The organism is Paraburkholderia atlantica, from assembly GCF_000092885.1.
GTDB classification, from domain to species: Bacteria; Pseudomonadota; Gammaproteobacteria; order Burkholderiales; family Burkholderiaceae; genus Paraburkholderia; species Paraburkholderia atlantica.
On the sequence record NC_014117.1, the window covers coordinates 2,005,034 to 2,062,251 of the forward strand.

Annotated in this window: 47 protein-coding genes, 6 tRNA genes and 1 pseudogene (1 of these 54 cut by a window edge); 20 read left to right on the plus strand and 34 right to left on the minus strand. The window is 64.0% G+C overall.

The annotated features are described in order from the left end of the window. Positions 1 to 218, plus strand: partial view of a lysophospholipid transporter LplT gene (gene lplT, locus BC1002_RS08905; protein ID WP_013089724.1) — the 3' end only. Its footprint begins 1,090 nt before the window's first position; only the last 218 of its 1,308 coding nucleotides appear in the window; its start codon lies beyond the left edge, outside the window; its stop codon occupies positions 216 to 218. Between the two features lie 61 nt (positions 219 to 279). After that, positions 280 to 1,086: a bifunctional hydroxymethylpyrimidine kinase/phosphomethylpyrimidine kinase gene (gene thiD / locus BC1002_RS08910; RefSeq protein WP_013089725.1), complete on the plus strand. Its 807-nt coding sequence runs from the start codon at positions 280 to 282 to the stop codon at positions 1,084 to 1,086. A gap of 6 nt (positions 1,087 to 1,092) precedes the next feature. Here the strand turns inward: thiD and BC1002_RS08915 are convergent, their stop codons facing one another. Genes BC1002_RS08915 through tsaB form a run of 4 tightly spaced genes read right to left on the minus strand, consistent with a single transcriptional unit; the run spans position 1,093 to position 4,433 of the window. Further along, complete coding sequence (locus tag BC1002_RS08915) at positions 1,093 to 2,094, minus strand: DUF1853 family protein (RefSeq protein WP_013089726.1); 1,002 nt, start codon at positions 2,092 to 2,094, stop codon at positions 1,093 to 1,095. A 26-nt stretch (positions 2,095 to 2,120) separates the two neighbouring features. Beyond that, positions 2,121 to 3,119, minus strand: a complete 999-nt coding sequence (locus BC1002_RS08920; RefSeq protein ID WP_013089727.1) for a uracil-DNA glycosylase — start codon at positions 3,117 to 3,119, stop codon at positions 2,121 to 2,123. Then, entirely contained in the window at positions 3,106 to 3,600 is a 495-nt protein-coding gene (rimI, locus tag BC1002_RS08925) for a ribosomal protein S18-alanine N-acetyltransferase (protein ID WP_013089728.1), read from the minus strand. The genes BC1002_RS08920 and rimI overlap by 14 nt, the downstream gene beginning before the upstream one ends. Then, positions 3,597 to 4,433: a tRNA (adenosine(37)-N6)-threonylcarbamoyltransferase complex dimerization subunit type 1 TsaB gene (gene tsaB / locus BC1002_RS08930; RefSeq protein ID WP_013089729.1), complete on the minus strand. Its 837-nt coding sequence runs from the start codon at positions 4,431 to 4,433 to the stop codon at positions 3,597 to 3,599. The genes rimI and tsaB overlap by 4 nt, the downstream gene beginning before the upstream one ends. 166 nt (positions 4,434 to 4,599) lie before the next feature. On the opposite strand from tsaB, the gene BC1002_RS08935 reads away from it, so the two are divergent. From BC1002_RS08935 to aceA, 3 genes are all read left to right on the plus strand, one after another. Then, complete coding sequence (locus BC1002_RS08935; RefSeq protein ID WP_013089730.1) at positions 4,600 to 4,869, plus strand: acyl-CoA-binding protein; 270 nt, start codon at positions 4,600 to 4,602, stop codon at positions 4,867 to 4,869. Positions 4,870 to 5,371: 502 nt separating this feature from the next. Further along, a complete protein-coding gene (locus BC1002_RS08940) occupies positions 5,372 to 7,006 on the plus strand; it encodes a DEAD/DEAH box helicase (protein ID WP_013089731.1) in 1,635 nt (544 codons plus the stop codon). A gap of 400 nt (positions 7,007 to 7,406) precedes the next feature. Continuing rightward, entirely contained in the window at positions 7,407 to 8,711 is a 1,305-nt protein-coding gene (gene aceA, locus BC1002_RS08945) for an isocitrate lyase (RefSeq protein WP_026228698.1), read from the plus strand. A gap of 270 nt (positions 8,712 to 8,981) precedes the next feature. Here aceA and BC1002_RS08955 read toward each other — a convergent pair whose 3' ends face one another. Both BC1002_RS08955 and BC1002_RS08960 read right to left on the minus strand, forming a co-directional pair. Further along, complete coding sequence (locus tag BC1002_RS08955; protein ID WP_013089733.1) at positions 8,982 to 9,416, minus strand: universal stress protein; 435 nt, start codon at positions 9,414 to 9,416, stop codon at positions 8,982 to 8,984. 127 nt (positions 9,417 to 9,543) lie between these two features. Further along, a complete protein-coding gene (locus BC1002_RS08960) occupies positions 9,544 to 10,446 on the minus strand; it encodes a LysR family transcriptional regulator (RefSeq protein ID WP_013089734.1) in 903 nt (300 codons plus the stop codon). A gap of 134 nt (positions 10,447 to 10,580) precedes the next feature. Here BC1002_RS08960 and BC1002_RS08965 point away from each other — a divergent pair, with 134 nt between their 5' ends. Further along, positions 10,581 to 11,399 (plus strand): haloacid dehalogenase type II, encoded by an 819-nt coding sequence (locus BC1002_RS08965; RefSeq protein ID WP_013089735.1) that lies wholly within the window; start codon positions 10,581 to 10,583, stop codon positions 11,397 to 11,399. Between the two features lie 75 nt (positions 11,400 to 11,474). Then, entirely contained in the window at positions 11,475 to 13,067 is a 1,593-nt protein-coding gene (gene aceB, locus BC1002_RS08970; RefSeq protein WP_013089736.1) for a malate synthase A, read from the plus strand. A 126-nt stretch (positions 13,068 to 13,193) separates the two neighbouring features. Here the strand turns inward: aceB and BC1002_RS08975 are convergent, their stop codons facing one another. After that, positions 13,194 to 13,595 (minus strand): gamma-glutamylcyclotransferase family protein, encoded by a 402-nt coding sequence (locus BC1002_RS08975; protein ID WP_013089737.1) that lies wholly within the window; start codon positions 13,593 to 13,595, stop codon positions 13,194 to 13,196. Between the two features lie 181 nt (positions 13,596 to 13,776). On the opposite strand from BC1002_RS08975, the gene BC1002_RS08980 reads away from it, so the two are divergent. After that, positions 13,777 to 14,676, plus strand: a complete 900-nt coding sequence (locus BC1002_RS08980) for an AraC family transcriptional regulator (RefSeq protein ID WP_013089738.1) — start codon at positions 13,777 to 13,779, stop codon at positions 14,674 to 14,676. A gap of 47 nt (positions 14,677 to 14,723) precedes the next feature. On the opposite strand, the gene BC1002_RS08985 is transcribed toward BC1002_RS08980, so the two are convergent. The 7 genes from BC1002_RS08985 to gltX form a co-directional block, all read right to left on the minus strand. Further along, a complete protein-coding gene (locus BC1002_RS08985) occupies positions 14,724 to 15,188 on the minus strand; it encodes a GNAT family N-acetyltransferase (protein ID WP_013089739.1) in 465 nt (154 codons plus the stop codon). 149 nt (positions 15,189 to 15,337) lie between these two features. Then, positions 15,338 to 15,414, minus strand: a tRNA-Asp gene (locus tag BC1002_RS08990). An 81-nt stretch (positions 15,415 to 15,495) separates the two neighbouring features. Continuing rightward, positions 15,496 to 15,571 (minus strand) — tRNA-Glu (locus BC1002_RS08995). Between the two features lie 61 nt (positions 15,572 to 15,632). Beyond that, positions 15,633 to 15,709: transfer RNA gene (locus BC1002_RS09000), tRNA-Asp, on the minus strand. 90 nt (positions 15,710 to 15,799) lie between these two features. Beyond that, positions 15,800 to 15,875, minus strand: a tRNA-Glu gene (locus BC1002_RS09005). A 187-nt stretch (positions 15,876 to 16,062) separates the two neighbouring features. Beyond that, positions 16,063 to 16,138, minus strand: a tRNA-Ala gene (locus BC1002_RS09010). A 119-nt stretch (positions 16,139 to 16,257) separates the two neighbouring features. Continuing rightward, a complete protein-coding gene (gene gltX / locus BC1002_RS09015; protein WP_013089740.1) occupies positions 16,258 to 17,667 on the minus strand; it encodes a glutamate--tRNA ligase in 1,410 nt (469 codons plus the stop codon). A 430-nt stretch (positions 17,668 to 18,097) separates the two neighbouring features. Between gltX and BC1002_RS09020 the strand changes: the two genes are divergently transcribed. Then, on the plus strand, positions 18,098 to 19,099 hold the full coding sequence (locus tag BC1002_RS09020) for a patatin-like phospholipase family protein (RefSeq protein ID WP_083788680.1): 1,002 nt from the start codon (positions 18,098 to 18,100) through the stop codon (positions 19,097 to 19,099). Positions 19,100 to 19,212: 113 nt separating this feature from the next. Here the strand turns inward: BC1002_RS09020 and BC1002_RS09025 are convergent, their stop codons facing one another. From BC1002_RS09025 to cysS, 13 genes and pseudogenes are all read right to left on the minus strand, one after another. Beyond that, positions 19,213 to 19,878, minus strand: a complete 666-nt coding sequence (locus tag BC1002_RS09025) for a C40 family peptidase (protein WP_013089742.1) — start codon at positions 19,876 to 19,878, stop codon at positions 19,213 to 19,215. Positions 19,879 to 20,012: 134 nt separating this feature from the next. Then, the gene (locus tag BC1002_RS09030; protein WP_013089743.1) at positions 20,013 to 21,644 is read right to left on the minus strand and encodes an ABC transporter ATP-binding protein; all 1,632 of its coding nucleotides are present in this window, start codon (positions 21,642 to 21,644) and stop codon (positions 20,013 to 20,015) included. Continuing rightward, complete coding sequence (locus BC1002_RS09035; protein ID WP_013089744.1) at positions 21,641 to 22,747, minus strand: ABC transporter permease; 1,107 nt, start codon at positions 22,745 to 22,747, stop codon at positions 21,641 to 21,643. Before BC1002_RS09035 ends, BC1002_RS09030 begins: the two co-directional genes overlap by 4 nt. Next, a complete protein-coding gene (locus tag BC1002_RS09040) occupies positions 22,747 to 23,784 on the minus strand; it encodes a microcin C ABC transporter permease YejB (protein WP_013089745.1) in 1,038 nt (345 codons plus the stop codon). Before BC1002_RS09040 ends, BC1002_RS09035 begins: the two co-directional genes overlap by 1 nt. Positions 23,785 to 23,833: 49 nt before the next feature. Further along, the gene (locus BC1002_RS09045) at positions 23,834 to 25,744 is read right to left on the minus strand and encodes an extracellular solute-binding protein (protein WP_013089746.1); all 1,911 of its coding nucleotides are present in this window, start codon (positions 25,742 to 25,744) and stop codon (positions 23,834 to 23,836) included. A gap of 183 nt (positions 25,745 to 25,927) precedes the next feature. Then, positions 25,928 to 26,275 (minus strand): hypothetical protein, encoded by a 348-nt coding sequence (locus BC1002_RS09050; protein WP_013089747.1) that lies wholly within the window; start codon positions 26,273 to 26,275, stop codon positions 25,928 to 25,930. Positions 26,276 to 26,412: 137 nt separating this feature from the next. Continuing rightward, positions 26,413 to 26,673: pseudogene (locus tag BC1002_RS36160) on the minus strand (TIM-barrel domain-containing protein); the annotation flags it as partial. Between the two features lie 321 nt (positions 26,674 to 26,994). Then, positions 26,995 to 27,088, minus strand: a tRNA-Ser gene (locus BC1002_RS09060). A gap of 180 nt (positions 27,089 to 27,268) precedes the next feature. Continuing rightward, a complete protein-coding gene (locus BC1002_RS09065) occupies positions 27,269 to 28,519 on the minus strand; it encodes an aspartate kinase (protein ID WP_013089748.1) in 1,251 nt (416 codons plus the stop codon). A gap of 415 nt (positions 28,520 to 28,934) precedes the next feature. Beyond that, positions 28,935 to 30,407, minus strand: coding sequence for a tRNA lysidine(34) synthetase TilS (gene tilS / locus BC1002_RS09070; RefSeq protein ID WP_013089749.1), 1,473 nt, complete (start codon positions 30,405 to 30,407; stop codon positions 28,935 to 28,937). Positions 30,408 to 30,460: 53 nt separating this feature from the next. Further along, positions 30,461 to 31,432 carry an acetyl-CoA carboxylase carboxyltransferase subunit alpha gene (locus BC1002_RS09075; protein ID WP_013089750.1) on the minus strand — a complete coding sequence of 324 codons (972 nt, stop codon included), beginning with the start codon at positions 31,430 to 31,432 and terminating at the stop codon, positions 30,461 to 30,463. A 129-nt stretch (positions 31,433 to 31,561) separates the two neighbouring features. After that, positions 31,562 to 32,668, minus strand: a complete 1,107-nt coding sequence (locus tag BC1002_RS09080) for a DNA-3-methyladenine glycosylase family protein (protein ID WP_013089751.1) — start codon at positions 32,666 to 32,668, stop codon at positions 31,562 to 31,564. A gap of 47 nt (positions 32,669 to 32,715) precedes the next feature. Continuing rightward, a complete protein-coding gene (cysS, locus tag BC1002_RS09085; protein ID WP_013089752.1) occupies positions 32,716 to 34,113 on the minus strand; it encodes a cysteine--tRNA ligase in 1,398 nt (465 codons plus the stop codon). A 250-nt stretch (positions 34,114 to 34,363) separates the two neighbouring features. Here cysS and BC1002_RS09090 point away from each other — a divergent pair, with 250 nt between their 5' ends. The 4 genes from BC1002_RS09090 to BC1002_RS09105 all read left to right on the plus strand — a co-directional run bounded on the left by BC1002_RS09090 (position 34,364) and on the right by BC1002_RS09105 (position 37,280). Further along, positions 34,364 to 35,155, plus strand: a complete 792-nt coding sequence (locus tag BC1002_RS09090; protein ID WP_013089753.1) for a tetratricopeptide repeat protein — start codon at positions 34,364 to 34,366, stop codon at positions 35,153 to 35,155. A gap of 49 nt (positions 35,156 to 35,204) precedes the next feature. After that, positions 35,205 to 35,786 carry a peptidylprolyl isomerase gene (locus BC1002_RS09095; RefSeq protein ID WP_013089754.1) on the plus strand — a complete coding sequence of 194 codons (582 nt, stop codon included), beginning with the start codon at positions 35,205 to 35,207 and terminating at the stop codon, positions 35,784 to 35,786. A gap of 138 nt (positions 35,787 to 35,924) precedes the next feature. Beyond that, positions 35,925 to 36,419 (plus strand): peptidylprolyl isomerase, encoded by a 495-nt coding sequence (locus BC1002_RS09100; RefSeq protein ID WP_013089755.1) that lies wholly within the window; start codon positions 35,925 to 35,927, stop codon positions 36,417 to 36,419. A gap of 63 nt (positions 36,420 to 36,482) precedes the next feature. Further along, complete coding sequence (locus tag BC1002_RS09105) at positions 36,483 to 37,280, plus strand: UDP-2,3-diacylglucosamine diphosphatase (RefSeq protein WP_013089756.1); 798 nt, start codon at positions 36,483 to 36,485, stop codon at positions 37,278 to 37,280. Between the two features lie 75 nt (positions 37,281 to 37,355). On the opposite strand, the gene cysE is transcribed toward BC1002_RS09105, so the two are convergent. Together cysE and BC1002_RS09115 are read right to left on the minus strand one after the other, a co-directional pair. Further along, positions 37,356 to 38,189 carry a serine O-acetyltransferase gene (cysE, locus tag BC1002_RS09110; RefSeq protein ID WP_013089757.1) on the minus strand — a complete coding sequence of 278 codons (834 nt, stop codon included), beginning with the start codon at positions 38,187 to 38,189 and terminating at the stop codon, positions 37,356 to 37,358. A 265-nt stretch (positions 38,190 to 38,454) separates the two neighbouring features. Further along, on the minus strand, positions 38,455 to 39,285 hold the full coding sequence (locus BC1002_RS09115) for an RNA methyltransferase (protein ID WP_013089758.1): 831 nt from the start codon (positions 39,283 to 39,285) through the stop codon (positions 38,455 to 38,457). Between the two features lie 335 nt (positions 39,286 to 39,620). Here BC1002_RS09115 and BC1002_RS09120 point away from each other — a divergent pair, with 335 nt between their 5' ends. From BC1002_RS09120 to BC1002_RS09135, 4 genes are all read left to right on the plus strand, one after another. After that, entirely contained in the window at positions 39,621 to 40,421 is an 801-nt protein-coding gene (locus BC1002_RS09120) for an inositol monophosphatase family protein (RefSeq protein WP_013089759.1), read from the plus strand. Positions 40,422 to 40,634: 213 nt separating this feature from the next. Then, positions 40,635 to 41,933, plus strand: a complete 1,299-nt coding sequence (lplT, locus tag BC1002_RS09125) for a lysophospholipid transporter LplT (RefSeq protein WP_013089760.1) — start codon at positions 40,635 to 40,637, stop codon at positions 41,931 to 41,933. Between the two features lie 207 nt (positions 41,934 to 42,140). Beyond that, positions 42,141 to 44,828, plus strand: coding sequence for a DNA mismatch repair protein MutS (mutS, locus tag BC1002_RS09130; RefSeq protein ID WP_013089761.1), 2,688 nt, complete (start codon positions 42,141 to 42,143; stop codon positions 44,826 to 44,828). Next, positions 44,815 to 46,230 carry a metallophosphoesterase gene (locus tag BC1002_RS09135; protein ID WP_013089762.1) on the plus strand — a complete coding sequence of 472 codons (1,416 nt, stop codon included), beginning with the start codon at positions 44,815 to 44,817 and terminating at the stop codon, positions 46,228 to 46,230. The genes mutS and BC1002_RS09135 overlap by 14 nt, the downstream gene beginning before the upstream one ends. Here the strand turns inward: BC1002_RS09135 and BC1002_RS09140 are convergent. Then, on the minus strand, positions 46,210 to 46,752 hold the full coding sequence (locus BC1002_RS09140; protein WP_013089763.1) for an FKBP-type peptidyl-prolyl cis-trans isomerase: 543 nt from the start codon (positions 46,750 to 46,752) through the stop codon (positions 46,210 to 46,212). The genes BC1002_RS09135 and BC1002_RS09140 overlap by 21 nt on opposite strands. Positions 46,753 to 46,784: 32 nt before the next feature. On the opposite strand from BC1002_RS09140, the gene BC1002_RS09145 reads away from it, so the two are divergent. Continuing rightward, complete coding sequence (locus tag BC1002_RS09145; RefSeq protein WP_013089764.1) at positions 46,785 to 48,038, plus strand: cupin domain-containing protein; 1,254 nt, start codon at positions 46,785 to 46,787, stop codon at positions 48,036 to 48,038. 231 nt (positions 48,039 to 48,269) lie between these two features. Further along, the gene (locus tag BC1002_RS38790) at positions 48,270 to 48,518 is read left to right on the plus strand and encodes a hypothetical protein (RefSeq protein ID WP_035491217.1); all 249 of its coding nucleotides are present in this window, start codon (positions 48,270 to 48,272) and stop codon (positions 48,516 to 48,518) included. Between the two features lie 199 nt (positions 48,519 to 48,717). Here BC1002_RS38790 and BC1002_RS09155 read toward each other — a convergent pair whose 3' ends face one another. The 3 genes from BC1002_RS09155 to BC1002_RS09165 form a co-directional block, all read right to left on the minus strand. Then, complete coding sequence (locus BC1002_RS09155) at positions 48,718 to 50,970, minus strand: DNA repair helicase YoaA (protein WP_013089765.1); 2,253 nt, start codon at positions 50,968 to 50,970, stop codon at positions 48,718 to 48,720. Positions 50,971 to 51,033: 63 nt separating this feature from the next. Further along, positions 51,034 to 51,252 (minus strand): DUF465 domain-containing protein, encoded by a 219-nt coding sequence (locus BC1002_RS09160; protein ID WP_013089766.1) that lies wholly within the window; start codon positions 51,250 to 51,252, stop codon positions 51,034 to 51,036. Between the two features lie 148 nt (positions 51,253 to 51,400). Further along, on the minus strand, positions 51,401 to 52,366 hold the full coding sequence (locus BC1002_RS09165) for a coiled-coil domain-containing protein (protein WP_041734649.1): 966 nt from the start codon (positions 52,364 to 52,366) through the stop codon (positions 51,401 to 51,403). Positions 52,367 to 52,685: 319 nt separating this feature from the next. Here BC1002_RS09165 and BC1002_RS09170 point away from each other — a divergent pair, with 319 nt between their 5' ends. Then, a complete protein-coding gene (locus BC1002_RS09170; protein ID WP_013089768.1) occupies positions 52,686 to 55,037 on the plus strand; it encodes a Tex family protein in 2,352 nt (783 codons plus the stop codon). 153 nt (positions 55,038 to 55,190) lie between these two features. On the opposite strand, the gene BC1002_RS09175 is transcribed toward BC1002_RS09170, so the two are convergent. Continuing rightward, positions 55,191 to 57,077: a potassium transporter Kup gene (locus tag BC1002_RS09175; protein ID WP_013089769.1), complete on the minus strand. Its 1,887-nt coding sequence runs from the start codon at positions 57,075 to 57,077 to the stop codon at positions 55,191 to 55,193. Positions 57,078 to 57,218: the final 141 nt, after the last annotated feature.

Consider the following 57,218-nt stretch of genomic DNA (forward strand, 5'->3'; position numbering starts at 1 on the left):
GCCATTCGATCGCCGTGCAGAACTTCAACGAGAACCTGTCCGTGCTCGTGATGCTGTGCCTGTACGCGGTGCTCGTTTGGCTCGACGTGCCGGTTACCGTCGTGATCGTGCTATTCGGCACCTTCGTGTGCGTGATGATGTGGCTCGTGATGCGGCGCCATCAGGCGAACCAGCGCGCGTTCGATTCGGTCGCGCTGATCGGCGAAGCCAAGCACTGATCAACTGCGCCGGGCCGGCCGCGACACGCACGAGCGCGCCCTTCTTCTTCCTCGCTCGACCATGACTCAATCGATTCCCAATGTGCTGACGATCGCCGGTTCCGATTCCGGCGGCGGCGCCGGCATCCAGGCCGATCTGAAGGCCTTCTCCGCGCTCGGCGCCTATGGCGCGAGCGTGATCACCGCGCTGACCGCGCAGAACACGCGCGGCGTCACCGCAATTCACGCGCCGGACCCGGGCTTCATCACCGCGCAGCTCGACGCGGTGTTCGACGACATCCGCATCGACGCGGTAAAGATCGGCATGCTCGCGAATGCGCCGATCGCGCGCGCGGTCGCCGACGCGCTGCGCCGTCACCGGCCCAAACACATCGTGCTCGACACGGTGATGATCTCGAAGAGCAATCACGCGCTATTGCTGCCCGATGCGGTCGCGGTGGTACGCGACGAGCTTCTGCCGCTCGCCGATCTGCTGACGCCGAATCTGCCGGAAGCGGCCGCGTTGCTCGGCATGCAGCCCGCCACCGACGAAGCCGGCATGGTCGAGCAGGGCGAAGCGTTGCGCGGGCTCGGCGCGCGCGCGGTGCTGATGAAGGGCGGCCATCTGAGCGCGACCGATAGCCCCGACTGGCTCGTGCAGGAAAGCGGCACGCTGCGTCTCGGCGGTCCGCGCGTGCCGGTGAAGAACACGCATGGAACGGGTTGCACGTTGTCGTCGGCGATCGCGGCGTTGATTCCGCAGCGCGACGATCTCGCTAGCGCCGTGGCCGATGCGAAGGTTTATCTAACCGGTGCGTTGCAGGCAAGCGAGCGGCTCGACGTCGGCCACGGCGTGGGGCCGGTGCATCACTTTCATCGGTGGTGGTAAGCGGCGTTATTGCTTCGCGTAACGCCGCGCGTGCTCGGGCCAGTCGTCGGGCACGATAAAGCCGCGCGAGCGTTCAAGCAGATGTCCCGTGTCGTCTTCGAGGAATCCGGCGACCATCGTCGGGCCGTGTTGCGGTGAGATTTGCGCGGCGAGCGCGTTTGCGCCGACATAGCTCGAGTCGTCCGCGCCGGCTTGCATTCGATACTGCGGCGCGAGCCATTCGAGTCGCGGCAACACCCGCCACTTGTGCGTGTGCGCGCACGCGAAAGCCGGCCAATCGCGCCGCGTAACCCACCAGCCGCGGCCATGCGCGGGATCGAGTTCGGCAGGATCGGTGGGCGTGACGCCATGCCGGTAAAACAGCCAGCCTTTGACGAACATCTGCGGCGTCCACGCGCCTGTATAGCCCGTCGACGCAAATTCGTCGCGTGCACTGAGCGGCAACTGATGATCGAGCAGATGCGCGAGCTTCAGATCGAAACGGTCCTTCAAATTAGGGCCGACATAATCGGCGAGACGGGCCGCCTCTGCCCCATTCGGATCGCCCGCCTGCAGATAGCACTTCACCGCGAGTTCCCAATGCAATCGCGCGCCCTCGCGCGTGCGCACGAGGAAATCGCATTCGCCGAGCGTGCGGCCCGCGTGTCGTAGCGGCACACCCGCTGCGATCAGTTGCGTCGCCGGCCCATGACACAGGAAAAAGCCCAGCAGGCGTTCGGCGTAGCGGCCAAGACGCGTGATACGCGTTGCCGCGAGATCCTGATGCAGAAGTTCCGGAGTAGCGTCGAGCGCGTGCAGCCAGTCGAGCGTGGCCTGCAATTCCTGCGGTGTATCGAAGGGATCTGCGAGCGCCCCCGCGGGAGGATGGGGGCGCAACAGATCGGGACTCAGCAGCAGCCAGGCGAGATCGCGGACGGCGGGTTCGCGCAGTGCATCGACTGAAGCATCGTCGCGCAAACCCAGCAACGTATCGAGAAGCGCCGCGCGGCTGACAGACGCGGCGGGCATGCGCGCCGCCGGTCCCCCGGGGATCGTCACTTTGATTCGTTCGACGGCGCGCCGGCGTTCGCGAGCCACGTGGCACGCGCGAGGCACAGGTCCGTCCACGCCTTGGCCTTGTCGGGCAGGCTACGCAGCAGATAGGCCGGGTGATAAGTGACGATCACCGGCACACCCTCGTACGTATGCACGCGGCCGCGCAGCGACGAAATGCTCGCGTCGGTCTTCAGCAGACTTTGCGCGGCGAAACGGCCGAGCGCGACGATCAGCTTCGGCTTCACGAGCGATACCTGACGCTGCAGATAAGGTTCGCAACGCGCGACCTCGTCCGGCTGCGGATTGCGGTTGCCGGGCGGCCGGCACTTGATCACGTTCGCGATATACACGTTGGTGCCGCGCGCGAGCGCGAGCGAATGCAGCATGTTGTCGAGCAGCTTGCCGGCTTGACCGACGAAAGGTTCGCCTTGACGGTCCTCGTTCTCGCCGGGCGCTTCACCGATCAACATCCAGTCGGCCTCGCGATCGCCGACGCCGAACACCGTGTTGGTGCGCTTCTCGCACAGGCGGCAGGCCTCGCATCCGGCGACGCGCTCGGCGAGCGCGTCCCAGTCGAGCGTGTGGACAGCCGGCAGTGCGGGCGCGGCGCGGCGCGCTTCGGCAGGTGCGGGGGTCGATGCGGTTGGGTCGTCGAACCACGCGAAGTCGTCGTCGAGTGGGGCGTCGAAAGCCGGCGGGGCCGAAAAGTCCGGTTGCGGTTGTGATGTCTCGCGGCGCGCGGCGGTTTCGTCGAAGCGCGGTGCGGATTCATGCGGCGCTTGCGGCGGTTGCACGTCGGCGGATACGCGCTGAGGTTCGCGCGCGGCCTGAGGCGCAGCCTCGACGCGACGCTCGTCGTCTGCGTCTGCGTCCGCGTCCGCCCGCAGCGACTGCGATGCATCGCCCTGCCCGGCCTCCGCCTGCCGCGCCGCGAGTCCGCGACGCACCCACAACGGCGCGAGTCCGAATTCTTCAAGCACCGATTCATGCAGCGCCATCTTCGCCCTCCGTGGCAAACGACAGACGCATCACGATCGCGTCCTCCCGGCCGCGATGCCGCGCCGGATAATAATTTTTGCGCCGGCCGATCGACGCGAAGCCGAAGCGCTCGTACAACCGGATCGCCCGATGATTCGACGGCCGCACTTCGAGCAGCAGCCCCTCGAGCTTCTCCGCGTGCGTGATGCGCACAGCCTCGCGCAGCAGCGCGAGGCCCGCGCCGGCGCCTTGCGCTTGCGGCGCGACGCACAGATTCAGCAGATGCATTTCATCGACGACCGGCATCAGCACGCAATAGCCGATCAAAGTGCCCGTCACGTGACGCAGACAAACGCCGAAATAGCCGTTGCGCAGCGAGTCGCCGAAGTTGCCGCGGCTCCACGGAAACTCATACGCGAGCTTCTCGATCGCGGCGACTTCGTCCAGGTCGCTTTCGGTCATCGGCGACATATAGCGGTCCGTGAGCAGCACGCCGCTCATGGGCGCGCCTCGTCGCGAGTCGGCTGGCCGGACGCGCCGTCGGGCGCACGCTGGGCGCACGGCTTCGCGCCATGCGCCGCCTTGGCTGATTTGGCCGCTTTGTCGGCCATGCGCTCGGCGGTCGTCTGCGCGACCTTGTCACGCACGTACTCGGGCGCGGCCTGATCGGCGGGAACCGTGCGACCCGCATGAAACGCGCGCAGCGCCGCGTACGCGAGCGGCAACGCATGCGGCAACGCTTCGCCATCGACGCTCCGCGCGGCGGCGACCGCCGGCAATCGCTCGCCGAACACGGCCGCCGCGTTGCCGGCGAGCGTGAATGGCACGTCGGGCAGCACGAGCCGCTCGGGTGCATCGAGCGACGCGGTCTGCACAGTGCGCCATTCGTGTTGCGCGTCGTCCCACGCGTAGTCCGCCCAGTAGATTTCGTCCATGCGCGCGTCGAGCGCGGCGAGCACGCGCGTCGTCGACGGATCGCGCAGGCGGGCGCTCTCCGCGCACGCGAGCAGCGTGCCGATCGGTACGACCGGCAGGTTCAGGCCGAACGCGAGGCCTTGGGCGACACCGGTCGCCGTACGCAGTCCGGTGAACGAACCCGGACCCGAGCCGAACGCGATCGCGTCGCAGTCCGCCAGCGTGAGGCCGGCTTCGTCGAACAGCTCGCGGATCGCCGGCAGCAGGCGGGTACTGGAGACCGCGCCGGTTTGTTCGTGACGAACCCAGACGCACGGTTCGGCGCTGGGCTGACCGGCGGCATCGACGGACGCGGACACGAGCGCCGCCGAACAGAATTCGGTCGAGGTATCGAGGGCAAGGAGCACTGTTTGAGTCATGGACCGTATTGTAATCGGCGCGGTGCGCGTGAATGTGGTTTGCGCGGCCTTGCTGTCCCGTTTCGCGACCGCCCAGTTTGGAATAAGCCCTCGGCCCCGTTGTGTCAGGCAATTGTTATGATTTTCGGCCGATCTCATCTCTCCCGCCGCGCGCGGCCACACCATCATGACCGATATCAATTCCCAGTTCGAACAAGCCCAGCAAGACGTCAAGCAGTTGCCCGAGCGTCCGGGCAATCTGACGCTGCTGCGCCTCTACGCACTCTTCAAGCAGGCGAGCGAGGGCGACGTGCACGGCGACAAGCCGGGCTTCACCGACATCGTCGGCAAATACAAGTACGAAGCTTGGGCGGCGCTCAAGGGCACCGCTCAGGACGCTGCGAAGCAGCAATACGTCGAGCTCGTGGAATCGCTGAAGAACGGCGCCGCGGCCTGAGTTTTCGGAGCGTCACTCATCTGCGGAATTGGCCGTCTGGCAACGCTGTGACGGCCTCATGGCGATTTCGGGGGCGAAGTTTCGGGCCGCCGTCCTCACTTCCCTACTGCATTCCGGCACTTTTTTCTGTCGGAATTGCCTGAATGGTGGCGCAGTGCAGCAAAGGTCGCTATAATGCGGCCTGCGCTTCTCTGCTTTGCCCGTTTTTCCAGCGGTCCTCGCGGCGCAGCGTACCATAGCGTTTGCTCCAATCCAGTTTAGAACCTGTCCCCTTCTGCCTAGCCCCCTACGGGCTCAAGTCCCAGGCTGGCGACTCGCCAATGTCGGCACGTCGCATCCGATACAGCTTCTAACGAAAAACTCGCCTTCATTGTCGCGAGTTGCCCCCGTTTTTCGATTTGCTCGCTGCTTTTTTGCTCGCTGAATCCGACGACTTGGGTATGCCGATTGGCGTTGACGTTTTCATCCGATGAACCACCCAGGATCGTTTTCAAGGATTCACATGACTTTGAGCAACACCCCCAGCAGCCTGTTGAACGCCATCGCCGACGAAGCACTTGGTCTCGCGCCCGCCGCTCCCGCAGCCGCCGCACAAGCTGACGCCAAGCCGAGCTTCGCGTCGCTCGGCCTGTCCGCGGAAGTCGTCTCCGCGCTGACCGCCGCTGGCTACGAGCACCCGACGCCGGTGCAGCAACGCGCTGTGCCGGCTGGTATCGCCGGCCGCGATCTGCTGGTTTCGAGCCCGACCGGCTCGGGCAAGACCGCCGCCTTCATGCTGCCCGCCATCGAGCGTTTCGCGCAGCTGCAAAAGGCCCAGGCAAGCCAGCCGCGCGAACCGCGCCCGGCCGACGGTGGCCGTGGCCGCCGTCCGCAGCCGGTCGCACGTCCGACCATGCTGGTGCTGACCCCGACCCGCGAACTCGCGATGCAGGTCACGACCGCCGCCGCGACGTACGGCAAGCACCTGAAGCGCCTGCGCACCGTCAGCATTCTGGGCGGTGTCGCTTATGGCCAGCAGCTGATGCTGCTCGCGAAGAACCCTGAAATCCTCGTTGCGACGCCGGGCCGTCTGATCGACCACCTCGAGCGCGGCCGCATCGATCTGTCGCAACTGCAGATCCTCGTGCTCGACGAAGCCGACCGCATGCTCGACATGGGCTTCATCGACGACATCGACACGATCGTCGCCGAGACGCCGGCTACGCGTCAGACCATGCTGTTCTCGGCCACGCTCGACGGCAAGATCGGCTCGCTGACCGGCCGTCTGCTGAAGGACCCGGAGCGTATCGAGATCGTCCAGCGCATGGAGCAGCGCACCAACATCTCGCAAACCGTCCACTACGTCGACGACCGCGATCACAAGGACCGTCTGCTCGACCATCTGCTGCGCGCCGACGGCCTCGATCAGGCGATCGTCTTCACGGCAACCAAGATGGACGCCGACCAGCTGGCAGGCCGTCTGGCCGACGCCGGTTTCGAATCGGCCGCCCTGCACGGCGACCTGCCGCAAGGCGCGCGTAACCGCACGATCCGCGCGCTGCGCGAGCGCCGCGTGCGCGTGCTGGTTGCGACCGACGTCGCCGCTCGCGGTATCGACATCCCGGGCATCACGCACGTGTTCAACTACGACCTGCCGAAGTTCGCCGAAGACTACGTGCACCGTATCGGCCGTACCGGCCGCGCGGGCCGCTCGGGTATCGCGGTGAGCCTCGTGCATCACGCCGAACAGGGCGCGTTGAAGCGCATCGAGCGCTTCGTGCGCACGCCGCTGCCGGTCAACGTCGTCGAAGGCTTCGAGCCGCGCAAGGCGCCGCCTTCGGGCAACGGCCGTCCTGGCTTCGGTGGCCGCGGCCGTCCGGGCGGTAACGGCCGCCGCTTCGGCAGCGGCTCGGGCAAGCCGGGCGGCTACGGCGGCTCGCGCAACGGTAACGCCAATGGCAACGGCAATGGCGGCGGTTGGGGCAACAAGTCGGCCGGCGGCTCGCGTGATGGCTACGGCTCGCGTGATGGCTACGGCTCGCGCGAAAGCCACGGCGGTTCGCGTGACGGCTATGGTTCGCGTGACGGCTATGGTTCGCGCGACGGTTACGGCGCGCGCCGCAACGACGGTCCCCGTTCGGCACGTCGTGGCAGCTAATCGCTAGCCATCAGACCCACAGACGGCTTCGCGCCGTCCGTGGCAACGGAAGAAACCGGCGCTCAGGCGCCGGTTTTTTTTCGCCTATCGACTGCCCGCCCCAAATTTCACGATGTAAAAAAAATTTTTGCGTCGTAAAAAATCATGCTGCAAAGCACAAGAAGGACTATTGCGACAGGGAAAATATCGTTTCTCATCGCGAAACGCAGGATTTAACCTATTGATTTCATATAAAAATAAATATTTGAAAAACTCTTTGCGGCGTCTATGGTGCGTCCATCGATTTGCCTAGACTCTTATATAAGACTTCACGAAACAGAACGCCTCTGCTGGCCCTACGCTTCGAGAAGACAGAGTCACCCATCCTCCATAACTGGCATCGAAGGAGCACATCATGACAATGACCCGCGAACAGCAAGTGCAGCAACTCAAGCAGCAATGGGAAACGGACCCGCGCTGGAAAGGTGTCAAGCGCACCTACTCGGCCGAAGACGTGGTACGCCTGCGCGGCTCGGTGCAACCCGAGCACACGCTTGCGAAGCGCGGCGCCGAAAAGCTGTGGGCCGCAGTGAACAGCGAGCCGTTCGTCAACTCGCTCGGCGCACTGACCGGCAACCAGGCGATGCAGCAAGTGAAGGCTGGTCTGAAGGCGATCTATTTGTCGGGCTGGCAGGTCGCGGGCGATGCCAACGTTGCCGGTGAAATGTACCCGGACCAATCGCTGTATCCGGCCAACTCGGTGCCGCTCGTCGTCAAGCGCATCAACAACACGCTGACGCGCGCCGACCAGATCCAGTGGTCGGAAGGCAAGAACCCGGGCGATGAAGGCTACGTCGATTACTTCGCGCCGATCGTGGCCGACGCGGAAGCCGGTTTCGGCGGCGTGCTGAACGCGTTCGAACTGATGAAGGCGATGATCGAAGCGGGCGCGTCGGGCGTGCACTTCGAAGACCAGCTCGCATCGGTCAAGAAGTGCGGCCACATGGGCGGCAAGGTGCTCGTGCCGACCCGCGAAGCCGTCGCCAAGCTGACCGCCGCGCGTCTGGCCGCCGACGTGTCGGGCGTGCCGACCGTGCTGCTCGCCCGCACCGACGCGGAAGCCGCCGACCTCGTGACCTCGGACATCGACGACAACGACCGGCCGTTCCTGACCGGCGAGCGCACCGTCGAGGGCTTCTATCGTACGAAGCCGGGTCTCGAGCAGGCGATCTCGCGCGGTCTCGCGTACGCGCCGTACGCCGACATGATCTGGTGCGAAACCGGCAAGCCGGACCTCGAGTTCGCGAAGAAATTCGCCGACGCGATCCACAAGGAGTACCCGGACCAGCTGCTGTCGTACAACTGCTCGCCGTCGTTCAACTGGAAGAAGAACCTCGACGACGCGACGATCGCGAAGTTCCAGCGCGAGCTCGGTGCAATGGGCTACAAGTTCCAGTTCATCACGCTGGCCGGCTTCCACGCGCTGAACTACTCGATGTTCAACCTCGCTTACGGCTATGCGCGCAACCAGATGACCGCGTTCGTCGAGATGCAGCAAGCCGAGTTCGCGGCGGCCGAAAAGGGCTTCACCGCGGTCAAGCACCAGCGCGAGGTCGGCACCGGCTACTTCGACGCGGTCACGCAGACGGTCGAGCGCGAAGCATCGACGACCGCGCTGCACGGTTCGACGGAAAACGAACAGTTCTTCGACAAGAAGGTCGCCTGAGATCAGCCGGTCGGGTCACGTAGTCTCGTGGCCCGAACGCAGCAACGATCGGCAAATGTCGAGCGGCACCGTCAGATTGCCGCCGACACTGGGAGGGCCGCGCCGTACCGGATTGGCAGAAGCATTAGTGCGCACGCCAGCGGCCGGGGTCTGAGAGAAGCCAGCACGCGGCAAGCGTGCGGCGAACCTGAACGCGCCGGCTTCGCCGCCGGCGCGTTTTTTTTCGAAGGCCACGCATGCCGGCACGCCGCCGGCGGAGTGCCATGCAATTCAGCGATAGACGATCACAGGAATTTTCGTATGCGTGAGCACGCGCTGCGTTTCACTGCCGATCAACAGGCTGCCGAGCCCGCGCCGCCCATGCGACGCCATGAAGATCACGTCACAGTCGCCCTGCTCGGCCGCTTCGATGATGCCGAGATACGGCGCCGGATGCACGCTCGTGCGGCTCTCGACGTGGACGCCGACGCGGTGGGCCGCATGCTCGACTTCGCGCAGATGCACGCGGGCTTCGCGCTCGCTGCGTTGCAGGAACTCGCCGGGTGGTTCGACCGCGACATCGGAGAACGGCGAGTACGGGTATTGCGGCAGACATGCGTACGCGGTCACGCGGGCGCCCACGGCCTGCGCGAGATCGATCGCGCCCGCTATCGCCTTGCGTGACAGATCTGAACCATCGGTCGGAACCAGGATGTGCCTGAACATGATGCCCTCCGTCGCCGGCTGCGCGCAGCACGGCGTCAGCGTCCAACAAAGCCCAGGGTACAGGCTGCTCGAAACGATTGTAATGCGTATGAATGCGGGCAATTGCGTCCGTCTAGGGCTTGGCGCGTCAGTCCCAGTAACCGGGTTCGCCGTACGTATGCTTGAGAAAATCCAGAAACAGCCGCACCCGCAGCGGCAGATGACGGCGTTGCGGAAACACCGCGTGGATGCCGACCGGCGGCGCGGCGAATTCGTCGAGCACCGTGACGAGGCGCCCCGCCGCGAGGTCCGCGCCGACCTCCCACCACGAGCGCCACGCGAGTCCGTGTCCGGCGAGACACCATTCGTGCAGCACCGCGCCGTCCGAGCATTCCATCGTGCCGGACACCTTGATCGAAACGACCTTGCCGTCTTGCTGGAACATCCAGCCGCGCTGCTGGTTCGCGCTCGCGCCGAGCGCGAGACAGTTGTGGCGCGCGAGCTCGGCGAGACTATGCGGCGCGCCGCGCCGGTTCAGATACGCGGGCGACGCGACACACACGCGGCGGTTTTCGGCAAGCTTCAGCGACACCAGCGACGAATCGGGCAACTCGCCGAGCCGCACCGCGCAATCGAAACCCTCGTTGACGAGATCGACGAGACGATCGGACAAATCGAGCGTGATCGACACGTCGGGATGCGCGACCGTGAACGCGGGCACCAGTGGCGCCACGTGCCGCCGCCCGAAGCCGGCCGGCGCCGACAGCCGCAGATGGCCGCTCGCCTTCACGCCGCCCGCCGACACGCTCGCCTCGGCGTTCTGCATGTCGTGAAGGATGCGCTGGCAGTCTTCGAGAAAGGCCGAGCCTTCGAAGGTCAGCGTGATTTTGCGCGTCGTGCGCACCAGCAGCTTGACGCCGAGACGCTCCTCGAGCGCGTCGATGCGCCGGCCGATGATCGCGGGCGCGACGCCTTCGGCGAGCGCCGCCGCGGACAGGCTGCCTTTGGCCGCGACAGTGGCGAAGGTCTCGATCTGCTTGAAACGGTCCATGAAACGGCGCAAAAGTGAGAGTTCCGTGTGAGATTAGGTATATGAAAGTAAAAGATCAAGTGATCTTTGGCCTATTTTTTAGCACCAAAGTCACCAATACAATCGATCTCGACCTCTGACAGGAGCGCATGGCAATGTCGGCCACAACGACACTTTCACCGCGAGCAGTGATTTTCGACGCCTACGGAACGTTGTTCGACGTGCATTCGGTGATCGCCGCCGCGGAGCAACTATTCCCCGGACACGGCGACGCATTGTCCCAGCTGTGGCGCCAGAAGCAGATCGAATACACGCAACTGCGCACGCTCGCCGCGCGCACCGACGCGCCCGGCGAACACTACCGCCCGTTCTGGGACATCACGCTCGACGCACTGCGCTTCGCCGCGAAAAGACTGCAGCTCACGCTCGGCCGCTCGGCCGAAAAGCGTCTGATGGACGAATACGCGTGCCTGTCCGCGTTTCCCGACGCGGTGCCGGTGCTGCGCGCGTTGCGCGAGCCCACCGCCGCGCCGCGTGCCGGGTTCAGACTCGGGCTCGCGATTCTGTCCAACGGCAATCCGCAAATGCTCGACATCGCGGTCAAGAGCGCCGGTATGAGCGCCCTGTTCGATCACGTGCTGTCGGTCGACGCCGTGCGCATGTACAAACCCTCGCCCGCCGCGTACGCGCTCGGCCCCGATGCGTTCGGCGTGGCCGCGCGTGAGATCGTGTTCGTGTCGTCGAACGGCTGGGACGTCGCGGGTGCGACCTGGTTCGGCTTCACGACGTTCTGGCTGAACCGGCAGAACCTGCCCGTCGAAGAGCTTGGCGTGACACCGCACGGTACCGGCGGCGGCATGAACGATCTGCAGGGCTTTCTGCAGACACTGTCGACGTCGTCGCGCTCGACCGGCGGCCGCCAAACCAGAACTCAGGGCAATGGCAGCCGCAAGCGCGCCAGCCCGCGCGTATGACGCCTTCGCGCTCGTGAACTCACTTGCCCTTTTTAACCTTCGCACTTTTGCAATCTGACCGACCAAGGAGAAAACATGGCTAATCCGCTGTCGTTGCCGCAAGGCATGGAAATCACCGGCGACATCAAGCCCGGCTTTGAAGCGATCCTCACCCGCGAAGCGCTGGAACTCGTCGCGGCCTTGCATCGTACGTTCGAGCCGCGCCGTCAGCAGTTGCTGCAGGCGCGCGTCGAACGTGCAAAACGGCTCGACGCGGGCGAGCGGCCCGACTTCCTCGCCGCCACGAAGAGCGTGCGCGAAGGCGACTGGAGCATCGCGCCGCTGCCGCGGGATCTGCAGTGCCGGCGCGTCGAGATCACCGGGCCCGTCGAGCGCAAGATGATCATCAACGCGCTCAATTCGGGCGCGGACTCCTACATGACCGACTTCGAGGATTCGAATGCGCCGAGCTGGGACAACCAGATCACCGGTCATGTCAATCTGAAGGACGCGGTACGTCGCACGATCTCACTCGAACAGAACGGCAAGTCGTACCGGCTCAACGACAAGACCGCGACGCTGATCGTGCGCCCGCGCGGCTGGCATCTCGACGAGAAGCACGTGAAGGTCGACGGCGAGCGCGTGTCGGGTGGCATCTTCGATTTCGTGCTGTACATGGTGCATAACGCGAAGGAACTGATCGCGCGCGGCTCGGGCCCGTACTTCTATCTGCCGAAGATGGAGAGCCATCTCGAGGCGCGCCTGTGGAACGACATCTTCATCGCCGCGCAGGAAGCCGTTGGCGTGCCGCGCGGCACGATTCGCGCGACGGTGCTGATCGAGACGATCGTCGCCGCATTCGAAATGGATGAAATCCTGTACGAGCTGCGCGAGCATAGCTCGGGTTTGAACGCGGGCCGCTGGGACTACATCTTCTCCGCGATCAAGAAGTTCAAGAGCGACCGCGACTTCTGCCTCGCCGATCGCTCGCAGATCACGATGACCTCGCCGTTCATGCGCGCGTACGCGCTGCTGTTGCTGAAGACCTGCCATCGCCGCAACGCGCCGGCGATCGGCGGCATGAGCGCGCTGATTCCAATCAAGAACGATGCGGCCGCGAACGACAAGGCGATGGCCGGCGTGCGCTCGGACAAGGCGCGCGACGCGGGCGATGGCTACGACGGCGGCTGGGTCGCGCATCCGGGTCTCGTGCCGGTCGCGATGGAAGAATTCGTCAAGGTGCTCGGCGACCGGCCGAATCAGATCGACAAGCAGCGCATCGACGTGCTCGTGACCGCGACCGATCTGCTCGACTTCCGCCCGGAAACGCCGATCACCGAAGCGGGCTTGCGCAACAACATCAACGTTGGCATTCACTACCTCGGTTCGTGGCTTGCGGGCAATGGCTGTGTGCCGATTCACAACCTGATGGAAGACGCGGCCACCGCCGAGATTTCGCGCTCGCAGGTGTGGCAGTGGATCCGCTCGCCGAAGGGCAAGCTCGACGACGGCCGCAAGGTGACGGTCGAACTGGTGCGTGAGCTCGCGGTGCAGGAGCTCGACAAGGTCAAGCAAACGGTGGGCGGAGATACGAAGCCATATGAACGCGCCGCGCAGATCTTCGAGCAGATGTCGACCGCGGAGCAGTTCACCGATTTTCTGACGCTGCCGCTTTACGAAGAGATTTGATGGTGTCGATGATGCGGGCTCGGGCGCATTGAACCTGCTCGAGCCGGTTGATCACATCTATTCGAATGACGGCGCGCCGCGGACGTACGTGGCGCGCCGTTTTTTTGCTCGCGTTGGCGGACCAGCTCAGCGCGTGCGCCGATGTTTGACCCAATCCCCCGAACGAATTTCGGGCAGCCCTTTGACCGCGTTCGGCGCGACCGGATAGAAGCGGCAGTTCACGACGTCGCCGTCTACTTTGACCATCACCTCGCGCGCCAGAAAACGATCGTCGACGCCCGGATAAACGGCTTCGATCTCGTCGAGCACCGCGACGAGCGCATCGTCGATTTCGTAGACGTCGCCGACCACGTCGACGCCCGCTTCGTCGACGACGAGACCCGGATAGTCGCCAAAATCGAACAGATGGCCGCGCACCGTAGTGCTGCCGAGCAGGCTTGGCGCGGGCAGGTCGTTGCGCGCCGCGGCTTCGCTGATGTCGTTGGTTTCACCGGCACGCAGCGTGCCGTAGACAAAGACGGTTTGCATCGTCGTTGAGTCTCCGTGGTCAGAGGTGATGGGGGGCGCGGGGGGCCATCGGGACATTATGCAACGGTGGCCGGTCGGCATCAGCAACCACGCACGATCTACAATGCCTGGAACCCGCGCCGGTGAATGGCCTCGGCCGCGCTTCGCCGTTGCCGGCTCCGTTATCCGAACCGACCTTGCCATGCCCTCGTCCGCCGACTCCAACCCGCTGAGCCACGTGCGTTTCGCCGACATACCGCCCGAGTTCGCGCCGAACGACACGCATCCGATCCGCGTGCGCTCGCGACCCATGCCGGCGGGCTGGCATATCGCGCGTCATACGCATGCATGGGCGCAGGTCGCGTATGCGTCGCGCGGCGTGCTGCGCGTCGCGACAACGGGCACGACGTGGATGGTGCCGCCATCGCGCGCGATCTGGTTGCCGCCGCATGTCACGCATGAAGTGGTCGCCGTCGAGGATGCGTTCCTGCGCACGCTGTACATCACCGAGAATACGGTGCCCGCCGGGCTCGATACGCCTCGCGTCGTCGAAGTATCGAACCTGTTGCGCGAGGTAATTGCCGCGCTCGATATGCCTGGCCTGTCCGCTGCGCGCGAGCAATTGCTCGGCGCGCTCGCGCTCGATGAACTGACGCGCTCCGAGCCGTTGCCGCTGTCCGTACCGATGCCCAGCGAAAAGCGCCTGCGCGCGCTGTGCGAGGCCGTGATCGCCGACCCGATGCATGGCGAGTCGCTCGAACAGTGGGCATCGACGGTGGGCGCGAGCACGCGCACGATCGCGCGGCTGTTCCGCCAGGAGTTGGGGGTGAGCTTTTCGCAGTGGCGTCAGCAGGCGATTCTCGCGCGCGCCATTCCATTGTTGAGCCAAGGGCGGCCGCTGTCGCACGTCGCGCAGGAATTGGGCTATCACAGCCAGAGCGCCTTCTCCGCAATGTTCCGGCGCGCGTTCGGCGCGAGTCCACGCGCGTTTATCGAACGAGGCGCAGAGCATCGCGCGAGCAACGGCGCGCATGACGATGCGCAAGCGGATGATGAAACGGTACAGGACCAAGCCGGCTCGGCTGACGTTGCTGAGCGGTGAATGACGATCCCTGGCGATGCGCGTCGGCGATCCACGCAGACCCGGCCTCAAACCCGCCGCGCCAGATGACGGATTGCACCTAGCTGCGCGAGCCGCGGACCGGCGAGCTTATAGCCCTTGCGCTGATAGAGCCGCGCCGCCGGATTATCGACGAACACGCGCAACTGCAATTCGCGCAGCCCGCGCTCGCGCGCCCATTGATGCGAGATGTCGAGAAGAAACGTACCAGCGCCAAGCCGCCGATATCCTTCGGCAACCTGCACGTCGCGGATATGCAGCGAATCACCTTCCTCGGTGATACGCAGCACGCCCATCGGCACACCATCCATTTCGAGAATGAAATTCTCCGATTCGCGCCAACTGCCGAGAAACAGATCGCTGCGCCACACCAGATGATGCCGGCGATAGTAGCCGCCCATGTTGTTGCGGGTCAGCGCCTCGGCAAACTCGAAATCGTCCATGCTGGCCGTGCGCAGATGAAACGGTGACGGGGCTTCGGTGGGATCGAACATGGCAGGACCGCGAGGATGAGTCGGATCAACGGTAAAACAGGCCGCGCGCGCTGGCAATGGCTGTTTGTCCCAGCCTTCTGCGAGGCGGCCGGTAACGGGCAGTAGAAATAAAAAAAGCCCACTTCTTACGAAGTGGGCTTTTTCAAATCTGGCGGAGCGGACGGGGCTCGAACCCGCGACCCCCGGCGTGACAGGCCGGTATTCTAACCAACTGAACTACCGCTCCAGATTTTGCGTCGCAGCCCGTGATGCCATGCTCTCAGGTTGCTGCACCGTTCAAACTTCCAACCGAACGACGCCAATGTTCTGGCGTCCCCTAGGGGATTCGAACCCCTGTACTCACCGTGAAAGGGTGATGTCCTAGGCCTCTAGACGAAGGGGACAACGTACTGCTTACACCTTTAATGAAAAAGCCCGTTCAGGTATGTGTGAACGGGCTTTGTCTGGCGGAGTGGACGGGACTCGAACCCGCGACCCCCGGCGTGACAGGCCGGTATTCTAACCGACTGAACTACCACTCCAGTCTTTACACCCTGCTTGCGAGCGTCGGTTAATTCTCTACAAGCTGCGCCGCTTTACTACTACTCGAATACTAAAGCGACGCTGATGTTTGGCGTCCCCTAGGGGATTCGAACCCCTGTACTCACCGTGAAAGGGTGATGTCCTAGGCCTCTAGACGAAGGGGACAAAATCTTTTCAGATCCGTCTTAATTCGCTTTCGACTTGAACAACTCGATTTAACTTTCCAGTTAAATCGCTAAGCTGTTTTGTCGTCAACTGCGAAGACCGCTATTTTAACTACGTTTCAGCGATTTGTGAAGTCTTTTTTCTACAACTCTCAAACTTCTTAACCACTTTAACTTTTCTGCTCTGTTGGTGGAGGTAAGCGGGATCGAACCGCTGACCTCTTGCATGCCATGCAAGCGCTCTCCCAGCTGAGCTATACCCCCGCGCACATCAGAGAAACGAGATTCTAGAGGCCGATCTGCACTTTGTAAATACCCTTTGAGCAATTACATGCGAATTTTTTCCAAAGGCATGTGAAACCTCTCACACACGTCGAGGCTGATCAACCGAGCGCTTTTTCGATGCGGCCAACGACGGCTTCGCGACCGAACAGCATCAGCACGCTGTCGATCGACGGCGTATGCGTCGTACCCGCCACCAGCAAACGCACCGGCATCGCGAGCTGCGGCATCTTCAGCTTATGGGCACCGAGCGTAGCCTTCAGCGCGGCGGCGATCGCCTCCTTGGTCCACTCGACCGTCTTCAACGCAGCGACCAGATCAGCGAGCGCGGGACGAACCGCGTCGGTCACGTGCTGGGCGAGCGACTCGGCATCGGGTGCCGGCGTGCGATAGAACATCGCGGCGTTCTGCGCGATCTCCTTCACGGTCGACGCACGATCTTTCATCAGGCCCACCACGCCCGTCACATCCGGACCTTGCGCGAGCGTGGCTTCGTCGATGCCGAGTTCCGCGAAGAACGGTTTCGCCAGTTCGGCGAGTCGCGCATTGTCCGCTTCCTTGATGTAGTGCGCGTTGAGCCAGTTCAGCTTGTCATGGTCGTACTGCGCCGGCGACTTGCCGAGATGCTCGAGGTCGAACCACTCGACGAACTGCTCGCGCGTGAAAATCTCCGCGTCGCCATGCGACCAACCGAGGCGCGCCAGATAGTTGACGACCGCTTCCGGCAGATACCCTGCATCGCGGTAACCCATCACGCTCATCGCGCCGTGGCGCTTGCTCATCTTCTCGCCCTGCTCGTTCAGCACTGTCGGCAGATGCGCATACACCGGCGGCTGGCCGCCGAGGGCGCGCAGAATGTTGATCTGCCGCGGCGTGTTGTTGACGTGATCGTCGCCGCGAATCACGTGAGTGATGCGCATGTCGAGATCGTCGACGACGACGCAGAAGTTATACGTCGGCGTGCCGTCCGGCCGGGCGATCACGAGATCGTCGAGTTCTTCGTTCGAGATTTCGATGCGACCTTTCACTGCGTCGTCCCACGCGACCACGCCGGTCAGCGGATTCCGAAAGCGCAGCACCGGCGTCACGCCCGCGGGCGGCTCCGGTAGCACCTTACCCGGCTCCGGGCGCCACGTGCCGTCGTAGCGCGGCTTTTCGCCCGCTTCGCGCTGACGCTCGCGCAGCGCGTCGAGCTCTTCGGTCGACATGTAGCACGGGTAGACGAGCCCTGCGTCCTGCATCTGCTTCAGCACTTCGCGGTAGCGGTCCATGCGCTGCATCTGATAGAACGGGCCTTCGTCGAAATCGAGACCGAGCCATGCCATGCCTTCGAGAATCGCGTCGACGGACTCGGTCGTGGAGCGCTCGAGGTCGGTGTCCTCGACCCGCAGCACGAAGGTCCCTTTCATCTTGCGCGCGAACGCCCACGGATACAGCGCGGAGCGGATGTTGCCCAGGTGGATGAAGCCGGTGGGACTCGGTGCGAAACGGGTACGAACGGAGGTGGTCATTAGCGGTTACTCGGAAAACAGGCGCCGGCGCTCAGGCGAACATGGCTGCAAGCGCGGCAGCGAAGCGTGCCCATGCTGCGCGCGATGTCGCGCACGGCCACGCGGGAAATAGGTGCAAGAGCCGAATTATACCTTCCGCACGTGGGTTACCGCCCTCGTCCGAACGGCCTAACGCGCATGGGCGAACGGCAGCCGGACACCTGCATACGACCTTTCAACCGTTCACCCAACCCATCCGAAAAAGACGCGGCACCAGTTCCGAATACTTCCTCTGCAACGTTTCATTACAGCGGACCGCGCGCGCCGATCGTTTGCATTAAGATGTGCGCGCGCTGATATAAGGGCTTGCCCCGCACATCGATCCGATAGGAACGGGACACTCTCCAGCGCGCGGAATCGCCGCCGGCGATACGCCTGGCCTGACCTCAGCCTGACCGCGGTACGCGCGACGCCACCTGCGTCGCCGGCGCCGTTGCTGGAGAACTCGTTGAAACCCTCATCCCCCAGTTTGAGCCGCCGCAGCTTTTCGCTGGCGGCCGTATCCGCGGTGCTTGCCGCCTGCACCACGACCAACGGCAAACTCAATGGCGCGCCGATTACCGCGGCGCCCGCTGTTCCGCCGCCTGAACAAGCGCAACAGAAGCCGGTTCGTGTCGCGCTCGCTCTCGGCGGCGGCGCCGCGCGGGGCTTCGCGCACATCGGTGTCATCAAGGCGCTCGAAGCGCGCAATATCCAGATCGATCTGATCGCTGGCACGAGCGCCGGCTCCGTGGTCGGCGCGCTGTACGCGTCGGGCATGAACGGCTTCGCGCTGAACAAGCTCGCGCTGTCGATGGACGAAGCGTCGATCAGCGACTGGGCGATGCCGTTTCGTACGCGCGGCTTCCTGCAGGGCGTCGCGCTGCAGAACTACCTGAACACGACGCTGAACAACCGCCCGATCGAGAAGATGGCGAGGCCGCTCGGCGTGGTCGCAACCGATCTGCAAACCGGCCAGCCGATCCTGTTCCAGCGCGGCAACACCGGCACCGCAGTGCGCGCGTCGTGCAGCGTGCCGTCGATCTTCGAGCCGGTGAAGATTGGCGGTCACGAATATGTGGATGGGGGTCTCGTGAGCCCGGTACCGGCGTCGTTCGCGCGCAAGATGGGCGCGGATTTCGTCATCGCCGTCGATATCTCGCAGCGACCGGAGACCGGCCTCACCACGAGCTCATTCGACGTGCTGATGCAGACCTTCACGATCATGGGCCAGACGATCAAGGCCTACGAACTCGACAAGTACGCTGACGTGGTCATCCGACCAAATCTCGCGGCGATGAGCGGCAGCGATTTCTCGCAGCGCAATGCGGCGATCCTCGCCGGTGAGGAAGCGGTCGCGAAGATGATGCCGGACTTGCAGCGCAAGCTCGCCGCGCGGCACATGGGTGCCTGAAAGAGAGGTGGCGCACAGTCGCTATGCGACACCATGGGCAAAATGCGCGCCTCAAACGCAAAAAGCCTGCTTCGAACGAAGCAGGCTTTTTTTATCGCCGGATCAGCGCGGAATCAGTTATTCCCGCCGATCGTCGCCGCCACGCGCTTGCGCAGATCGTCGGCCTGATACGAGGTCTCGATCCGACGCGCACCCGTGAAGCGCTTTTCCCAGTAGCCGTCATCCATGTCGTCGACGCGGATCGTGCTGCCGGTGGACGGCGAGTGCACGAACTTGTTGTCGCCGATATAGATGCCGACGTGCGAGAACGTGCGGCGCATCGTATTGAAGAACACCAGATCGCCCGGCTTCAGTTCGCTGACGCGCACCTTCTCGCCCATGCGACTCATTTCCTCGGCACGCCGCGGCAGCGCGAGGCCGAGCGTGTCCTGGAACACGTAGCGCACGAAACCGCTGCAATCGAGCCCTGAATCTGGCGTGTTGCCGCCCCAACGATAGCGAACGCCGATCATATTCAGCGCGCCGACCACGACGTCGCCCGCCTTGCCGGCCATGCCGGAAAGGAACGATTTGGCGCCGCTGTTCTCGGTGCTAGCAGCCTTGGGTTGCGGAGTGAGGAGGGAGAGGGGATCCGAGCCGTTGGCGGCCGGATACGAGGCATTCTGATTAAAACCGCTTACTTCATCGGCGAACGCGCCGGGAGCTGCTGCCATCAAGACGCCAATGAACATCCCGGCGACGACGCGCGTGCAAGCCTGGGTGAAGTTTCTGTGCTGCATTGGTCGGTAGTTTTTGCAAAAAAATCAGACGTCTATGAAAAAGTTTGGTCGATACTAGCCAGTAAGTATTTGCGTGTCAAAAGGAATAGAAAAAATCAATCGAGATACGCACCCAATTGGGGAAAGGTGAAAAATCAACGGTCAAGCGCCGCTTTCAGCAGCTTTCGCGTGTAAGGATGCGCGGGTGCCGCAAAAATCTTCTCGACATCCCCAGTCTCGACGATCGATCCGTTTTGCATCACCACGACACGGTGCGCCATCGCCCCGATCACCTCCAGGTCGTGGCTGATGAACACGAAGCCGAGGTTGTACTTGTGCTGCAAACCGGTGAGCAGCTTGAGCACCTGCTGCTGAATCGACACGTCGAGCGCGCTGGTCGGTTCGTCGAGGATCAGCACGCGCGGCTCCAGTACCAGCGCGCGCGCGATGGCGATGCGCTGCCGCTGCCCGCCCGAAAACTCATGCGGATAGCGATACAGCACGGCACGGTCGATGCCGACTTCGCGCAGCACCGCGACCACCTTGTCGCGCCGGGCCTGCGGGGTCATTTGCGGCCGATGCAGCGCGAGCCCCTCGCCGACGATCCGCTCGATCGTCTGCCGCGGTGAAAGCGAACTAAAAGGGTCTTGAAAGACAACCTGCATATTCGAGCGCAGCGCGGTCTTTTCGGCGCCCCGATAGCTCGCGAGCGCCCTGCCCTGAAACTCGATCTCGCCGTGCGCGGTGCGCTGCAGACCGAGCAGCGCCATCGCGAGCGTCGACTTGCCCGACCCCGATTCGCCGACGATCCCGAGCGTCTCGCCCTGGCGCACCGACACGTTCGCCGCGTCGACCGCGCGAAACCGCCCGCCGCCGAACCAGCCACGCAGGCCCGGCAGTTTCGTTTTGAAGTCGACCGACACGTCGCGCGCTTCGAGCAGCACTGGCGAGATCGGCAGCACCGGCGCGACCTCGCGCTGCGGCCGGCTGGCGAGCAGCCGCTGGGTATATGGATGGCGCGGCGCCTCGAACACCTGCTCGACCGTGCCGGTTTCGACCAGCACGCCCCGCTCCATTACCGCAACACGCTGCGCGAAGTGACGCACCAGGTTCAGGTCGTGCGTGATCAGCAGCACGGCCATGCCGCGCTTTTGTGCTTCGTCGCGCTGCAATTCCAGCAGCAGCTCGACGATCTGCGCGCGAATCGTCACGTCGAGCGCGGTGGTCGGCTCGTCGGCGAGCAACAGGCGCGGCCGACAGGCGAGCGCCATCGCGATCATTGCGCGCTGCCGCTGGCCGCCCGACAGCTGATGCGGATAGCTGTTGACGCGCTTCTCCGGTTCGGCGATGCCGGTGCGCGCAAGCAACGCGACCGCCCGACTGCACGCCTCGGCCATGCTGACGCCGTCATGCACGACGATCGTCTCCGCAATCTGGTCGCCAATCGTATAGAGCGGATTGAGCGCGGTCATCGGCTCCTGAAAGATCATCGCGATGGCCGAGCCGCGCAGCCCGCGCATCGAGCGCTCGCTCTTCGCGAGCAGGTCTTCGCCATCGAAGCGAATCGCGCCGCTCACCTGCGCGTCGTTCAGCAGGCGCAGCACCGACAGTGCGGTCACGCTCTTGCCCGAGCCCGACTCGCCGACGAGCGCGACGCGCTCGCCGCGCGCGATCGCGAGCGTGACGTCGTCGACGGCCAACGTGTCGCCGAACGCAACCCGCAGATGGTCGAGTTCGAGCAGCGGCGTATCCGTCGATTGCGGATCGATTTGCCGCAGCGCGCTCACTGGCCACCTCCGGCGTGTATCGCATCGGAGATACGCGTGTCGAGCGCGTTGCGCAGCGCGTCGCCCATGAAGGTCAACAACAACAGCATCGCCACCAGCACGCCGAAGGTCGACACTGAGATCCACCATGCGTCGAGATTCGCCTTGCCCTGCGCGAGCAACTCGCCAAGGCTTGGAGTGGGCGGCGGCACGCCGAGGCCGAGGAAGTCGAGACTCGTCAGCGCGAGAATCGCGCTGCTCATGCTGAACGGCAGGAACGTGATGACCGGCGTCAGACTGTTCGGCAACACGTGACGCCACATGATCTGCCAATGCGACAGACCCATCGCGCGCGCGGCGCGCACATAGTCCTGCTGGCGATTGCGCAGGAATTCGGCGCGCACGTAATCGGACAGGCCGATCCAGTTGAACAGCGACAGCAGCACGATCAGCAGCGCGAAGCTGCGCTCGAAGATCGACGAAAAGATGATCAGCAGATAGAGCTGCGGCATCGCGTTCCAGATTTCGATCAACCGCTGCCCGACGATATCCGTTCGCCCCCCGAAGTAACCTTGCACCGCCCCCGCGACGATGCCGACTATCGTGCTGATCACAGTCAGCACGAGCCCGAACACGACCGACACGCCGAAGCCGTACAGCAGGCGCGCAAACAGATCGCGGCCGCGGTCGTCGGTACCGAGCCAGTTCTCGCGCGACGGCGGCGCCGGGTTGGGCGCCTTCGAGAAGTAGTTGAGCGTGTCGTAGTAGTAATGATTCGGCGGATACAGCGCGAAGTTGCCTGGCGCATCGAAGCGGTGACGGATGTACGGATCGAGATAATCGGTCGGCGTCGGGAAGTCGCCACCGAAGGTGGTCTCCGCGTAGGTCTTCACGAGCGGAAAATACAGATGGCCGTCGTAGCGCACGACGACCGGCTTGTCGTTCGACCACAGCGGCCCCACGAGGCTCGCCGCGAACGCGACGACGAAGATGATAAGGCTCCAGTAGCCGAGACGCTGCTGGCGAAACCGCTGCCACACGCGACGCGCCGGCGACGGCGAGATCAATGCGCGCGCGGGTTGGGTGCGTGCCGCCGCATCGGCGGAAAGGCGGGCTCGATTCATCAGCGCTCCAGTTGTTCGAATTGGATGCGGGGATCGACCCACACGTAACAAAGGTCTGAGATCAGCCGCGTGACGAGGCCGATCAGCGTGAACAGATACAGCGTGCCGAGCACGACCGGATAGTCGCGCCGCATCACCGATTCGTACGACAGCAAGCCGAGCCCGTCGAGCGAAAACAGCGTTTCGATCAGCAGGCTCCCGGTGAAGAACGCGCCGATGAACGCGCCCGGGAAATTGACGATCAGCGGCAGCAGCGCATTGCGAAATACGTGCTTCCACAACACGCGCCGCTCGGACAAACCTTTGGCGCGCGCGGTCAGCACGTACTGCTTGCGGATTTCGTCGAGGAACGCGTTTTTCGTCAACATCGTGACGACCGCGAAGCTGCCCACCACCGACGCCGTAATCGGCAACGTGATATGCCACAGATAGTCGAGGATCTTGCCAACGAGGCTCAGCTGATCCCAGTTGTCGGAAGTGAGATTGCGCAACGGAAACAGTTGCAGGAACGTGCCGCCGCCGAACAGCACGAGCAGCAGCACGCCGAGTACGAAGCCCGGAATCGCATAGCCGACCAGCACGACGAGGCTGGTCGCGATATCGAAGTGCGAGCCGTTGCGCACCGCCTTCGCGATGCCGAGCGGCACCGATATCAGATAAGTGAGAAAGAACGTCCACAGACCGATGCTGATCGACACCGGCAGCTTCGACACGATCAGCGACCACACGCTCTGATGCCGGAAATAGCTCTGGCCGAGATCGAAGGTCGCGAAGCGCTTGAGCATCAGCACGTAGCGTTCGAGCGGCGGCTTGTCGAAACCGTACAGCTGCTTCAGCTGCGCGATCTGTTGCGCGTCGACGCCGCTATGCGAGCGCAAACCGAACGGCGAGGCGCCCTCCGCGCCTTTGCGCAACTCGTGCTGCATCTGCTCGACGGGACCGCCCGGCACGAACTGGATCACGACGAAGGTCAGCGTCAGCACGCCGAGCAGCGTCGGTATCATCAGCAGCAGGCGTTTGAGGATGTAGCTCCACATAGGCGGTGTTCCAGTGCGAACGCGTTGGTGGGGGCGATGGGTCTGCGGATCAATCGGCGCTGGCCGTGTGCGCCTGCGGATCTTCGTACCACCACATCGTCGTGATCCAGCCTTCCGCGCCATAGTACAGCGGCAAAGTCTTCGGCCACGCGAGCCCGCGCTTGTACGCGACGCGATGCGTGCCGCTGTACCAGTGCGGCACCACATAGTAGCCATGCATCAGCAGACGGTCGAGTGCATGCGCGGCGTCGGTCAGTTGCTCGCGCGTTTGCGCGTGCACGAGCGCGTTCAGCACCGAGTCGACGGCCGGCGACTTCAGGCCGATCGCATTGTCCGAGCCGGGGGTATCGGCAGCCTTGCTGCCGAAGCGGGTAATCTGCTCGGAGCCCGGCACCTGCACGTCCGGCATCCGAATCGTCGTCACGTCGAAATCGAATGCGTCCAGCCGCTTCTGATAGACCGCGAAATCGGTCGTGCGGAAGTTCACGGTGATGCCGAGCTTCTGCAGATTGCGCGTGAAAGTCGCGATGATCGGCTCCATCGACGAGGCCGAACCCGCGTCGTCGAGTATCTCGAACTGGAACGGCTCGCCCTTCGCGTTGCGCAGCGCGCCGTCGCGATAGGTCCAGCCGGCCTGCTGCAGCAGATCGCGCGCCTCCAGCAGATTCGCGCGCAGCGAGCCGGGCGGATCGGTATCGGGCTGCTTCGGCAGCGGCCCGAATACCGCCGGATCGAGCTGCGAGCGAAACGGCTCGAGCAGCGCGAGCTCGCCGGGCGACGGCAGCCCCTTCGCCTGCCATTCGGTGTTGGCGAAATAGCTGTCGATGCGCGTGTACTGGCTGAAAAACAGCTGGCGGTTCAGCCATTGAAAGTCGAGCGCGAGATCGAGCGCCTTGCGCACACGCACGTCCTGGAACAGCGGCCGGCGCGTGTTCAGGAAAAAGCCCTGCATGCCGGTGCCGTTGTGCTGCGGGAACACGCGCTTGATCAACTCGCCGCTGTCGAACTTCTTGCCGACGTCGCGCCGCACCCAGTTGCGCGCGATGTATTCGACCAGCGCATCGTACTCACCGGCCTTGAACGCCTCGAGCCGCGCAGTGCTATCCGCATACAGCTTGTAGACGATGCGATCGAAGTTGTGCATGCCGACGCGCACCGGCAGATCGGCGCCCCAGTAGTTCGGGTCGCGCTTAAACGTGATCGTGCGGCCGTTGTCGAAGCTGTCGATCAGATATGGTCCGCTGCCGATCGGCTTTTCGAACGCGAGTTGATCGAACGGAATGCGGCTGCCGTCGGGCTTCATCCCCCACTTGCGCGAGAACACCGGCATGCTGCCCGCGAGCAGCGGCAACTCGCGATTGCGCTCGCGAAACTCGAAGCGCACCGTGGCCGGATCGACGACGACCGCGCGCTTGATCTCGCTAAACAGCGATGCGAACTGCGGCGCGGCCTGCGGGCTCTTCAGCGTGTCGAGCGAGAACTTGACGTCGTCGGCGGTCACTGGGTCGCCGTTCGAAAAGCGCGCGCGCGGATTGATGTGGAACGTGACCGACAGACCGTCGGGCGCGACGACGATGTCGTCGGCGAGCAGCCCGTAGGCCGACGCGACTTCATCACTGCTGCCGATCGTCAGGCTCTCGAACATCAATTCGAGGCCGGGCGCCGCATTGCCGCGCAGCGTGAACGGATTGAACTTGTCGAAGCTCGTCAGACGGCTCGGGTTCGCGAGCACTAGCGTGCCGCCTTTCGGCGCATCGGGATTGACGTAGTCGAAGTGTTTGAAGCCGGCCGGATATTTCGGCTCGCCGTATTGCGCGATTGCATGCGCGGCACGCGCGTGCGGCGCGGCGAGCAGACTCGCGCACAGCAGCGCGACGGCGAACGCGGCGCGCAAGGGTCCATGGATCACGTTGTGCCGAAATCCCTCAGGCGTTTGAACCCGTCGCGAGCCGGTAGTCATGGAGTCGTGCTGGTAAGTGGGCAGTGGCGATGTGGGGGATTCTACCCAATTAGCTTGCGCGATCCGGCGGGCGACTGCGACGTAATGCGTCAGTTGTCGATGGTTCAGCGCAGAAAACAAAAAACCGCCCTCGAAGGGCGGTTCTGGTGTCGCAGCGGACAGTTAGCGCGCCGAGGTGCCGGCTCAGTGCCAGCCGTGATGCTGGTCGTAGTGACCGTGCCGATAGTCGCCGTGGCCCGGCGGATGGTGGCGATACCAGTCGTCGCGCGCCCAGTAGCGATGGCCGTCCCAGTAACGGTCGCCATGCCAGCCGATCACGATTTGCGGACCGCCGTAGTACACCGGAGCCGGCTGGTAGACGACGGGAGGCGGCGGCGGAGGCGGCGGTGCGTAGACCGGAGCCGGTGCGACGTAGACCGGAGCTGGAATGCCGATATTTACCCCGACGTTGAGCCCCGCGGCCATCGCGGCACCCGATGCAGCCAACGTCAACACCCCGAGCATAAGCGGAACAAGACGAGCGGACTTCATTGATCACCTTTGTACGAACATGTTTTGTTGGCGGAAATATAACGCAAGGCAGCAACGGGCGTATTTCAACTTTGTAATAACTGATGCTGAAAATCGCCTGGCCGGCGGCGGTGTAATGTCTGGTTACATGCAGCGGACGACGGCGGCCTGAAAGTCTGGCCGCCGTCGAACGCTTCGCCGCTGCCGTACGAGACCCAGCGTGAACCGGCCGGCAGGTAGAACAGTCGCCGCAGCACCGGCTCGTACACGCTTTGTGATTACCACAGCAGCTCGTACAGATACGGGATCAAGCCAGAGCGCAGCTTGATCAGGTCCGCCACGTGCCGCGTAACTTCGGGATGCATCCACGGCACGTTGATGGTGCCGTCGTCGTTCCACGAGTGAATCGAAAAGCGCGGGCACCGCGCAAAGCGGCTTCGAACGACGACGACCGTGAAACCGAACCCTGGCGCAATGGCGAGCAAGGCCGCCGTAACGTCACGCTGGCGGGCGACGCAAACACGTTGCGCAAGCGTTCCGAGCGACGCGGGTTCAGTGATCAGGATGCCTGCATAACTGCGTGATGCCATTGTCATCACTGAGTGGCGCCGCCGATTCGATGTCAGCAGCGCCTCACCTCGTCACCGCGCAAAGCGCGGGCGGTGAGGAAACGAAACGACGGTCGCAGAAAAACAAAAACCCCGCAGAGCCTAGACTCTGCGGGGTTTCGCCACCATTGCTGGCGGAGACGGAGGGATTCGAACCCTCGATCCAGGTTTTGGCCCAGATGCTCCCTTAGCAGGGGAGTGCCTTCGACCTCTCGGCCACGTCTCCCAAACTTTCTGTCGCACAGGGAGTCAGTGCGACGAAGCCAAGATAATAGCGGGCCGGGCCGAGAAGGTCAATGTCCCGCGAACATTTTTTGTGCCAACGAGGCGTCTCGCGACGCAAATCGTTCACATGAACGCCACAAAACAAACGGGGCGCTCTAGAGCGCCCCGTTTTTTCCGCCATTTATGCCTGATCGAGTTCGAAGGCCTTATGCAGCGCGCGCACTGCGAGCTCCATGTACTTTTCGTCGATCAACACCGAAATCTTGATTTCGGAGGTCGAGATCATCTGGATGTTGATGCCCTCTTCCGACAGCGTGCGGAACATCTTGCTCGCGATGCCGACGTGCGAGCGCATCCCGACGCCGACCACCGACACCTTCGACACCTTCGGGTCGCCCAGCACCTGCTCGGCCTGCACGTGCGCCTTCACCGTGCCGGTGAGGATCTCCATTGCACGCGCATAGTCGCCGCGGCCAACCGTGAACGTGAACGCCGTCTTGCCCTCGACGCTCTGGTTCTGAATGATCATGTCGACGTCGATATTCGCGTCCGCCACCGGGCCGAGAATCTGATACGCGATGCCCGGCTTGTCGGGCACGCCCATCACGGCGATACGAGCTTCGTCGCGCTGGAACGCGATGCCCGAGATGACTGCTTTTTCCATGGTCTCGTCTTCTTCAAAAGTAATCAGGGTGCCCGACTTCATTTCGTCGTCGAGCGGCATCAGCGGATCGGTCAGGCTCGACAACACGCGCGTCTTCACCTGATATTTGCCGGCGAACTCCACCGAGCGGATCTGCAGCACCTTCGAACCCAGGCTGGCCATTTCCAGCATTTCTTCGAACGTCACGCGGTCGAGCCGGCGCGCTTCTTCAACGACGCGCGGGTCCGTCGTGTACACACCGTCGACGTCCGTGTAGATCAGGCACTCGTCGGCCTTCAGCGCGGCCGCGACCGCGACTGCCGAGGTATCCGAGCCGCCGCGACCGAGCGTCGTGATGTGGCCGTCGGGGTCGATACCCTGGAAGCCGGTGATCACGACCACCCTACCGGCCGCGAGGTCTTGCTTGACGCGCTCGCCGTCGATGTCGCTGATGCGCGCTTTCGTGAACGCACTATCGGTTCTGACCGGCACCTGCCAGCCTGCGTAACTGACCGCTTCGACGCCGGCTTCCTGCAGCGCGATCGCGAGCAGACCCGAGCTGACCTGCTCCCCGGTGGCGGCGATCATGTCGAGTTCACGCGGGCTCGGTTGAGTCGTGATTTCTTTCGCGAGGCCAAGCAGGCGATTGGTTTCGCCGGACATTGCCGAGGGCACGACGACCATCTGGTGGCCGGCCTTGTGCCATTTCGCGACGCGCTTGGCGACGTTCTTGATGCGCTCGACCGAGCCCATCGAGGTGCCGCCGTATTTGTGTACGATGAGTGCCATTGTCGTTCTGAACTGGAAGATAGACCGCGCTGGCGCGCTGGAGACGACCGCACAGAAAGCACAGGGGCGCAACGTCTCGTGAACGGCGGCAAAGTGTGTGGCGGCGTAGATGCAGCACGCGTGCAGCACGCGCGGATTTGCCCGGGATGAAATCGCAAATGGCTGATCGGATTTGAACGGCGACGACGGATCACGCACGCCTGCCGGCACTAACGACCGATAGCGACAAAAGCGACGCCGAAATCGGGTCGGGCAAACAAGCTAAAGTACCTGATTAGGCGCAAAAAGACAAGACGCAGAGAGCGTCCGAATGCGTCAAATCAGCCTCGCAATCGCCTGTTTTATCGCTGATTTGCGCCCTATTTCACTATTTCGACATGCGTACGCGCGGCATGCGAGACTGCCCGAGCGGCACTCAGGCGATCAGCAGGTCCTCGCGCCAGGCGATTTTCACGCGCGTTTCGCGCTCGGATGCGTCGCGCACCGTCCCACGATTTACGCCGATCAGCGGCACGAACAGCAGTTCATCGCCGACGTAAAGCAATGGCACGTCGCGCTTCCATGCGGGAATGCCGCGCTCCTGAAACAGGTTCTTCAGCGTGCGGCTCGGCGTGTTCGACGCACCTATGCGCATGCGTTCGCCACCGCGGCGCGCCCGCACGCTAAGAGAAGCTCGTTGCAGGACGCTGACGGGAACGGTGTCCAATGCTTCGTCAAGTGGCGCGTCGTGCGCTGCGTCGGCGACGTCGGAAGGAACGGCTGCATCCACGACCGCGAACACCAACGTGCCGCGCCATTGCGGCAGATGCCAGACCTCTTGCCCTTGCCACGCGAGTTCGCTGATCTCGCGCTCGACGAGCGCTGTTTCGTCGGCGGGCTCGCTGCTATCGCCGGCCTCCCAGTAGACGAGGCCGCGATAGCTGCGCAACGCATGCCCCGCATGATCGATGCGCAGCCGATGTCCGTCCTGCCCCGCACCGACTTCGCGCAACTGCCGCAGCGCATCCGCGACACGTGCGCTCGATGCCGCGACGAAGCCGAGCGTACGCATCCAGTAGCGCAGCAGATTCAGCGCGCGATCGTCGTCGAGGGCGAGCAGCACGTCGTGGGCAAGCGCGCGTCCTTCATCGCGCGACGCGCCCTCCATGTCCGCGCGCGCCAGCGTATCGAGCAAGCGCTGCGCCGATGCCGCATGCGCGGCCGTGCGCGCGAGCGCATCGCGAAAGCCCGGGAAATGCACCGCGAGCACCGGGATCACCTGATGACGTAATGCGTTGCGCGCATAGCGCGTGTCCGTGTTCGATTCGTCGTCGATCCAGCGCAGCTTGCGCGCGCTCGCATAATCCTCGAGTTGCGCGCGCAGCAGATGCAAAAGCGGCCGCATACGTGTCGTCGACGCGCCCGTCGGCAGCGAGCCTGGCGCCATCGCGGCGAGCCCCGCGAGACCCGCGCCGCGCAGCAGTTGCAGCAGCACGGTCTCAGCCTGATCGTCCGCATGCTGCGCGAGCCAGAGCGTACTGATGCCGTGCGCTGCGCACATCGCGTCCAGCGCGCGATAACGCGCGTCGCGTGCGGCGGCCTCGATGCTCACGCCCGGCGAGCGCGAAACGTCCACGCGTCGCGCGTCGAATTCCACGCCACGTTCGCGCGCGAATGCCTCGCAATGCGCGAGCCACGCATCGGCATTTGGACTCAAACCATGGTGCACATGCAGCGCCACACAACGCGAGGGACCCGCGACGCGCACCGCCACATCGAGCAGCACGCTCGAATCGACTCCGCCGCTGAATGCGAGCGCAATCCGCGCAGCCGGATCGAGCCCGGACAGCGCCACGCCGAGCGCCTCGATCACGAGGCGCTCGGCGGATGAGTCGGCGGTGGTAGTCACGTCGTTAGCGCGGAAAGCGCCGGTGGACGATAGAGACAGGTCAACGCGCGGGCTTATGCGCCCGGCGTCGTTTCCTTGAATTTGCCGTACGCCATCAGCCGTTCGAAACGGCGTTCGCGCAGGTCGTTGGTGCTCATGCCCTGGAACTGGCGCAGCGAATCGGCGAGCGCACGGCGCAGCATTGCGGCCATGCCCTTCGGATCGCGATGCGCACCACCGAGCGGCTCGTTGACGATCTTGTCGATCAGACCGAGCGCCTTCAGGCGATGCGCGGTCAAGCCGAGCGCTTCCGCTGCTTCCGGCGCCTTCGCGGCGCTCTTCCAAAGGATCGACGCGCAGCCTTCCGGCGAAATCACCGAGTACGTCGAGAACTGCAGCATCAGTACGCTGTCGCCCACCGCGATCGCGAGTGCGCCGCCCGAGCCGCCCTCGCCGATGATCGTCGCGATCAGCGGCGTCTTCAACTCGGCCATCACGTACAGATTGCGGCCGATCGCTTCGGACTGGCCGCGCTCTTCTGCGCCGATGCCAGGGTACGCGCCCGGCGTGTCGATGAACGTGAAGATCGGCAAGCCAAACTTCTCGGCGAGGCGCATCAGACGCTCGGCCTTACGATAGCCTTCCGGACGCGGCATGCCGAAGTTACGCAGCGCGCGTTCCTTGGTGTCGCGGCCCTTCTGATGACCGATCACCATGCATGCCTGACCGTTGAACCGCGCGAGACCGCCGACGATCGAAAGATCGTCCGCGAAGCTGCGGTCGCCATGCAGCTCATGGAAGTCGGTGAACAGTTCGCTCACGTAGTCGAACGTGTACGGACGCTGCGGATGACGGGCGATTTGCGAAACCTGCCACGGCGTGAGGTTCGCATACAGATCTTTAGTGAGCTGCTGGCTCTTCTTGGACAGCCGCTCGATCTCTTCCGAAATATCGACGGCCGAGTCGTCCTGCACGAAGCGCAATTCTTCGATCTTCGCTTCGAGTTCAGCGATCGGCTGTTCGAAATCCAGAAACGTGGTCTTCATTTGGTTGTAATCCTTGGACTTACCGGGCAGCGCGTATTCTAACCGCGCGAGCCGATGTCAAAACCATTTCTCAACTATCGACATGATATACACGATAGTCTTCGAAACGGCTTCGCTTCCTGTTCTTCTTTAGTAGTCGACCGGCAACGGATCGAGACTACGCCACATGTACCAGGTCGCCACGGTTCGCCACGGCTCCCAGTTCGCGGCAACCTCGCGCGCTTCGCTGCGCGTGACGGGTTCGCCGCTGAAATAGTTGACGCTGATCGCGCGAATCAGACCGAGGTCGTCGAGCGGCAGCACGTCGGGACGCGACAGGTTGAAGATCAGGAACATCTCCGCCGTCCAGCGACCGATGCCCCGAATCTGCGTGAGTTCGGAGATCACCGCCTCGTCGTCCATCGACGTCCACTTGCCGACATGCAATGCGCCCGACACGAAATGCCGCGCGAGATCGAGCACGTACTCGGCCTTGCGTTTCGACAGACCGCATGCGGTCAGCTTCTCGAGACCGAGCTTGATGAACTGCTGCGGCACGAGCTTCGGACACGCGGCTTCGACCTTCGCCCACACCGCCTGCGCCGACGCGACCGAAATCTGCTGACCGACCACCGAGCGCGCAAGCGTGACGAACGGATCGCCTCGACTCAGCAGATGCACGGGGCCGAACTTCGGAATCAGCTTCTTCAGAATGCGATCGCGCTTGACGAGGTCCGCACACGCCTTATCCCAATACGCGGGACGCGTGACTTCAGGCGCGAGCCCGCCGATCTGCACCGGCACCGCGACTTCGTTCGCGAGCGATGCGACACCGGCCGCTTCGCCGCCGGCGCTGGTCGTGCTCGCAGAGGCAGCCGACACACGCGTCTTGCGCACGACTTCGCCTGCGTTCGTATCGCGTGCGAGTTCCTGCACGTCGCCAGCGAGCTCGGCCGGTACTGCGCCATTGCCCTTCGCTCGCGAGGCCGTTTTCGCGCGCTTCGCAACCGGCGCGTGCGCGGCATCGGTGCCCGCGCCGCCCGCGCCATTGAGCAAGCGTTTGGCCGCGCTCTTCTTTGCCGCGGCCGAGCCCGCTTTCGCCGCCGCCCCGCCCGCTTTCGACGACGCTTTGTCGATCGCGCCGTCGCCCGCGCGAGTCGACGCACGCGTCGACTTGGCAGCCGCAGCCGATGCTGCGGCTGCCGCACTGGATTGAGACGCCGCGCGTTTAGCCGGCGTCTTCGTGGCCGTTGCCATCCTGCCTCCTGCCTGGCGAGTCGTTCAGAGGGAAGTACGAGGTGCGCTCACACGCGCCGCCACTCGGTCAACCCGCCGGGTTTGTCTTCAAGGGCAACGCCGGCCTCGAGCAATTCAGCCCGGATCCGGTCTGCTGCCGCATAGTCCTTTGCCTGCTTGGCGGCGATGCGCGCGGCGATCTTCGCTTCGATCGCGGCGGGCTCGAGCGCGCCTTCGGCTGCAGCACCCGCTGCCTGCTGCAGGTATGCACGCGGTTCGCGTCCGAGCAGCCCGAGCACCGCGCCAAGCGCGCGCAATTGACGGGCCAGCGCGGGGTCGCGCGTGCGATTCACTTCAGTGGCCAGTTCGAACAGCACCGACACGGCCACCGGCGTGTTGAAGTCGTCGTTCATCGCCGCCTGGAAACGCTGCGCGTACGCTTCGTTCCAGTCGAGCGCGGCACTATCGGGCGTCACGTCTTTCAACGCCGTGTACAAACGCGCGAGTGCATTGCGCGCGTCGTCGATATGCACGTCGCTGTAGTTCAGCGGCGAGCGGTAATGTGCGCGCGCGATGAAGAAACGCACCACCTCTGCATCGTACTGCGCGAGCACTTCGCGAATCGTAAAAAAATTGTTCAACGACTTCGACATCTTCTCATTGTCGATCTGTACGTAGCCGTTGTGCATCCAGTAATTGACGAACGTTTGTCCGGTCGCGGCCTCGCTTTGCGCGATCTCGTTTTCGTGGTGCGGAAACTGCAGATCCTGGCCGCCACCGTGAATGTCGAACTGTTCGCCGAGCAGCGTGCAGCCCATCGCCGAGCACTCGATGTGCCAGCCGGGACGACCGCGCCCGTACTTCGAATCCCAGCCGGTGTCGGCCGGTTCATCGGGTTTCGCCTGCTTCCACAGCACGAAGTCGAGCGGGTCCTGTTTCGCGTCGTTGGCCGCTACGCGTTCGCCCGCGCGCAGGTCTTCGAGCGATTTGCCCGACAGCTTGCCGTAGCCTGCGAATTTGCGTACCGCGTAGTTGACGTCGCCGTCGCTCGCCTGGTAGGCGTAGCCGTTTTTCTCGAGCGCTTCGATCATGCCGAGCATCTGCGGAATGAAGTCGGTCGCACGCGGCTCGATGTCCGGACGCTCGATGCCGAGCGCGTCCGCGTCTTCATGCAGCGCGGCGATGAAGCGATCAGTCAGCGATTTGATAGTTTCACCGTTCTCGACTGCACGCTTGATGATTTTGTCGTCGATATCGGTAATGTTGCGCACGTAGGTCACGTTGTACCCAAGCGCGCGCAACCAGCGCTGCACGATGTCGAACACGACCATCACGCGCGCATGACCGACGTGACAATAGTCGTACACGGTCATCCCGCAGACATACATCCGCACGACACCTTCGCGCAGCGGCACGAAAGTCTGTTTGTCACGCGCGAGCGTGTTGTAGATGCGCAGAGATTCCATAGAGAGCGGTGCGTGGGCCGAAAGAAGTCCGCATTGTGCTTCATGCGCGCCGCGACCCGAGAAACCAACAGGACAACGGGTGCGTCGCATACAGCTTAAACCGGCGCACCTCGTGCGGCGATCAGGCTGCAGACGATACTGCGAACCGGGCGGAGACGGCCACGAGTGGCGAAAAGACAGTCGGCGGTTCGACGGAACGCGCAGACCTTTTGTTAGAATGGCTCGGAGTATAACATCCAGACCTGAGCCTATGAAACACTCCAGCGGCCGCGCGCACAGCGCTGCGACCCTCGCCGCGACTGCGTTTGGCGACGTTGTTGGTGGCGTTACTTTCGAAGCGGTGCGCGCCCTCGCGTGGCGTATCACCGTCGTCGCGGCGCTTGCCGCCATGCCGGTTGCGAGCGCTTATGCGCAGAAGGCGGCGGTGATGCCGCAAGGCCCCGCCGTGCGTGACAACACGCCGGAAATCGACGCGTCGATCGCCCAGAAAAACTGGCAAGCCGCGCTGACCCAACTCGATGCGCGCGTCGCCGCGAACCCGCGCGACGCACAAGCGAAATTCAAACGCGCAAACGTGCTCGTGCATCTGAATCGCGACGACGAAGCGATCACCGCGTTCACCGAACTCACGCAGTTGTATCCCGAGTTGCCCGAGCCGTACAACAACCTCGCCACGCTTTTCGCGAGACAAGGCCGCCTGACCGAAGCGCGCGCCGCGCTCGAGATGGCCACCCAGGTCAATCCGAACTACGGCCTGGCATTCGAGAACCTCGGCGACCTCTATCTGCGCCTCGCCGATGCCGCGTACCGTCGAGCGGAAAGCCTCGGCAAGGCTAGCCCGAGGACCGCGCAGCGTCTCGCGGACATCCAGAAGGTCGTGTCCCCTGCCGCACCCGCTCCCGCGGCGTCGCAGCCCGCCGCCGAGCAGACGACCGGGCCCGCCGCGCACCCCACGTCGAACATCACGGACAGTCCGAGCTTCCAGTTCGGCGGCCCGAACGGCTCGCTCGCCATGCCGCCGTACATGGCGCCGTCGCGCTGAGCGCCGGCTCGTTGCCTGCCGCACGTTTTCTCCAACCCCGAGGATTTTCATGAAATGGTTGATGTTGGCGCTCGGCAGCGCCGCCCTGATCGCAAACGCACCCGCCTTTGCGCAGTCCGGTTCGCAGGCCGCTCATCCTTCCGTGCTGTTGAAGACGTCGGAGGGTGACATTCGCGTCGATCTGTATCCCGAGAAGGCGCCAAAGACGGTCGCGAATTTTCTCGACTACGTGAAAGCGGGCCAATATAGCGGCACGATCTTTCATCGCGTGATTCCGGGCTTCATGATTCAGGGCGGCGGCTATACGCAGAGCTTCGCCGAGAAGCCGACGCGTGCGCCGATCCCGCTCGAGAGCCGCAACGGTCTGAAGAACACCGCGGGTACGATCGCGATGGCGCGCACCAGCGACCCGAATTCCGCCACCGCGCAGTTCTTCATCAACACAGTGGACAATGCCAATCTCGACTACCCGAATCCGGACGGCAACGGCTACGCGGTGTTCGGCAAGGTCACGAGCGGCATGGACGTCGTGAAGCGCATCGAAGCCACGCCCACCACCACGCGCGGCCCGATGAGCGATGTGCCGCAAAAACCGGTCGTGATTCAGTCGGCGACGGTGGTCAGCAAGTAACAACGAACCAGCGAGCGCACGAGCAAGCGAACTCGCGCGCCCGAAGCCCGGCCCCAACCAACGCCCCGGCGCGGCCTGTCGTCAGCGCATGACGACGCGACGCGCCTTTTATCCACCTGTTCATCAAAGGATTCCATCATGGTTGAACTGCATACGAACCACGGCGTCATCAAACTCGAGCTGAACGCCGAAAAGGCACCGAAGTCGGTCGAGAACTTCCTGAACTACGTGAAGGCCGGCCACTACGACAACACGGTGTTTCACCGCGTGATCGACGGCTTCATGATCCAGGGCGGCGGCTTCGAACCCGGCATGAAGCAGAAGCCGACGGCCGAGCCGATCACCAACGAGGCGAACAACGGTCTGAAGAACGAGAACGGCTCGATCGCGATGGCGCGTACCAACGACCCGCATTCGGCGACCGCGCAATTCTTCATCAACGTGAACGACAACGACTTCCTGAACCACTCGTCGCCGACGCCGCAAGGCTGGGGCTACGCGGTGTTCGGCAAGGTCGTCGAAGGCATGGACGTGGTCGAGAAGATCAAGAAGGTCAAGACCGGCTCGAAGGGCTTCCATCAGGACGTGCCGGTCGATGACGTCGTGATCGAAAAGGCTGTCGTCGTCGGTTAAGCCGCGAGTGAGTCGCGCCCGATGCGGGCGTCGACTCGTTTGAACTGAAAGCAGGCACCTTCAATGCTGCAAGAGACGCCGCTGCGAAGCGTCGCCGCGGGCGTGCCAGGCGAGGGCCCACGCCCGCACGCCGCGCGCCCTTTTTTCTTCCTCTCCGATCTGCATCTGAGCGAGGCGATTCCGCGCACGGTCGCCGCGTTCGAGCACTTCATCCGCGTGAACGCGGAAGCGGCCGACTCGGTTTTCATCCTCGGCGACCTGTTCGAATACTGGGTCGGCGACGACATGCTGAGCGAGCCGTTCGTCGCCCGTATTGCCGCGTTGCTGCACACGCTGTCCGAGCGCGGCATCGCGCTCTACATCATGCACGGCAATCGCGACTTTCTGCTGGGCAAGCGCTTCATGAAAGCGGCCGGCGCGATCTGGCTGCCCGATCCGTTCGTGATCACCGCGTTCGGCACGCGCATTGCGCTGGCCCATGGCGATGGTCTGTGCACCGCGGATCGCGGCTATCAGTTGTTCAGGTGTTTCGCACGCAATCGACTCGCGCAAACACTGTTTCTCGCGTGGCCGTTTCGCTGGCGTCGCAAGCTCGCCGAGAACATGCGCTCAAAGAGCGAGCACGGCCGCACGCGGCCGATGTCGATCAAGTATGACGTGACCCCGCGAGGTGTCGCCGCGCTGTTCAAGAAATCGAAGACCGCGACGATCATTCATGGGCATACCCATCTGCCCGCGCGGCATCGCGAGCCTGGCGGCACGCGTTGGGTTCTGCCGGACTGGGACCTCGATCACGGCAAACGCCGTGGCGGCTATCTGAAGATCGATGCCGACGGGATTCGGGCGTTGCCGCTGGATTGACCAGGTTTGGCCTGCTTTCGCCGGGTTCGGCCTGATAGGTATGGCGTGCGCTTCGCGCTGCCGAAGCGCCGATATCTAGCGCTCCGCCACCGCCCCTTCCACCTTCCCCGCGATCGCCGCCGATAGCCGCCGCAGGTCGAGCAGCGCCGCATCCGCGCCTTGCAGCCCTTCGAGGCTCGTGCCGAGTCGCTCGAGCGCATCGACGATTTCGTCGATACGCCGCGCCTGGGTAGCCGCATGATCGATCAGACCGTGAATCGCGAGCGAAACCGGATCGTCCGCATTGGGCGTGATGCCGTATGCGCAGAACGCGCTGATTTCGCCGCCGCGCTTCGCGTCACGCGCGGCGTTGTTCGTATTCGCGTTGACGCCGTTCGCGTCCGTGGCGAGCGCAGCCGGCACGATGATCCGCGCCGGATTGCCGACCGCCGTACCACGCGCGGGCACCGGCTTCGTCACCACCGCGTTCGATCCGATCTTCGCGTCCGCGCCGATCGTGAAACCGCCGAGCACCTTGGCGCCCGCACCGACGATCACACCACGCTCGAGCGTCGGATGCCGCTTCGCGCCGCGTGTGAGCGACGTGCCACCGAGCGTCACACCCTGATAGATCGTGCAGTCGTCGCCGATCTGCGCGGTCTCGCCGATCACGACGCCCATGCCGTGATCGATGAACACGCGCCGCCCGACGGTCGCGCCCGGATGGATCTCGATGCCGGTCATGAAGCGCGCCATCTGCGACACGAAACGCGCGAGCCAGCGGCGCTTCGCACGCCAGCACGCGTGCGCGATCCGATGCAGCACGAGCGCGTGCAGCCCCGGATAACACGTGAGCACTTCCCATGCGCTGCGGGCGGCGGGATCGCGCTCGCGGATCGTGGCGATATCTTCGCGAAGTCTCGTGAACATGGCAGGGACTGTGTTGTATTGGGGGAAAAACCGTCTGCGTGAGGGGAGCCGCGCGCTTTGCGCTCTGCGCTTGCGTGGGACTCAGCAATTCGCGCCACACGTGACGGCATGGCTGCCGCTTAGCACGGCGGCAGCTTTGTTTCTGACGTTTCGTGGATTGTAGGGCGATTGCGCGAAACCTGCCTGAAGTCCCCGTCACCCGCAAGGTTGTCCTCAGATCAAGGCGGCGCATCAGGTACGCCGCGACGGGCTCGTCAACGGACCGTCAGCCGGTCCGCCCGGTCTTGAGCAGGATGTGCTTGGCGATGCCGCGCACGATGTTGACCTCCTCGCGCTCGAGGCCCGAGCGCGCGAAGAGCCGCCGCAGCCGTGACATCAGCTTCTTCGGGTTGGACGGATCGAGAAACTCGAGCGCGACCAGTGCGCTTTCCAGGTGGACGAACATGCTCTCGATCTCGTCGCTGGCTGCCATCTGCGCGCGCGTACCGGCGGATTCGGCCGGCGCTATGCGTGCCCCCGGGGCGGGCGCGCCGTCGGTCGTTTGATCGGTGCCGAGATACGCGGTGCGCAGTTCGTACGCCAGCACCTGCACCGCCTGCGCGAGATTGAGCGAGCTGTAGGCCGGATTGGCCGGAATATGCGCGATCGCACTGCATCGCTCGACGTCCTCGTTCGACAGGCCCGTGCGCTCGTTGCCGAACACCAGCGCGATCTCGCCGTGCAGCGCCTCTGCGTGCGCGGCGGCGGCAGCCGCACGCGGTGTCCATTGCGGCGGACCGTATTCGCGCAGCCGCGCGGTCAGCGCGATCGACCAGTGCACGCCGGCCAGCGCATCGGCGAGCGATGGCACCACGTGCACGGAGGCAAGCACGTCGTCGGCGCCGCTCGCCATCGCGATCGCTTCGGGATCGTTCTGCACGTTCGGCACGCGCGGCGACACGAGCACGAGGCGCGAAAAACCCATGGTTTTCAGCGCCCGCGCCGCGGCGCCGACGTTGCCCGGATGGCTGGGCTCGACCAACACGAAACGCGTCGACGTGAAGCCGCCGCGCAAATCGGCTACGGTGGGGTCGCAGGAATGGTGGGTGTGATCCACGATGAAACTCGGCTGGCTAGAACTCAAGACGCGTATGGTAGCGCCAACGGGCGCCCGTGCGGCACATCCGCTCTACGTAGGCGAGCACCTGCGCGAGGGCGGCCGGACTCAGGTAAAATACCGCTTTTCGCGTCCGGCACCGACGTTTGCTGAAGCCTCCGTCGAACCGGCCGCACCGTTCTTATTCAATTCGTCTCCGTCGACGGAATGCGCTCCGGTTTGATAGCCGGGCTGCCGTTCCGTGCTGTTTTTGCGTCGTTGCGGCGCCCGTCAGCGCAGGTTTCGCGCTTATTTACCGGCCGGCAGTCGTGCTGCCCCGGCACAAGGATCAGTTTATGCATCCCATGCTCAATATCGCTGTGAAGGCCGCGCGCCGCGCAGCTCAGATTATCAACCGCGCATCGCTCGATCTCGACCTGATTCAGGTCAGCAAAAAGCAGCACAACGATTTCGTCACGGAGATCGACAAAGCCTCCGAAGCGGCGATCATCGAAACGCTGAAGACCGCCTATCCCGATCACGCCATCCTCGCCGAAGAGTCGGGCAAGTCGGACGACAATTCCGAATACCAGTGGATCATCGATCCGCTCGACGGCACCACCAACTTCATCCACGGCTTCCCTTACTACTGCGTGTCGATCGCGCTCGCGCACAAGGGCATCATCACGCAGGCCGTCGTCTACGATCCGACCCGCAACGATCTGTTCACCGCATCGCGTGGCCGTGGCGCGTTCCTCAACGATCGCCGCATCCGCGTCGCCAAGCGTGACCGCCTCGCCGACTGCCTGATCGGCACCGGCTTCCCGTTCCGCCAGTCGGACAACCTCGAATCGTACGGCCATCAGTTCGCCGAGATGACCCAAGCCTGCGCGGGCTTGCGCCGTCCGGGCGCCGCCGCGCTCGATCTGGCCAACGTCGCGGCCGGCCGCATGGACGGCTTTTTCGAGCAGGGCCTGAACGCATGGGACGTCGCGGCGGGCAGCCTGCTGATCACCGAAGCCGGTGGTCTGGTCGGCAACTACACCGGTGATTCGGATTTCCTGCACGTCGGCGAAGTCGTCGCGGGCAATCCGAAGGTCTACGCGCAGATGATTCCGATTCTGTCGCGCTTCAGCCGCACGCGGCAGTCGGCGTAAAGTGCGTCGCCGCGGACAGTCCGCGGCTGCGCAGGACGGTTGTGCAGAAAAGCGGCTTCGGCCGCTTTTTTGTTGGCGGCGTTGAAGTGTGCGGGGCGTCATGCCAAAAAGCCGCGGTGACTCGGGACAGGGCCTCGGCCGGGACCGTTCTGTGCTCCCTGCCGCATTGACCCTGTCCGACTTTCACCCCGGGCGCAGACTCCAACCGGCCCCATGAAAAAAGGCTTCCATACGATCATCGCGGCCCAGTTCATTTCGTCGCTGGCCGACAATGCGCTGTTGATCGCAGCCATCGCGCTGCTTTCCGTCATGCGCTCGGCCGCGTGGGTTACGCCGCTGCTGCAGATCTTCTTCACGATCTCGTACGTGCTGCTCGCGCCCTTTGTCGGCGCGTTCGCCGATTCGATGCAAAAGCGCCATGTGATGTTCATCTCCAACGCGCTGAAGGCGAGCGGCTGCCTGATGATGATCGTCGGCGTTCATCCGATGATCGCCTACGGCGTGGTCGGCTTCGGCGCGGCCGCGTATTCGCCCGCCAAGTACGGCATCCTCACCGAGCTGCTGCCCGCCGAAAAGCTCGTGCACGCGAACGCGTGGCTCGAATCGGCGACGGTGCTGTCGACGATCGTCGGCACGATGCTCGGCGGTGCGCTGATCAGCACCGTCGTCGAGCATTTCGTCAAGCGCGTGCATATGCCGCTGATGCACTCCGCCGCCGATCTCGCGATGGCCGCGGTCATGCTCACCTACGCGATCGCCGCCGCGATCAACGTCTTCATTCCGAATACCGGCGCGCGCTATCCGAACCGGCTGACCGAGCCGAACAAGCTGCTCGGCGATTTCCATCACTGCTTCCGTGTTCTGTGGGCCGACCGGCTCGCGCAGATCGCGCTGTGGGTGACCACGCTGATGTGGGGCGCCGCGGTGACGATGCAGCTGCTGGTGCTCAAATGGGCGAACGTGAACCTCGGGCTGTCGTTGTCGAAAGCCGCGGTGATGCAGGGCGTGACCGGCGTCGGCATCGCGATCGGCGCGGCCGGTGCGGCCGCGCTGATTCCGTTGCGTCACTCGCTGAAGGTTTTGCCGGTCGGCGTGCTGACGGGCGCAGTGGCGATCGCGATGGCCTTCTACAACAAGGACCTGTTCCCGCCCGGCGCGGGCCTGCGCTTCGGCACGCACGTCGCACCCTACTACGTTCTGCTGGCCTATCCGCTGATGATCGTGCTCGGCGCGCTGTCGGGCTTTTTCATCGTGCCGATGAACGCGGTCCTGCAGCATCGCGGCGCGACGCTGCTGTCGGCCGGTCACTCGATCGCCGTGCAGAATTTCAACCAGAACCTCGCGGTGCTGCTGATGCTCGGCGTGTACGCGCTGCTGCTCACGGCAAAGATGCCCGCGCAGTGGATCATCGTCGTGTTCGGCAGCTTCATCACGCTGCTGATGTGGCTCGCGAAACGCCGCAGCGCCGAGAACGAACGCAGAGTGGACATGCGGGCGATGATCGAGGAATGAATGCATCAGGGTGCTCCGGGCAATGACCGCGCGGCGCGGCTCGACGGGCGCAGCGCGCCCTGACCGCGTAAAACACACGCTTTGATCGGATCGCTCATGCTGCCATCCGGCTCTCGGGTTGGGCATCGTCCGTTCGGCCAGGGTCCGCTCGCCGCGTCGGCGGGTTAAACTCACGCCCTGAGCATCTACCGCAAGAAGACACGAAGGATGGGCATTCAAACCGCAGCGGCCAACGACGTCGCACAACACACGCCGATGATGCAGCAGTACCTGCGCATCAAGGCGGAGCATCCGGGCACGTTGGTGTTCTACCGGATGGGCGACTTCTACGAACTCTTTTTCGACGACGCGGAAAAAGCCGCGCGCCTGCTCGACCTGACGCTCACGCAGCGCGGGGCATCGGCGGGCAATCCGATCAAGATGGCCGGCGTGCCGCATCACTCGGTCGAACAGTATCTGGCCAAGCTGGTGAAGCTCGGCGAATCGGTCGCGATCTGCGAACAGATTGGCGACCCGGCCACGTCGAAAGGCCCGGTCGAGCGCAAGGTCATGCGCGTGGTTACGCCTGGCACGCTAACCGACGCCGCGCTGCTGTCCGACAAGAGCGACGTCTATCTGCTCGCGCTGTGCGTCGCGCACAATCGCCGCGGCGTCGCGACGAGCGTCGGTCTCGCGTGGCTCAATCTCGCGAGCGGTGCGCTGCGCCTCGCCGAAGTTGCGCCCGATCAGGTCGCCGCCGCGCTGGAGCGCATCCGTCCCGCGGAAATTCTGATCGCCGACGCGACCGCCGATTCGACCAGCTGGACACCGCCTGTCAGCGCGAGCGCGCTCAAGCGCGTGCCGGCCTGGCACTTCGATGTCACGTCGGGCGCGAAGCGCCTGTGCGATCAACTCGAAGTCGCGAGCCTCGACGGCTTCGGCGCGCATTCGCTCGGCTGCGCATGCGGCGCGGCCGGCGCGTTGCTGCTGTACGCGGCGTCCACGCAAGGCCAGCAGCTGCGTCACGTGCGCAGCCTGAAAGTCGAATCCGAATCCGAATACATCGGCCTCGATCCGGCCACGCGCCGCAATCTCGAACTCACGGAGACGCTGCGCGGCACCGAATCGCCGACGTTGTGCTCGCTGCTCGACACCTGCTGCACGACGATGGGTAGCCGCCTTCTGCGTCACTGGCTGCATCATCCGCCGCGCGATTCGGCGGTGGCGCAGGCGCGGCAGCAGGCGATCGGCGCGTTGCTCGACGCGCCGCCGGGCACCGATCTCGATACGTTGCGCAGCGCATTGCGGCAGATTTCGGACATCGAGCGGATCACCGGACGTCTCGCGCTGCTGTCGGCGCGGCCGCGCGATCTGTCGAGCCTGCGCGATACCTTCATCGCACTGCCTGCGTTGCGCGCGCAGCTTGCGGCGGTGGCAGCGAACGCGGATTCGCTCGCGCGCATCGACGCGGCGCTCGAGCCGCCGCACGAGTGCGTCGATTTGCTGAAGCTCGCGGTCGCCCAAGAGCCGGCCGCGATGGTGCGCGACGGAGGCGTAATCGCGCGTGGCTATGACGCGGAACTCGACGAACTGCGCGATATTTCGGAGAACTGCGGACAGTTTCTGATCGATCTCGAAACACGCGAACGCGCGCGCACCGGCATCAACAATCTGCGCGTCGAGTACAACAAGGTGCACGGCTTCTATATCGAAGTCACGCGCGGCCAGACCGACAAGGTGCCCGACGACTATCGCCGTCGGCAGACGTTGAAGAACGCCGAGCGCTACATCACGCCCGAGCTGAAGACCTTCGAGGACAAAGCACTGTCCGCGCAGGAACGCGCGCTCGCGCGCGAACGCGCACTGTACGACGCGTTGCTGCAAGCGTTGCTGCCGTTCATTCCGGACTGTCAGCGCGTCGCGCTCGCGCTCGCCGAACTCGATCTGCTGGCCGCGTTCGGCGAACGCGCTCGCGCGCTCGACTGGGTCGCGCCGACGTTTTCGGCGAACGCCGGTATCGACATCGAGCAGGGTCGCCATCCGGTGGTCGAGGCACAGGTCGAGCAGTTCATCGCCAACGATTGCACGCTCGCTACCGAGCGCAAGCTGCTGTTGATCACCGGTCCGAACATGGGCGGCAAGTCGACTTTCATGCGCCAGACCGCGCTAATTGCGCTGCTCGCTTACGTGGGCAGCTACGTGCCGGCGCGGCGCGCGGCCTTCGGACCGATCGACCGCATCTTCACGCGCATCGGCGCGGCCGACGACCTCGCCGGCGGCCGCTCGACCTTCATGGTGGAGATGACCGAAGCCGCCGCGATCCTCAACGACGCGACGCCGCAAAGTCTGGTGCTGATGGACGAGATCGGCCGCGGCACGTCGACGTTCGACGGCCTCGCCCTCGCGTGGGCGATCGCGCGCCACCTGCTCGCCCACAACGGCTGCTACACGCTGTTCGCCACGCACTATTTCGAGCTGACGCAACTGCCCGGGGAGTTTCCGCACGCAGCCAACGTGCATCTGTCGGCGGTCGAGCATGGGCATGGCATCGTGTTCCTGCATGCGGTCAACGAAGGACCGGCCAATCAGAGCTACGGTCTGCAGGTCGCGCAGCTCGCCGGTGTGCCGAACGCGGTGATCCGCGCGGCGCGCAAGCATCTCGCGCATCTGGAGCAGCAATCGGCCGCGCAGCCCGCGCCGCAACTCGATCTGTTTGCGACGCAGCCTGCGATGCTCGCCGAAGATGCGGACGACGACCACGAGTCGGCGAGCAACGCAACGCCAGCGTCGCCCGCGATGCAGACGCTCGTCGAGCGTCTGCGCGGCATCGATCCGAACGATCTGCGGCCGCGCGAAGCGCTCGATCTGCTGTACGAACTGCATGAACTGGCCGTCGCGCCGGATGCGGACCACTGACACGCGGAGATACGCGCCGCGCCCGCGCGGGCTTCGCGCGGCGCTGCGCCGCGTGCTCGCGCCGGTAGGCGGCATCGTCGCGCTCGCGGCCGTGTGCGCATGGAGCGCGCCGGCGCACGCCGAGGCCTCGCGCTTCGGGTTCGCGGTGATCTCCGACACGATGCACAGCCCCGCCGACGAAGCCGCCACGCAACGGCTGCTCGATGCGATCGGCCGCGAGCGCGACGTGCGCTTCATCGTCTACGACGGCAATCTGAAGGGCCCGAAGGAAGTTTGTCGCGACGAGTTGTTCGAGCGCCGTCACGCGTTGCTCGATAGCTCGCGCTCCGCCCTCTTCTTTATCCCCGGCCAGCATGACTGGATCGATTGTGGCACCGCGGAGGCCGGCGGCTTCGATCCGGTCGAGCGGCTCGACCAGTTACGGCAAACGCTATTCGCCGATCCGACCTCGATGGGACAGAACCCGATCGCATTGACGCGCGAGAGCGAGGTATCGCGCTTCCGCCCGTTCCGCGAAAACGTGCGCTGGGTGGTCAACGAAAAAGCGAACACCAAGGGCGGCGACATCGTCTTCATCGGCCTGAACGCGCCGGGTCCGAACAATCACTACCTGAGCGCGGGCGGCCGCAACGGCGAGTTCGAAGATCGCGTGATCGCCAACGCATTCTGGCTCGAGCACGCGGCCGAATACGCGAAGCGCCGCGACGCGCGCGCGATCGTCGTGTTCATTCAGGGCGACTTCGAACCGGAGCGCTACGAGCGACCCGAACGGTTCGCCTGGCTGCACTTCGCGCACAGTCCGCGCCGCGACGGCTTTCTCGAATTCAAGCGCAGTCTGGTCAAGCTCGCGCAGATTTTCTCCGGACCCGTGGTCGTCGTTCATGCAGACGACGAACGGCAGGCCGGAGGTTTCGTCATCGATCAGCCCCTACGCAACGACAAGGGGATGGTCGTGACGAATCTCACGCGCATTGCGCTCGCGCCGCGTGATCGTCTCAACCAATGGATTCAGATAGAAGCGGATTTCGGCAGGAAGCCGCCGTTCAGGGTCAGCGTGCGCGACGTGCCGAAGCAGATGCCGCTGCCCGCCACGCCGCCGGTCTTGCCGCCCGTATCGCCGCGCGACGAATCCGGCGCGTCGATGCCGGCTGCCCCGGAGATGCCGAATGTGGAAGGGTTTGGGCCGACGTCGGAATTGCCGCCCGTATTGCAGACGCCTGGAGAGTCGCAGGACCAGCAGCCGCGCGTCCCGTCCGACCAGGGCGGCGGCGACTATGGACCCGCGATCTCGATGCCGCCGGGGTCGATACTGCCAGCTTCGCCGGCGTTGCCCGCATCGGTGCCGCCTGCCCCCGCGACGACACCGCGCACACCCGCAAGCTCAGTGCAGGGTCGGTTTTGAGTTGTCGTCTTCGTCCTCGTCTTCGTCGTCGTCGAGGACTTCAAGGCCGTCCGCGCCATGCGCGTGCTCGTGCTGGATTTCGTCTTCAGTTGCCGGACGCACGTCCTTGACGGTCAACGCGAAACGCAGCGCCATGCCGGCGAGCGGATGGTTGCCGTCGAGCACGACCTTGTCTTCAGCGACGTCGGTCACCACGTAGACCAGCGCATCGATTTCTTCGTCGCCATCTTCCGGGGTGCCTTCGAACTGCATGCCGACCTCGAGCGGTTCCGGGAAACGATCGCGCGGCTCGATCTTCACAAGCTCGGGATCGTATTCGCCGAACGCGTCTTGCGGCTCGAGCTGGATCTGGGTTTCGAAGCCAGCCTCATGGCCGTCGAGCTCTTCCTCGATCTTGGGGAACGTGCCATCATAGCCGCCGTGAAGATAGACCATCGGCTCTTCGCTTTCCTCGATCAGATTGCCTTGCGCATCCGACAGCTTGTACGCGACCGACACGACGGTGTTCTTTGCGATTTTCATTCGATTCTCCAGAATACAACTCACATTATACGATGCCCAGGCGGCCCACTCACCTCCCGGCCGATGCACATTCGGCAAGCAATTCGCCGTCTGCTGCAAAGCCGGCCACGCAGCCCATTCTCCCGCCCTCGCCCGACATTCCGACCGCACTGCTCGGCCAGCTTAGCCCGTCGCAATTCATGCGCCGCTACTGGCAGAAAAAGCCGCTGCTGATCCGCAAGGCGATTCCGGACATCGAAGCACCGCTGTCGCGCGACGAGTTGTTCGAACTGGCCGATCAGGACGACGTCGAAGCGCGCCTGATCACGCACTTCCGCAACAAATGGCAGCTGGAGCACGGCCCGTTTGCGCCCGACGAACTGCCGTCCGTCAAACAGCGTGCGTGGACGCTGCTGGTGCAGGGCGTCGACCTGCATGACGATCGCGCCCGCGCGTTGCTCGACCGTTTCCGCTTCGTGCCGGACGCACGTCTCGACGACCTGATGATTTCGTATGCGACCGATGGCGGCGGCGTCGGCCCTCACTTCGATTCCTACGATGTGTTTCTTTTGCAAGTAAAAGGCAAGCGCCGCTGGCGTATCAGCGCGCAAAAAGACCTGACATTGCAGCCCGGATTGCCGTTGAAAGTTTTACAGCACTTCGAGCACGATGAGGAGTGGGTACTCGAGCCCGGCGACATGTTGTATCTGCCGCCGCACATCGCGCACGACGGCATCGCCGAGGGCGAATGCATGACCTGTTCGATCGGTTTTCGCGCACCGTCCGAGAGCGAGCTGACCGCGCAGTTCCTGTACCACCTGGCCGAGCGTGGAGAGGCCACAGGCAAGGCCGGCGCCCTCTACCGCGATCCTCGCCAGGCCGCCGTCGAGCGACCGGCCGAACTGCCCGCGGCGCTCGTCGAACGGGTGGGCGCGATGCTTGCTAAAGTGCGATGGAATGAGCAGGACATTGCGTCGTTCCTCGGCACGTATCTCAGCGAACCGAAGCCGAGTGTCGTCTTTGATCCGCCGCAACGGCCGCTCAACGAAGCCCGTTTCATCGGCGTCGCATCGAAATCCGGTCTACGGCTAGATCGCAAGACTAACTTGTTGTATGAACGTCGTTTTTTCTTCGTAAATGGAGAAGAAATCACGTGGGACGGCGCGAAAAAATGGCTGTTTGATCTCGCGAATCTGAGGTCCATGAGTGCGAAACGCTTTGTAACACTATCGCACGATTCAGCTGTGACATCACTGCTACACGAGTGGTATCGTGCGGGCTGGATACAGGTGGGCGAGCTTGCGTAACTCTGCCCACGTGCTATACCGTACAGTGAAATTTTGTATGAGAAAGACAACGTATTGACCCCGGATTTATCGACTGTCAGTACGAAAGTGCATATAATTTCCGCCCAAGCCGTAGGGAAGATTCCAGCTCTCGAAAGAGCATCTCCACCAGCGGCCCAGGTCGGTGTTGGAGCACATTACCGGTTTTATTTTGCGCTGTTGCTTACCTTTAAACCATAAAAGGACGTGATCATGAAGAAATCCCTCCTCGTAGCATCCCTGTTGGCAGCTGTGGCACTCGCTGCATGCAATAAGAGCGAACAAGCCGCTGCTCCGTCAGATGCTGCGTCCGCGCCTGCTGCCGCGTCCCCGGCAGAAGCAGCATCGCCGGCAGTCGCAGCATCCCCGGCAGAAGCAGCATCGCCCGCAGAAGCAGCATCCCCGGCTGAAGCAGCATCGCCGGCAGTCGCAGCATCGCCGGCTGCAGGCGCAAGTCAGTAAGCTGCGCTTGCTCGACGTTGCGACGGCTCCCGTCGCAGCTAACGTCGATGCAGGAGGCTGCTTAAACCAGCAGCCCCTGGCAAGCAGCATTAAAAAGCCACGAATGCAAATTCGTGGCTTTTTGTTTGCGATGCACCGCGCATGCGGCACACGCCGTTGGGTTGCTGCGCCACCTGAACGCAGCAACCGATCAAGACATTCAACCGCGTTCGACCGGTTCCTCGAAGAACTCCCGGACCACCTCTATTTCGCGGGTGCGCTTGAACGGCGGCAGACTCTGCCAGATACGGCGGCCATAAGGTTTATCGACTAGACGCGTATCGCAGATCATCAGCACGCCGCGATCGGTCTCCGCGCGAATCAGCCGGCCCGCACCCTGCTTCAGCGTGATCACGGCTTGCGGCAACTGATGCACGGCGAACGGGCTCAAGCCCTTCTTCGTCAGTGCGTCGAGCCGCGCGGCCAGCACGGGATCGTCTGGCGGCGCAAACGGCAGCTTGTCGATCACGACCAGCGACAGCGCGTCGCCCCGCACGTCCACGCCTTCCCAGAAGCTCTGACTACCGACCAGAATCGCATTGCCGTAAGCGCGAAAGCGGTCGAGCAGCTCGGTGCGGCTCGCATCGCCCTGCACCAGCAGCGGATAGTCCCAGCCGCGCGATTCGATCGCGTCGCGCAGCTTCGCCGAGATACGGTCCACCGCGCGCAGCGTCGTGCACAGCATGAAGACGCCGCCGCCCGATGCTTCGATCGCGGGCAATGCCGCATCGAACACGGCGTCGGTGAACATCGGCGATGACGGCTGCGGCAGATTACGCGGCACGTACAGAAGCCCTTGCGACGGATAATCGAACGGGCTCGGCAAGGTCATCGAGCGCTTCGAGTTCAAGCCCATCTGCGCCGCGTAGTGCGTGAAGTCGCCGCGCACCGACAGCGTCGCCGATGTGAAGATCCATGCGCGCGGCACGCCGGCGCGCTGCTTCGCGAAAATCGGCGCGACCGACAACGGCGTTTCGTGCAGCTGCACCGTGTGCGAGAACACCTCGATCCAGCGGACCTTCTCGTTAGGATCGGTGCGCCCGGCATCTGCGTCGCCCTCGCGTGTGGCAACCGCGTCGCGTTCCGCGCTCGTGGGCGGCGTGGTCCAGCCGCTCAGCACGTCCTGCAACTCGCGCGCGCGACGCAGACATGCGCCCAGCGATTCGGCTCGCTCGGCCTGTCCCGCCAACGCCGAGGCCAACGCGTCGAGCTCGGCTTCGAGCGTGTCGAGCGCGGGGAACAGCGGATGATCGGCGGGCAACTGGCCGATCGACAGACGCACCGTGTCTTCCTTGAACGCGAGCCGCACGTCGCGCGCGGCGCGCTCGAGCGTCGCGCCGAGCTTGACCCAATCGACCGCATCGCGTGCATGACCGAGGCCCTCGGCCACCGAATCGCGTGCGAGCTCGAGGAACTGCGCGGTCGATAGCGTCTCGCCGAAAAACAGCGTGGCGGTTTCGGGCAACTGATGCGCTTCGTCGAAGATGACCGTGTTCGCAGTCGGCAGCAGCTCCGCCATGCCGGTATCGCGCAGCATGATGTCGGCGAAAAACAGATGATGGTTGACCACCACGATATCGGCCTGCTGCGCTTCGCGGCGCGCCTGCATCACGAAGCAGTCCTTGTAGTGCGGACACTCCTGGCCGAGACAGTTGTCGCGCGTGGACGTGACCATCGACCACACGTGCGCCGTCTCCGGCACGCTCGCGAGTTCGGCCTTGTCGCCGGTGCGCGTGATCTTCGCGAAGCGCACGATGTCCTGCAGATACGAGGTTTCCTGGCGCGACGGCAGACGGCCGTTGTCCGCGGTGCGTTGCAGGTAGTAATGGCACAGGTAGTTCGCGCGGCCCTTCAGCATCGCGACCGACACCGGCACCGCGAGCGCGTCGCGCACGGTTGGAATATCGCGCTGGAACAGCTGATCCTGCAGATGCTTGGTGCCGGTCGAGACGATCACCTTGCCGCCCCACAGCATGGCCGGCACGAGGTACGCATAGGTCTTGCCGGTACCGGTCCCTGCTTCGACGATCAGCGTGTTCTCACCCGCTTCCACTTCATCGGCTTCGGCGCTACTGTCGGTCGACTCAGCGGGGGTGTCAGCACCGGTCTGCTGCAGGCGTCGCGCCGGGCGTTTGTGCGTCTCGAACATCGCGGGCTCGGGCATCGCGCGGCCCGACGCCTCCATCGCCGCGGCAACCGCGCGCGCCATCTCGATCTGCGACGCACGCGGCCGATAACCGTCGATCTGCCGCGCGAGCAGACCGTTGTCGGCGAAGATGTCGTCGAGCTCGCTCGCGCGACGCCGACTCAGCGACCCACCTGGCACCGGCGCTGCCGCGCGCGGCGCGGGCGTGCCCGAAGCGGATGCGTTGTCCGGCGCGGCCCGGGATGAAGTGTCATGCGATGAATTCAAGGCAAGCGTTCCTGCTAAGTCCGGCTCGCGCGCTGCGCGCCCGGCGCCTGCCAGGCCGCGAACTCAGGCGCGCGCGTCCGGTTCGAGCTGCAATTGCAGCAAGATGATGGTGTCCTTGACTTTGAGTTTGCGCTTTTTCAGGCGCTGCAACTCGAAGTCGTCGATGCCGGGTTCATCCGACATCCGGTCGATCAACCGGTCGAGTCCACTATGCTCCGATTCCAGTTGCAGAATGCGGTCGCGAAGTGTGTTTGCGTCGATGACGTGATGACGATCGCGCATGCTCGCCTCCTCTGGTCGGCGGCATCAACCGCGTGCGCGCGGTCCGATGCCTGAGGTTGCTGTCCGGCTCAAAACGCGTTACGGCGACTACGGCGGCCGTGGCCACGACCGCCACGGCTCACTCTACGGCACTGCCACTACAGCACGCTTACTGTTGCTGTTGTTGCTGTTGTTGCTGTTGTTGCTGCTTTTGCTGCTCTTCGAGCTGTTGCTGCTTCAACTGGTCCTGACGCTTCTGCTCGGCCTTTTCGGCGGCCTGCTTTTGACGTGCTTCGACATCGAGCTTGTGCTGCGCGGCCTCGGCCTGCTTCCGCTCGAAGTTCTCCTGTTTCTGCTGGCGCTCCAGGGCCTGTTGCGCGCCCTGCCGACGCGCTTCCTCGAGCTTGCGCTGGTAGTCGCTCTGCTTCTGGTCGTAGGCCTTCTGATTGGCTGCCGACTGCGCCGGCGTGACACCACGCTGCGCCTGGTCGAGTGCGTGCTGGCGCTGCTTCTGTTCGTAGGCCTGCGCATTGGCCTGGTGCTGCGGTGCCGCGGCATTGCGCTGCGCCTGCTCGAGCGCGTGCTGACGCTGCTTCTCCTCGTACGCCTGGGCATTGGCTTCGCGCTGCGGCGCCTCGGCGTTGCGCTGCGCCTGATCGAGCGCGTGCTGACGCTGCTTTTCCTGATAAGCCTGCTCGTTGCGCGCGTCTTCGGCGGCGCGTGCCGGCGCTTCCGCCTCGTTTTGCGCGCGCCGCATTGCCGTGCGTTCGTCGCGCTCGCGGGCGCGCTGCGCACGCTGTTCGGCGTCGAGCGCGAGCTGTTCCTTGCGGATGTCCGCCTGCACGCTGCGCATCGCGTCGCGCGCGCGATTCAGACAGTGATTGACGAAGAAGCGGCTGTAGCAGTTGTGTTGCGCGACAGCGAATTGATAGTTGTTGTCGTCGGTGCGCTGATTGAGCACCTGTTGCCGCTCGTCGAACGACTTGTCCAGCGCGGCTGCATCACTCGCGCTTTGAGGGGTGCCGGCCGTTGCCGCGGCTTGAGGGCCCGAGGCCCCGACCGGCGCAGCACCTTGCGCGGGCGTCGCGCTCTGCGCCGCGGCCGACAGCGGCACGGCGAGCACAGCAGCGATCACGCACGACGCGACCGCCGTTACAACAGACGGACCGAACCAGCGCAACGAAACCAGCGGCAATTGAGACGAACCCCGAGACGAACCCGGCAGCGAACCTGACGCCAGCGAAGAGACCAGGCGGTTGAGGGACAAGGAGATTGGCAACGTCGTAGAGGGTCAACGGAACATGCCCGAAATTCTAACACCCCGCGGTTGAGCCCTTTGGCATTTATGGCAAAATGCCCCGCTCTAGCAACCTGGTCGCGGCGCACGCCGGGCCTGTCCCAAATTGCCGCCCGCGCGCGGCCCATCACTGAGTCCGCAGGAACACCAAGACCTTATGACGGAAACCGTAGCACTCAAGATCGTCCAGCGCATCGCCACCGAACTGTCCGTCCAGCCGCGCCAGGTCGCGGCCGCGGTGGAACTACTCGACGAAGGCGCGACCGTTCCGTTCATCGCCCGTTACCGCAAGGAAGTGACCGGCAATCTCGACGACACGCAATTGCGTAATCTCGAGGAACGCCTGCTCTATCTGCGCGAGCTGGAAGACCGGCGCGCGGCGATCATCGCGAGCATCGACGAACAGGGCAAGCTCACCGACGAACTGCGCGGCGCCATCGAAGGCGCCGACAGCAAACAGGTGCTGGAAGACCTCTATCTGCCGTACAAACCGAAGCGCCGCACGCGCGCGCAGATCGCGCGCGAAGCCGGTTTGCAGCCGCTGGCGGACGCGCTGCTCGACAATCCGCTGCTCGATCCGCAAGCCGAAGCCGCGGCCTACGTGGACGCCGACAAAGGCGTCGCCGATGTGAAGGCCGCGCTCGACGGCGCGCGCGACATCCTCTCCGAGCAGTTCGGCGAAACCGCCGAACTGCTCGGCAAGCTGCGCGACTACCTGTTCAACCAGGGCGTGGTGTCGTCGAAGGTCGTGGAAGGCAAGGAAACGGCGGAGGAAGAGAAATTCCGCGACTACTACGACTACGCCGAAACGATCCGCACGGTGCCGTCGCATCGCGCGCTCGCGCTGTTCCGCGGCCGCAATGCCGGCGTGCTGATGATCAAGCTCGGTCTCGGCGAAGAGCTCGACGCGCAGGTGCCGCACCCGGGTGAAGCGCTGATCGCGCGGCATTTCGGCATCGCCAATCAGAACCGTCCTGCCGACAAGTGGCTCTCCGACGTCTGTCGCTGGTGCTGGCGAGTGAAGGTGCAGCCGCACCTCGAAAACGAGCTGCTGACCAACCTGCGCGATGAAGCCGAACACGAAGCGATCCGCGTGTTCGCGCGCAATCTGAAAGATCTGCTGCTCGCGGCGCCCGCTGGTCCGAAGGCCGTGATCGGTCTCGATCCGGGCCTGCGCACCGGCGTGAAAGTGGCGGTGGTCGACCGCACCGGCAAGGTGCTTGCGACCGACACGATCTACCCGCACGAGCCGCGCCGCGACTGGGACGGCTCGCTCGCGAACCTCGCGCGCCTTGCCGCGCAAACGCAGGCCGAGCTGATCAGCATCGGCAACGGCACCGCGTCGCGTGAGACGGACAAGCTCGCGAGCGAGCTGATCGCGCGTCACCCGGAGCTGAAGCTGCAGAAGATCGTCGTGTCGGAAGCGGGCGCGTCGGTGTACTCGGCGTCCGAACTCGCGGCAAAGGAATTCCCCGACATGGACGTGTCGCTGCGCGGCGCGGTGTCGATCGCGCGACGTCTGCAAGACCCGCTCGCCGAGCTCGTGAAGATCGAGCCGAAGGCGATCGGCGTCGGCCAGTATCAGCACGACGTGAACCAGCGCGAACTCGCGCGCTCGCTCGACGCGGTCGTCGAAGACTGCGTGAACGCGGTCGGCGTCGATGCCAACACCGCGTCGGTCGCGCTGCTCGCGCGGGTATCGGGTTTGAACGCGACGCTCGCGCGCAACATCGTCGACTATCGTGATGCGAACGGGCCGTTCCCGTCGCGCGAACATCTGCGCAAGGTACCCCGCCTTGGCGACAAGACTTTCGAGCAGGCCGCCGGCTTCCTGCGCATCAACAACGGCGAGAATCCGCTCGACCGCTCGTCGGTGCACCCGGAAGCGTATCCGGTCGTCCAGCGCATTCTCGCGAAGATCAGCAAGCAGGTCGGTGAAGTGCTCGGCAATCGCGACGCGTTGCGCGGACTGTCACCCACCGAATTCGTCGACGAGCGCTTCGGGCTGCCAACCGTGCGCGACATCCTGGTCGAACTCGAAAAGCCGGGCCGCGATCCGCGCCCCGAGTTCAAGACCGCGACGTTCCGCGAAGGCGTCGAGAAGGTCAGCGACCTGATCCCGGGGATGGTGCTCGAAGGCGTCGTGACGAACGTCGCGGCGTTCGGCGCGTTCATCGACGTCGGCGTGCATCAGGACGGTCTCGTGCACGTGTCGGCGATGTCGACGAAGTTCGTGAAGGACCCGCACGAAGTCGTGAAGGCCGGACAGATCGTCAAGGTCAAGGTGCTCGAAGTCGACGTGAAACGCCAGCGCATCGCGCTGACGATGCGTCTCGACGACGAACCCGGCGCGGCGGCCGCGCGCAGCGGCGGCGGTGCGCAGCAGGATCGCGGCGGCTCGGGCGGCTTCAACCGCGGCGGAGCGGGACGCGGCGCGCCGCAGCGCTCGCGCGAACCGGAGCCGGGCGGCGCGATGGCGGCCGCGTTTGCGAAGCTCAAGCAGAAGTGAGCGTGTCGGACCGGGGCGCGTCGTTGCACGTGCTCTGGTCCGTTGCATGACCGTGTCGCGCGCTCGGCCGCTTTTACGGACACGCGCATAGACAAAAAGCCCACGCATTGCGTGGGCTTTTCGTTGGCGCTCCCGCACGTCACGCGCGGACCGTCAAATCTCGATCTTCGTCCCCAGTTCCACGACCCGGTTAGCCGGGATGCTGAAAAAGTCGGTAGGCTTCGCGGCGTTCTGATGCATCCACGCGAACACCCGCTCACGCCACACCGACATGCCAGGCAATTGCGTCGGCACCACCGTTTCGCGCGCGAGGAAGAACGACGTGTCCATCAATTCGAAGGTCATGTCGTGCGTGCGGCCGACGTCGAGCAGCACCGCCTTCACATCGGGCGTTTCGTTGAAGCCGTAGGCTGCCTTCACCAGCCACAGGCCACCGTTCATGTCCTTCACAGTCACGCGATCGGAGTCCTTCACGTACGGAATGTCACGCGTGACGAAGGTCAGGAAGATGGTGCGCTCGTGCAGCACCTTGTTGTGCTTCAGGTTATGCAGCAGGCTCACTGGCACCAGCGAATCGCTGCCGGTCAGATAGATCGCGGTGCCCGACACGCGATGCGGCGGATGCGCGAGCAGTCCCTGCAGGAACGGCATCAACGGAATACCGTCGGCAGCGGTGCGTTCCTTCACGATCATCCTGCCCTTGAACCACGTCATCAGCAGGAAGAACAGCAGGCCGCCGATGCACAGCGGCAACCAGCCGCCCTCTTCGATCTTCAGCAGGTTCGCGCCGAAAAAGCCGAGGTCGACCACCAGGAACACGCCGATGATGAGTCCGACGAGCAGTTTGTTCCAGTTCCACACTTTCACCATCACGACGCAGGCGAGGATCGTCGTGATCACCATCGTTGCCGTCACCGCGATACCGTACGCGGCCGCCAGATTGTCGGAGCTCTTGAACGCGATCACGATGCACAGGATGATGAACAGCAGCATCCAGTTCACGACCGGCACATAGATCTGCCCGATCGCGAGTTCGGACGTGTGCAGGACCTTCATGCGCGGCACGTAGCCGAGCTGGATCGCCTGACTCGTCAGCGAGTAGGCACCCGAAATCACCGCCTGCGAAGCGATCACCGTCGCGACCGTCGACAGCACCACGAGCGGCAGCAGCGCCCAGTCCGGCGCGAGCAGGAAGAACGGATTTTCGATCGCCTTCGAGTCGTGCATCAGCAGCGCGCCCTGGCCGAAGTAGTTCAGCACCAGCGACGGCATCACGAGCACGTACCAAGCCATGCGGATCGGCTTTGCTCCGAAGTGGCCCATGTCCGCGTACAGCGCTTCGGCGCCGGTCAGCACCAGCACGACCGAGCCGAGCACCACATAGGCCTGCAGCACGTGCGCGGCCATGAAGGTGTACGCATAGTACGGATTGAGCGCGCGGATTACGCTCGGCGACTGCATGATATGCCACAGGCCGAGCGCGGCGAGCACGAGGAACCACAGCGTCATGATCGGCCCGAACAGACGGCCGACCGTGGCCGTGCCGTGCCGCTGGATCCAGAACAGCACGATCAGGATCACGATGGTCAGCGGAATCACCAGATGCGAGAGATGCGGCGCGGCGATTTCCAGACCTTCGACCGCCGAGATCACCGAGATCGCCGGCGTGATCACCGCGTCGCCGTAAAACATGCAGGCACCGAAGATACCGAGCATCATCAGAAGGCCGGCCATTCTGGATTTCTGATCGACCGAGCGCAACGCCAGCGCCATCAGCGCGAGGACGCCGCCCTCGCCGTTGTTGTCGGCGCGCATCACGAACAGCACGTACTTGACGCCGACCACGATCATGATTGCCCAGAACAGCAGCGAGATCACGCCCAGGATCGACTGATCGGTCAACGGGATACCGTGCGACGGGCTGAAGGCTTCCTTCAGCGAGTACAACGGACTCGTACCGATGTCGCCGAACACCACTCCGATCGCGGCAATCGCAAGGGAAGGAAGCGGCTGTTTGTGCTCGTGGTTGTTATCTGTCATGGACGCGAGGAAATCCGTTCCCGGGCGGAAAAAACGACCGCTATTTTAAACTGCCCATCCGGTACCGCCCGGCTTGTTGTGGATACGCCACGTGGATGTCCGCGCAGTGTAGCACTGCGATATGGACGCGTCTGTCGCGGG

Excerpts from the sequence above, each read along its gene's own strand:
- lplT (WP_013089760.1), top strand. The coding sequence starts at position 40,635 with ATGAAAAAAGGCTTCCATACGATCATCGCGGCCCAGTTCATTTCGTCG.
- BC1002_RS09160 (WP_013089766.1), bottom strand. The coding sequence starts at position 51,252 with ATGCGCGATCGTCATCACGTCATCGACGCAAACACACTTCGCGACCGC.
- BC1002_RS09100 (WP_013089755.1), top strand. The coding sequence starts at position 35,925 with ATGGTTGAACTGCATACGAACCACGGCGTCATCAAACTCGAGCTGAAC.
- BC1002_RS09095 (WP_013089754.1), top strand. The coding sequence starts at position 35,205 with ATGAAATGGTTGATGTTGGCGCTCGGCAGCGCCGCCCTGATCGCAAAC.
- aceA (WP_026228698.1), top strand. The coding sequence starts at position 7,407 with ATGACCCGCGAACAGCAAGTGCAGCAACTCAAGCAGCAATGGGAAACG.
- gltX (WP_013089740.1), bottom strand. The coding sequence starts at position 17,667 with ATGACCACCTCCGTTCGTACCCGTTTCGCACCGAGTCCCACCGGCTTC.
- BC1002_RS08940 (WP_013089731.1), top strand. The coding sequence starts at position 5,372 with ATGACTTTGAGCAACACCCCCAGCAGCCTGTTGAACGCCATCGCCGAC.
- BC1002_RS08955 (WP_013089733.1), bottom strand. The coding sequence starts at position 9,416 with ATGTTCAGGCACATCCTGGTTCCGACCGATGGTTCAGATCTGTCACGC.
- BC1002_RS09170 (WP_013089768.1), top strand. The coding sequence starts at position 52,686 with ATGACGGAAACCGTAGCACTCAAGATCGTCCAGCGCATCGCCACCGAA.
- rimI (WP_013089728.1), bottom strand. The coding sequence starts at position 3,600 with ATGAGCGGCGTGCTGCTCACGGACCGCTATATGTCGCCGATGACCGAA.
- BC1002_RS09140 (WP_013089763.1), bottom strand. The coding sequence starts at position 46,752 with ATGAAAATCGCAAAGAACACCGTCGTGTCGGTCGCGTACAAGCTGTCG.
- BC1002_RS09075 (WP_013089750.1), bottom strand. The coding sequence starts at position 31,432 with ATGAAGACCACGTTTCTGGATTTCGAACAGCCGATCGCTGAACTCGAA.
- BC1002_RS09145 (WP_013089764.1), top strand. The coding sequence starts at position 46,785 with ATGCCCAGGCGGCCCACTCACCTCCCGGCCGATGCACATTCGGCAAGC.
- BC1002_RS09050 (WP_013089747.1), bottom strand. The coding sequence starts at position 26,275 with ATGAAGTCCGCTCGTCTTGTTCCGCTTATGCTCGGGGTGTTGACGTTG.
- BC1002_RS09065 (WP_013089748.1), bottom strand. The coding sequence starts at position 28,519 with ATGGCACTCATCGTACACAAATACGGCGGCACCTCGATGGGCTCGGTC.
- BC1002_RS08920 (WP_013089727.1), bottom strand. The coding sequence starts at position 3,119 with ATGGCGCTGCATGAATCGGTGCTTGAAGAATTCGGACTCGCGCCGTTG.
- BC1002_RS09025 (WP_013089742.1), bottom strand. The coding sequence starts at position 19,878 with ATGCAGCACAGAAACTTCACCCAGGCTTGCACGCGCGTCGTCGCCGGG.
- BC1002_RS09040 (WP_013089745.1), bottom strand. The coding sequence starts at position 23,784 with ATGTGGAGCTACATCCTCAAACGCCTGCTGCTGATGATACCGACGCTG.
- cysS (WP_013089752.1), bottom strand. The coding sequence starts at position 34,113 with ATGGAATCTCTGCGCATCTACAACACGCTCGCGCGTGACAAACAGACT.
- BC1002_RS09090 (WP_013089753.1), top strand. The coding sequence starts at position 34,364 with ATGAAACACTCCAGCGGCCGCGCGCACAGCGCTGCGACCCTCGCCGCG.
- cysE (WP_013089757.1), bottom strand. The coding sequence starts at position 38,189 with ATGTTCACGAGACTTCGCGAAGATATCGCCACGATCCGCGAGCGCGAT.
- BC1002_RS08935 (WP_013089730.1), top strand. The coding sequence starts at position 4,600 with ATGACCGATATCAATTCCCAGTTCGAACAAGCCCAGCAAGACGTCAAG.
- BC1002_RS09105 (WP_013089756.1), top strand. The coding sequence starts at position 36,483 with ATGCTGCAAGAGACGCCGCTGCGAAGCGTCGCCGCGGGCGTGCCAGGC.
- BC1002_RS08965 (WP_013089735.1), top strand. The coding sequence starts at position 10,581 with ATGTCGGCCACAACGACACTTTCACCGCGAGCAGTGATTTTCGACGCC.
- thiD (WP_013089725.1), top strand. The coding sequence starts at position 280 with ATGACTCAATCGATTCCCAATGTGCTGACGATCGCCGGTTCCGATTCC.
- tsaB (WP_013089729.1), bottom strand. The coding sequence starts at position 4,433 with ATGACTCAAACAGTGCTCCTTGCCCTCGATACCTCGACCGAATTCTGT.
- BC1002_RS09080 (WP_013089751.1), bottom strand. The coding sequence starts at position 32,668 with ATGGCAACGGCCACGAAGACGCCGGCTAAACGCGCGGCGTCTCAATCC.
- BC1002_RS09175 (WP_013089769.1), bottom strand. The coding sequence starts at position 57,077 with ATGACAGATAACAACCACGAGCACAAACAGCCGCTTCCTTCCCTTGCG.
- BC1002_RS08960 (WP_013089734.1), bottom strand. The coding sequence starts at position 10,446 with ATGGACCGTTTCAAGCAGATCGAGACCTTCGCCACTGTCGCGGCCAAA.
- mutS (WP_013089761.1), top strand. The coding sequence starts at position 42,141 with ATGGGCATTCAAACCGCAGCGGCCAACGACGTCGCACAACACACGCCG.
- BC1002_RS09120 (WP_013089759.1), top strand. The coding sequence starts at position 39,621 with ATGCATCCCATGCTCAATATCGCTGTGAAGGCCGCGCGCCGCGCAGCT.
- BC1002_RS08985 (WP_013089739.1), bottom strand. The coding sequence starts at position 15,188 with ATGTTCGATCCCACCGAAGCCCCGTCACCGTTTCATCTGCGCACGGCC.
- BC1002_RS08975 (WP_013089737.1), bottom strand. The coding sequence starts at position 13,595 with ATGCAAACCGTCTTTGTCTACGGCACGCTGCGTGCCGGTGAAACCAAC.
- BC1002_RS08980 (WP_013089738.1), top strand. The coding sequence starts at position 13,777 with ATGCCCTCGTCCGCCGACTCCAACCCGCTGAGCCACGTGCGTTTCGCC.
- BC1002_RS08915 (WP_013089726.1), bottom strand. The coding sequence starts at position 2,094 with ATGCCCGCCGCGTCTGTCAGCCGCGCGGCGCTTCTCGATACGTTGCTG.
- BC1002_RS09035 (WP_013089744.1), bottom strand. The coding sequence starts at position 22,747 with ATGAATCGAGCCCGCCTTTCCGCCGATGCGGCGGCACGCACCCAACCC.
- aceB (WP_013089736.1), top strand. The coding sequence starts at position 11,475 with ATGGCTAATCCGCTGTCGTTGCCGCAAGGCATGGAAATCACCGGCGAC.
- BC1002_RS09135 (WP_013089762.1), top strand. The coding sequence starts at position 44,815 with ATGCGGACCACTGACACGCGGAGATACGCGCCGCGCCCGCGCGGGCTT.
- BC1002_RS09045 (WP_013089746.1), bottom strand. The coding sequence starts at position 25,744 with ATGACTACCGGCTCGCGACGGGTTCAAACGCCTGAGGGATTTCGGCAC.
- BC1002_RS38790 (WP_035491217.1), top strand. The coding sequence starts at position 48,270 with ATGAAGAAATCCCTCCTCGTAGCATCCCTGTTGGCAGCTGTGGCACTC.